The organism is Corynebacterium yonathiae (assembly GCF_027570195.1).
Classification (GTDB): Bacteria; Actinomycetota; Actinomycetes; order Mycobacteriales; family Mycobacteriaceae; genus Corynebacterium; species Corynebacterium yonathiae.
The window spans coordinates 56684-99604 of sequence record NZ_JAKMUZ010000010.1 but is presented as its reverse complement, the minus strand read 5'-3'; the positions used below and the strand labels follow the sequence as shown (position 1 = coordinate 99604).

Genomic DNA, 42921 nt, shown 5'->3' with positions numbered 1-42921 from the left:
GCTTATTCTTCTTGGACGCGAACAGTACCGCGGTACCAGTTACAATCGCAGCTGCAACCAAGTAAAACGCAGGGGCAAGCTGAATACCGGTGACGTCAATGAGCCAGGTAGCAATCATCGGCGCGGTACCGCCAAAGACAGCATTTGCCGTATTGAATGTCAATGCGAAGCCGGAAAGGCGCACGTGCGTAGGAAACTGCTCAGAGAGGAAGGAAGGCAGGACGCCATCATTAAGAGCAAGCACACCGCCTAGGCACACCTGGATAATGATGACTAGGAAGAGCCCAGCGCCATCGAGAAGCATAAAGGCCGGAATAATGGTCACGCCCATAAAAGCGGCCGCGCACAGCATGGTCGTGCGGCGGCCCAGGCGGTCCGAAAGCATGCCGGTAAGCAAGGCAAAGCCGACATAGAATGCGGAGGCAACAGAGGACGCTATAAACGCCGGGGTTGCGGCCATACCCAACTCTTCTGAGAGGTAGGTGGGCAGGTAGGTCAAGATGACGTAGAAACCAATGGCGTTGAGCACCGCACCAGCAAAGGCAATGGCTAAGGCCTTGGGGTATTTAAGCACCTCACGCAGTGGGGATTCTTCCGGTTCATCCTGATCCTCAAAGTGGGAGGACTCCTCAGTATGACGGCGAATCCACAGACCGTACATGCCCAAAGGCAGCGCAATCAAGAAAGGCACGCGCCAGCCCCAGGAATCCAAGGCAGCATCGTCGAGCACGCCCGTCAGCAACGCCGCAATGAGCGAGCCCAGCAACAAGCCGGAAGCCGTAGCGGACGGCACCACCGCGGAATATATGCCGCGCTTACCGGCCGGAGCGATCTCGGCCAAGTGCGTGGCCGCGCCTGCATACTCACCGGCTGCCGAAAAGCCCTGCACCATGCGGCACAGCAGCAGCAAAATGGACGCGGCGAAGCCGATGGTGGCATAGCCAGGAAGGAAACCTATGCACGCGGTAGCCAGGGACATCATCACAATGGAAACCGTTAGGGTCTGGATGCGTCCGTGTTTATCACCGAAGTGACCCCATACGATGCCGCCCAAGGGCCGCACCAAGAATGACAGCGCAAAGAGTGCAAACGTCATAATCAGGGCGCGGCGGCCTTCCATCTCCGGGAAAAAGACCCGGGAGATAATCGCAGACATATAGATATAGGCCGCGTAATCGAACCATTCGATGAAGGTGCCGATGAACGCGGCCTTTATGGCCGAGCGGTGTTGATGTTTGATTTCTGCAGTTTCCTCAGCAGTCTGTGCCGGCACGGCATCATTGGCTGGGGGTAGGTTGTGAGAGGAGGCATGCTCCTCACCTCAATTCTGTAGCTATACAAGCAGTTGAAAACGGCGCAGCCTCGCTGCGCGCATATCTTCGACCCTACAGAAGAGGACTATGTCCCACATCACTTCTATGCACAATTGTTGTGTGTGACAAGCTCTCCGTCGCTTTCCGACGCCCCTCCCCACTGGATTCCCAGCAACGTACAGCAATCCAACAGTCATACCTCATTGGCGTTACAGCCCAGTGCCCCATACTGAGATCGTGCGTTTGAGAGAGCGCATACGAGAGATAGAGAGAACCCCCTGCAGTTTTCACAGGGCGGCACACGCCGATACATGGAAACAGTGAGAGAGACGCCTGTGGCCCTCGGCCCCACACCGGGACCGAGGGCCACAGGCGTTTTCCCAGTTAACCCCCAACATTATGTTGTAGAAGGCTTCTGCGGGAGCTTTTTATCAAAATCAATAAGTCGGCCTAATGCCCAATCCTTATCAGTTAGCAGGCGAGAAAAAACCAACCCGGCACCAATGGATCCAACCACCATCATTCCGGTCGCAACGTTTGCCAAAGCTTGATCCATTTGCCCGTCGTTCAAATAAAACACTGCTCGGAACATTGTCACCCCCGGAATCATAATCACCGCAGCTGGAACGGTCGTTGTAATACGGGGGAGCCGCGCCTTTTTAGAAGCAACCGCACCCAACAAACCGATGAGTAATCCACCCACGAAGGCCGCAAAGAAAATGGTTGTACCAGCGTGAATGAGGATCAAACGGAGCTCATTTGCCACAGTTCCCACACACGCCGCGACCAAAACCATGCGGCGCGATGAGTTGAAAAGAAAGGCAAAGCCAGCAATGCCCAGAAAACTTGCGACCGGCGCCAACAAAAACCACTTCGTATCCTGTGCAGGAGCGGGTGGATCAGGGGTAAGTTGTGTCAACCAGCTCACCATCGAGACGGTGAAAGTCGCTATAAATATAACAGTGAAGGCATACCCTAACCTGACAATACCTGCGTCCAAATCAAAACGCGCAATGTCAATCAATGCAGAGAAAAGTGGAAATCCGGGGATCAAGAATAAGACCGCTGCCACAACGCCAGAGGACAATTCACTCGGCTCCACTGAGCCTATCGCCCCAAAAATCTCCGTCAAAAGGAAGAAAACGATACTTGCCGTTGCACCGCCAGCAATTACCCCTCCGATTTGATGGACGTGCCGATGGAGAACTGTATAACGCACAAACTGGCCTGCAAACGCCGCTAAAGCCACCAAACCCACCGCTTCTAGCGGGAAAAAGTTAAGATACGCAAACGCCGCGCATGCGATCGCGGCGGCAAAGGAAAGAACTAAACCGCTCCAGCGCTTCTTGACGCCAAACTCAATGACATCCAGCATTGCCGCCAATTCTTGGGCAGTAATTCCTGCATAGAGACGATTATGGGTCAGATCTTCTAAGGCTTCTATCCGCGAAGCATCAACCGCGGGAGAATGTTGCCGGGCAATCACTGTCCTGAAATATTCCCCGCGGTGGAACGTACAAGTAATCTGTGTCAAACCCACTGTGGCATCTAAGTGGTCAAACCCTAAAGCTCGCGCGCTGCGTTTCATCCCCCTTAAGACACGGTAACCAGAAGTGCCGGCCCCCATTAGGAGCATTCCTACCCGCAATACAACGTCCGCCTCCACGCCCATTTGCCGGTGCATAGCTGGATCAAATTCTTGTGCCACATCTCCTCCTCTACCGCGGCTCTTGGGGCCCAATTTAAGACTTCTCACCCCGTCCCCAGGCCGCGCCTGTCACTCACCGAGAATATTACGCAACAAAGACTATTTGCGAACACTGTCCACTGCCCTAAATGCCTTCGCCCTCCGCACCCGTGTACGGATATGAGCTGTCATCTGCTCATATCCACTCTATTACCACGGTACTCACAGGAAGATTGCAGGCTCATGGCAGTTTAGAGAGTTATATTAATCTTGCGCGTTTGAGAGAACGCAAGAGAGATAGAGAGAACCAGTTCCAGCGCCCAGGGCCCCGAGCGAGGCCCGGGCGCTGGAGCTGTTTTATCCATCAAAACAGGCGCCAAGAAGGGGATCCGTAACCAGGGAAATCCCGCCGGACCACCTGTTGAGCACAACGCCGTCATAGCTCTACAGAGAACTAGGAATTGCTGCCAGCTTTACCAAGGAACGTCAACGCGGCAACGGTGAGGGCCTCCGTGCCGGTGCGCAGCGTGGGTTGGATCAGCGGGGCGAAGTGCGGGCTGTGGTTGGGAACATCCTTTCCTTCTTCGCGGCCGGAAAATACCCAGAAGCAATAAGGAACCTCGAAGGCGCGAGCAATAGTGGAGAAATCCTCACTGGCTGTGAGGGGTTCTGCAGTGAGAACGCGGTCGGCGCCGAAATAGGATATAAAGGATTTCTGGAGCGACGCCGTAGTTTCCTCATCATTGCTAGTAAGCGGGTAGGCATCGTGATAGTTAAATTCCGCGGGCTGCGGACTGCCGGCGGCCTGGCACTCAGCGGTGACGATACGTTCGATTGCTGCAGTGATCTTATCGCGGATCTGCTCGCTATAGGCGCGCACGTTAATTTTTAAGGTTGCCTCGAAAGGAATGATATTGGCCTTCGAGCCTGCATTAATGGCACCTACAGTAAGTACGCCGAAATCAGAAGGGTTGAGCTCGCGGGAAATAACTGTCTGCAGGCGCATCACAATAGAGCTTGCCAGTACCACTGGGTCAACGCTCAAATGCGGCATCGAACCGTGCGAGCCTTGTCCAAAGACCTTGACGTCCAAACTCACTGCAGTGGACATGAAGGGGCCTGCCGCAAGAGCAACGGTGCCAGCAGGAAACTGGCTCGCAAAAACATGTTGACCTAGGACAACATCGGGAGTGGCTACCTTATCTACTAGGCCGTCATCCACCATAGACTGGGCACCGGCGGCGATTTCCTCGCCCGGTTGGAAAATAAGTTGCAAGGTGCCGGACCACTGGTCGGTGGCCTGCGCCAAAAGCGCCCCCATGCCCAGCAGGCTGGCCACGTGTGAATCGTGACCGCAGGCCTGCATGACGGCCACTTCATTTCCCTCCGAATCTACTGCGGTATCGGTGGAGGCGTAATCCAAGCCAGTATCTTCCTTGACCGGTAGGCCATCAAAATCCGCGCGCAGCATGACAGTAGGCCCGGCACCATTTTCCAAGACGCCAACCACGCCACCGCCTACATCCACTTGGTCAAACCCGAGGTCAGCAAGCTTGCCCTTGATGATGCTAAGCGTACGCTTCTCCTGCATCGATAGCTCCGGGTGCTGATGCAGGTCTTTATAAAGTGGCTCCTGCCAATCTTTGACGGAGTCATAGTTGCTGCAGACAGTACGGACAGCATTACGGACAGACATTGCTTCCTCCTTGTGGGATCGCGGTGGAATATAGCAGCCAGTGTAGAGGGATGGAAGGAAGGTGGGCGTCGGCAAGCAAGGCATTTTTGTAATGCCAGCCATAGTTTTATGGCAAAGAGACGGGCCTCATGGTGCGCCGAGCTGGAGTTTTTAAAAAGTTCGATGACGCATCCACCTTTAACCCATCGGACATTTATAATTCACCAATTATTTGTTTTCCATGTATCTGGGCTTCACCCATCCGCCCTAAATTGACCGAGTGACCTTTCAGGAAGACTCTCTCAGTGGCGGCAACTCAGGCACTACCATCGCCCGTCCCGCCCACACGGAAAACCCCAGTGATTCTGCGGCGTTGGTACGCAAAGCAGCGCGCAATCGCCACAAGGAATGGCTGCTTGCAGCTGCGCTACTCGCGCCGAATCTGATCCTGCTGGCCGTATTTACCTACCGGCCACTGCTGGATAATATTCGCCTCTCCTTTTTTAATTGGAATATCTCCAGCCCCACCTCCACGTTTGTGGGCTTTGATAATTATGGTGAGTGGTTTAGCCGCGATGATACGAAGACCATTGTTTTAAATACTCTGGTTTTTACCTTCTTTGCGGTCATTGGCTCCATGGTCATCGGCTTAGCGCTGGCGCTGCTACTCAACCAGAACATCAAGGGTCGTAATTTTGCGCGTTCTGTAGTCTTCGCGCCCTACGCCATTTCCGGCGCTGCCATTGGTATTGCCTTCCAGTTCGTATTCGATCCAAACTTTGGCCTCATCCAGGAAATCCTGGGGTGGTTTGGTATAGATTCCCCCAACTTCTATGCCGTGCCAGGCTGGGCGATGTTCATGGTGACCTTCACCTTCGTGTGGAAAAACTTGGGCTATACCTTCGTCATCTACTTGGCAGCACTCCAGGGCCTAGACAAGGAATTGGATGAAGCCGCCGCTATCGACGGCACCGGCCGCTGGCGCAAATTCTGGCGCGTGACCATGCCACAGCTGCGCAATACCACCTTCTTTCTTTCCATTACGGTGCTTCTTAACTCTGTGCAGGTCTTCGACATCATCAACGTCATGACCCGCGGCGGCCCACAGGGAAACGGCACCCAGACGCTGGTCTTCCAGATTTATAACGAAACCTTCGTCAACTTCCGCGCCGGCTACGGTGCGACCGCCGCCACCATCTTGTTCCTGTTCCTGCTCATCATCACCCTGATTCAGGTACGCATCATGGATAAGCGAGGTTAACCCACATGGCTACTTCAGCCCTTCACATGGTCACGGATGAATCCCCCACCACCCGTCGCGCAAAGCTCGCCGGCGGTTACCTAGGCATTCTCGCCGTACTGCTGCTAATTGGACTGCCCCTGTTCTGGATCCTCATGACCTCCTTTAAGGCCAAGGGCGATATCTATACTGATCCGGTCAATTGGATTCCACCAGTATGGGAGACCGAGAACTACTCCGATGCCACCACCCGCGTACCTTTCTGGACCTATCTGCGCAATTCAGTATTTATTACCGCAGTGCTGTCCATCATCAAGATTGTGCTGGGTGTCATCTCCGCCTATGCGCTGGCCATCCTGCGCTTTCCAGGCCGCCATCTGGTCTTCTTATTGGTCATTTCCTCGCTCATGGTGCCCAGCGAGATCACCGTTATCTCTAACTACGCCCTGGTCAATTCCTTGGGCTGGCGCAATACCTTCGTGGGCATCATCGTGCCGCTGGCCGGCGTGGCCTTCGGTACGTTCTTGATGCGTAACCACTTTTTGTCCCTGCCCTATGAGCTAGTTGAGGCCGCCCGCATGGATGGCGCCGGTCCCATTCGCATGCTCACCAAGGTGCTACTGCCGGTCTCGTGGCCTACCTTGACCGCATTCTCCGTAATCACCATGGTCAATGAATGGAATACCTACCTCTGGCCATTCCTTATGGCCGATACGGAAGAAGTAGCACCGCTGCAGGTGGGTCTCACCATGTTGCAAAACAACGATGGAGTGACCAACTGGGGCCCGGTTATGGCCGCCACCATCCTCACCATCATCCCAATGGTGATCATCTTCTTGGCCTTGCAAAAGTACATGATCCAAGGCCTGACCACTGGCGCCGTCAAGGGATAGAAGGACTTCTACCCCACCCACGCTCGCCGTTTCCACTTACTTTAATCCTGCTTATCTACAGGAGACCCAAGGAGAATTACATGCTACGCCGCAAGTTCCTCGCCCTCGCTTCTACCGCTGCCTCTGCCACTGCGCTGGCCGCCTGCGCTGGTACCTCTTCGACCGACCCGCAGGGCGGCAAAGACAAGGGCGGCGACGATAAAGTCACCGAGCTGACCTGGTGGTCCAACCACCCGGGCACCTCCAAGGACATTGAAAAGGAGATCATCTCTCGCTTTGAAAAGGAAAACCCCGATATCAAGGTCAACCTCGTTGACACTGGCAAGAACTACGAAGAGGCAGCTCAAAAGTTCAATGCTGCGCTAACGGGCCAGGATCTTCCTGACGTAGTCGTGCTTTCCGACGTCTGGTGGCACAACTTCGCCATCAACGGTCAGATCGCCAACGTCGACGAGCTAGCGGAAGAAGCCAGCATCGATCTCTCCACCTACGTGCAGCCGCTCTACGAGGATTACAACTACGACGGCGGCCACTTTGCGCTTCCTTTCGCCCGCTCGACTCCGCTGTTCTACTACAACAAGGATGCGTGGAAGAAGGCCGGCCTGCCGGACCGCGGCCCGAAGTCCTGGGATGAGATGGATGAATGGGCCAAAAAGCTTGCCGATGCTGATCCGAAGATGAAACCCTTCGGCTGGGGTGATGCCGTGGACTACCTGGGCTGGATTTTCCAAGGACCACTGTGGTCCAAGGGCGGCGCCTACTCCGATGCGTGGGACTTGAAGTTCACCGATGACAAGACCATCAAGGCCGTCGAGTGGCTCAAGGACATCACCGATGAAAAGAAGGGCTACTCCTACGTGGGCAACGATATGGCCATGGAGTTCGGCACCGGCCGCGCAGCCGCGACTGTGCTGTCCACCGGTGACCTGGCGGGCCTGACCGATACCGCTAAGTTCGAGCTCGGCACCGCCTTCCTACCGAACCCTAAGGGCGACGGTGCCTGCCCAACAGGTGGCGCCGGACTGGCTATCCCATCGGGTATCAGCAAGAACCGTCAGCTGGCGGCCATCAAGCTCATTGACTTCATTACCAATGAAGAAAACACCTGCTACTGGTCCCAAAATGTGGGCTACATGCCGGTACGTTCCTCCGCCGTGGAAAACGAGGACCAGAAGAAGTTCATGGAAGACAATCCGAACTTCGAGACCGCCATCAAGCAACTTCCGGAGACCCGCCCGCAGGACAACGCCCGCGTCTTCCTGCCCGGCGCGGACCAGGAAATTGGCGGTGCTTTCGAAAAGGTTGTCACCAACCGCGATGATGTCACCAAGGTGCTAACTGACCTTGAAAAGACCCTGCAGTCGATTTACGACAACCAGGTCAAGCCCGTCATCAATAAGTAGGCTTTCACAGCCGCCTTCCTCCCCTCACTAGATTCTGAAAGGTAACCATGGCTACTGTCACCTTCGATGGCGCAAGCCGCATTTACTCCAAGGACGCGGAACGCCCCGCCGTTGATCGCCTCAATCTGGATATTTCCGACGGCGAATTTTTGGTCCTCGTCGGCCCTTCCGGCTGCGGCAAGTCCACCAGCCTGCGTATGCTCGCTGGCTTGGAGCCCACCGACCGCGGTTCCATTCGCATCGGCGGCAAGGACGTCACCGAGGTGAGCCCATCGGACCGCGACGTAGCCATGGTTTTTCAGAACTATGCCCTCTACCCCAATATGTCCGTAGCGCAGAATATGTCCTTCGCGCTGGAAAACCGCAAGGTCCCTAAAAACGAGATTAAGTCTCGCGTGCAAGAGGCCGCGAAGATCCTGCAGATGGAGGCTCTTCTCGACCGCAAGCCCGCCAATCTTTCCGGCGGCCAGCGCCAGCGCGTAGCTATGGGACGCGCCATCGTGCGCGAGCCGGCAGTGTTTTGCATGGATGAGCCTTTGTCCAACCTGGACGCCAAGCTGCGCGTATCCACCCGCGCGCAGATCTCTAATCTGCAACGCCGCCTTGGCACCACCACCGTCTACGTCACCCATGACCAAACTGAGGCAATGACCATGGGTGATCGGGTCGCTGTTCTCAATGCCGGCGTCTTGCAGCAGGTGGATAATACCCGCACCATCTACGACCGCCCGCAGAATGTCTTCGTCGCCGGATTCATTGGCTCGCCGGCGATGAATATCTACGACCTGAGCCACAACTCCTCTGATCTGCGCATCGGCTCTACCCGCATTAACCTGTCCAATTACAACTTCGAAGGCGTAGAGACTGTCACCGTCGGCATCCGCCCTGAAGACTGGCAATTTAGCGATACCGGCAACGGTGGGGCAAAGTTTACTGTCGCGCATATCGAGGAACTGGGTAACCAGACCTACGTTTACGGCGACCTTAACGACGCCGCTGGCGATAGCTCCGCCGACGGCATACTGAAGTCTTCCACCCGCATGGGCGGACAGACCGGCATTCTGGTCAATGCCCGCGGCCGTTACGCGGTGGGTGATACTTTCTATGTTTCCCCCGACCCGGACCAAGTGCATTTATTTAGCACCACTACTGGGGAGCGCCTGAACTAGAAGCAGCAAATAGGCAGTTGGCACCTTAGATTCTTATTTTCCTTTGCAGACATTAAGAAACTGATATGTGTCCGCACGCATAAACGCGCACGCAGTGCCTTTTACCACGGATATTGCTGGGAATATCGCACTCAGCGAACCTTAAAATCAACCGAAAGGTAATTCACTGCCTATGCCATCTTTCAAGAAGCTATCTGCCGCCACTTTGGCTGCAACCGCAATCCTCGGAACCGTCGCCGCACCGGCCGCCAGCGCCAAGAGCGACCCAGTTCGCTCCCTTATTTCTCCGGGCACCTGCAAGACCATCACCAAGCTGGCCAACGATGGCAAGCCGGTCCCGGATCCTTCCATCCTCCACGATGAAGACTCCGTAAAGCCGTACTTCAAAGATGGCGTTCTGGAGTACAAGGTGGTTGAAAACTTCCCGTATCGCAAGCAGCTCGATGCCGCGGTTGCCGAGTGGAACAAGGCCCTCAAGGGCAAGGCTTCCCTGAAGGAAGTTAAGCCTTCCGAGGCTGATGGTGACACCATCGCCATCATCTTCAAGCCCGACCCAAATGGCTATGTACAGGGCGCTGCCTACCCAGATCACAAGATGGTCTTCATCAAGATTCCTAATGCCCAGTACCCAGAGGCAGTCCAGGGCACCATTGCCCACGAGCTGGGCCACATGATGGGTGCGGGCCACTCCTGCGCCGGCGCGCTCATGGCCGGCGCTAACCAGAATCCCATCTCCTACCATGTAACCCCGCTGGACGCGGCAGCCATCATTCAAGGTCAGTTCGACTAAACGCCCGACGACTCCTCTCCCCTAGGCCCAGCACGGTGCCTAGGGGATTTTTCTGTCTTTACCCGGCTCCGTGTTGGGTAGGTCGCATTCAACCGATTGTTTTAGGCGGCACACAGGCCTACTGCTAACGTTGCCGTTATTCAAAGGTTTGCATTAGAAAAGGAGTCCGCCCATGGATACGTGGGAACCCACCCTGTCGACCGGCCCACTGCTGGGCATTGCGGTGGCCGCCATCGCCGTAATTTTGGTGTTGGTCATCTATTTCAAGCTTCACGCCTTCCTCACGCTATTGGTGGTCTCGGCACTCACGGCGCTGGCTGCGGGCATTCCCCTCGAAGGAATCGTGCCCACCATGACAGAGAGCTTTAGCTCCACCCTAGGGTCGGTGGCGCTGCTCGTAGGCTTGGGCGCCATGATCGGCCGGCTGGTGGAAGCTTCCGGTGGCGCTAAATCGCTTGCCGACGCCATGGTCCGCCGCTTCGGCGAATCCAAAGCACCCTTAGCACTCGGCCTAGCATCGCTCATTATGGGCTTTCCCATCTTCTTCGATGCCGGCCTGATTGTGATGCTGCCGGTCATCTTCGCTGTCGCTCGCCGCTTGGATGGCCCTGTTCTTGCCTTCGGTCTGCCGGCAGCTGGTGCATTCTCCGTTATGCACGTCTACCTGCCGCCGCACCCGGGCCCCGTTGCCGCCAGTGAATTTTACGGCGCCGATATGGGTCTCGTTCTTTTAGTCGGCCTCATCCTAGCCCTGCCCACCTGGTATATTTCCGGCTACCACTTTGGTCTGCTTTCCGGTAAGAAATTTCCCATCAAGGTAACCGATGCCATCGCCGGTCCCCTCCTCGCGGAGGACGAGCAACCCCACAAACCCGCCTCTGCCGCCACGGTGATCTCCATCCTGTTGATCCCGATGGTGCTCATCTTCTTTAACACCGGTCTCAATGCTTTGGCGTCCTATGGCACCATTGACGCCGACGCCGCGTGGGTACGGTTCTTTGTCATGCTGGGCCAGACCCCCATTGCCCTGCTGATTACCCTCCTCATCGCGCTCGTGGTCCTCGGGCTGCGCCGTGGCGTAGAAAAGACCGCGCTGGAAAAGCTTGTCGATTCCTCCCTCGGCCCCATCTGCTCGGTCGTGCTTATCACCGGTGCCGGCGGCATGTTCGGTGGTGTGTTGCGTACCTCCGGGATTGGCGATGCGCTTGCTGATTCCCTTTCCGGCCTCGGCATCCCCGTCATCCTGGCCTGCTACCTTATCGCCGTGGCCCTGCGTCTGGCCCAAGGCTCCGCTACCGTCGCGCTAACTACGGCCGCTGCGCTTATGGTCCCAGCCGTGGAAGCCGGCGGCTTCAACGAACTACAGCTCGCGCTTATCGTTGTTGCAACCGCCGCCGGTTCCGTCTTCGGCTCCCATGTCAATGACTCTGGATTCTGGCTCGTCGGCCGCCTCATGGGCATGGACACCATGACCACGCTTAAGACCTGGACTGTCAACCAGGTGCTCATCTCCGTTATCGGCTTTGCCCTAGTCCTGGTCATGTACGGCGCCGCAGCTGCCTTCTAGCGCCAGCTTTAAGCCCCCGCTTTAATCCACGCTGCGGCATCGCCCGCAATTTCCGACGCCGGCCGAGTCACATCAAAGACCTGGCCGGTTTCGTCATCTTCCAGCGGCTCCAAGGTATCGAATTGCGATTGCAAGAGCGACGCCGGCATAAAGTGCCCCAGCCGATGCTGCATGCGCTGATACAGCACATCAAAGTCCCCGTGCACGTGTACAAACACCACGCCCGGACAATACTCGCGAATCAAATCCCGGTATTTACGCTTCAACGCGCTACAACCCACCATCGCGCCTTCCGGCCTATCCGCCAACCACTGACCAATCTGTTTCAGCCACGGCTCTCGGTCCGCATCATTGAGCGGTATCCCTGCCGCCATCTTGTCGATATTGGCCTGCGGATGCATATCATCGCCATCGCGGTACTCCAGACCGACCAACGGCGACAGCGCCTCCCCTACCGTTGTCTTGCCCGAGCCTGATACCCCCATGACAACGACGTGGCGAAAACTGTGTTGGTTCATGGTGGCTCCTTTGAATGGGGTGTTCCCTTCGAGTTTAGGCTGAACCCCAGCGCTGACCTATTTGGCGCCGTTCTCCTCCCTGGCACAACCGGTGCGATCTGTGAGGCCTAAATGTTTTGACGAAGCACAGCAAGGTAACCACGAGTCTCGACAGAGGTTACTCCCACCAGAAAATTAAGGATGGTTCAATAGCTAAATTGGTTCGCCGACTACTTGATTTCGCCTAAGCTATCGGTTGGTAGGCCCTCTACCTAGAGCAAACGGCCACGCTATGGCCCCAAACTGGTGGTTCAGGGGGATAACGTGGCTGAAAGTTGGGTGTCGGGTGAAGCGAACGCCGCCTAGGCGAGGTTTTTGAGGGCCTCGGTAACTAGGCGCCAGAAGCCAGCGTGATCGAGGGTGGTGGCGACTTGGGTGTGGCAGGAGACGTCGGCAGGCTCGCGGAGATCGGTGACAGTCATGCCAGTGGTAAGGGCGCCCGCAAGCTCGACGTGGACGGGGGCCCTGCGGGTCTGGACGATGTCTGGATCAATGAGATAGGCGACGGTGCACGGGTCGTGGACCGGTGGATTATCAAAGCCTTGGTTGGCTTGGTAGGTCTTGCGGAAGAAGCCGAAAAGGCCAACGACGAACTCCGAGACTGGGGTTTCCAGAGCCTTGATTTCGGCTTCGACCTCCGGGGTGGCCAGTGCCTGGTGAGTGAGGTCGAGGCCCACCATCGTGACGGGCCAAGGCTCTTCGAAGACGATGTGGGCGGCCTCGGGGTCGATCTTGATATTGAACTCGGCGACTGGGGACCAATTTCCTTCGTGGTAGCCGCCGCCCATGAGGACTACTTCCTTGACGCGCTCAACGATGCGCGGCTCTTTGCGCGCGGCCATCGCGATATTGGTAAGCGGGCCGGTGGGCACCAGGGTGATGGTGCCGGGATCGTGGGACATGATGGTGTCGATGATGAAGTCGATGGCGTGGGCGTCGGCAAGCGCGGTGCTTGGGTCCGGAAGTTGGACGCCTTCCACGTCCATTCCGGTGGAGCCGTGGATAGCCTCGGCAACTTCGACGGGGCGCACGAGCGGGCGATCGCAGCCGGCATAGACCGGAATCTCCGGGTGACCAGCGATTTCCTTGACTACCAGGGCGTTATGGGAGACCTTATCCAAGGTCTGGTTTCCGCCTACGGTGGTAATGCCCAGCAGCTCGATATTGGGGTTGCCCATGGCTAGAAGCAGGGCCACCGCGTCATCGTGGCCGGGGTCGCAGTCCAGAATGATTTTTCGCGTCATGCCACGAGCCTACTTTCGGGCGTTGACGGCCGCCACGGTGTCATCAATAGACTCCGGGCGCGGAATGCGGAAGGACAAAGCTAGAGCCGCAAGCAGGATGATGACGCCGGCGATCATGCCCGCGCGGTAGCCATGCTCGAAAGACCCGGAAACCGCGAACAGCACTGCAAAGGACAGACCCGCGCCTAGGTTGAAGGCGCCGGCGTTCATGCCGGGCAGATAGCCCTGGTTATCGGCCGGCGAGAGCACGATGCCTAAGCCATTGAGCATGATATTGGCAATGCCCGCGTAGGTCACGCCCAAGAAGATAGAGACGAAGAGCAGGGTCCACGCGTTCGGAACGCCCACCACGAAAATGGAGATAATCAAGCCAGCGACGGTGCCTACGAGGCCGGTTTGCAGAACGTACTTATAGCCCAGTTTGGAAGCCATCCAGCCGGCAATGGGGCCGAAGACTAAGCCGGCGAGGGCGTATGGGGTAAGCGTGACCCAGGAAATGGTGCTGGCAGAAATACCGGCACCGGCGTCTGCATCCTGGCCAAGATTAGGGATGAGGCCATTCATCACGGCAAAGACACCGGTCATCGTGAGCAGCGTGGTAGATAGCAGCGCCCACGTGCGGCGTTGTTTGAGGTAGGCCACCGGTACGAGCGGATCGGCGACCTTCTTCTCCACGTTCCAGAAGGCCCAGAAGCCGGCGACACCGATGAGGAGAAGGATGATGACGAGGAACCAATTGGCCTCTGCAAGCTTGCCGGCTTCGTTGAACGCGGTGAGAACGCAACCCAGCGCCACGGCCAGAGGAAGAACACCCTCCCAGTCCATACGCGGGGTTTCCGTGGCCGTGGATTCCTTGGTAAATACCTGGACTGCCACTACTGCAATGGTGCATAGAACAGCCATGGTCCAAAAGACCGAGCGGTAACCAAAATTGCCCGCCAACCAGCCGCCGGCCAGCGCATCCACACCGGCAATTCCACCGTTTACCGAGGTCACAATGCCCAGCAACAGGGCGTACTGCTGTTCATTGAGTACCTGCTGGCGCAGCATAATCAGGCACAGCGGAACCGTAGGCCCTGCCACGCCTTGAATGATGCGGCCAATCAGCAACACAGCGACGTTCGGTGCAACCGCCGAAACCACGCAGCCCAGCGCAGCTACCGCCATCATGCCAACGAGGACTTTCCTGCGCCCGATGAGGTCACCCCAGCGCGGCAGGAATAGTGAGAATAGTGCCGCGGCCGTAAAGAATGCCGTTTGCGTCAGACCGATCTGCGCGGTGGTGGCGCCCAGCTCGTCTTCCATCGTCGCCAAGGCTGGCGAGAGCATCGACGCATTGAGCTGGAACGCAAACACCGCAGTAAGCAGTGCGAACATCAACGGGATATAGGAGCTGGGCTGGAGCTTTGGGGGCTCGGAGGTGGTGGAAGTCATGGCTTTAATTTAGATCAACCGTGCGGCAAACTACTAGACCAAATCTTGGCCAATTTTTACTAGTCAGATATCTTCTTCGGTCGCGGGCCTTGTCGCAATTGCCTACTGTGCACAAGTAATGGCCTGAAGCAGTCTTCTAGTAACCGTAACCGACAGTAGAGGCTCAGCCTTCGCTTGCCGACCTCCCAACACGCAGCCGAAGCGGTGCTTTGCCTAGAAATGGGAAATTGTTCACCGATTCCTGATGTACGGTAGTAACATCTGCGTTCTTCTAATACCTAGTAAGCAGCAAAGGACGCCGACGTTGAAAGGACTTAGCTTCCGTTATGCCTACAGTTTCTGATCGCCTGCACCGAGCCCAGCGGGATTTTAACGCGGTGATTACCATCATCCCGTTTGATGAGCATGCCGTGGATGATTCCCCCACGCTCATGGGACAACCCGTCGCGTTCAAGGACATCGTGGATGTGGCGTGCGTGGCTACCACCTGCGGCACCAAGGTAAATGTGGGCCGCACGCCGGTCAAGGATGCACCGGTGGTACAGCGCTTGGCGGCGAAGGGTGCGCTGCCGGTGGCGAAGGCGAATCTGCAGGAATTTTCCTATGGCATTTTGGGCGATGCCTCTGCGTATGGACGCGTTATCAATCCGCGCGATCCCGAGGTGTGCGGCGGCGGATCAAGCTCTGGTTCCGCTGCTTTGGTGGCGTGCGGCGCGCTCGACCTGACGGTTGGTTCCGATAGCGCTGGGTCGGTGCGCGTACCTGCCGCGTGCCAAGGCGTGTTGGGGTTTAAACCCACCTTTGGACTCATTCCAGTCGAAGACGTCTTTCCCTTCGCCCCGAGCTTTGATTGCATTGGATTTTTTGCCAGCTCGATTGACCTGATTGAGGAGGCTTTTATCGCCACCGCGGATGAGGAACCGGCCGCGGCGCAAGACGTTTCAATTGTTGATGTCACGGCTCTTAAGTCCAAGGGCGAGGGCTTCGCGGATCTTCTGGCAGCGCTGGAGCACTCGGATTTTGAACTCAGCGAGGGCGTGGATTTAGAAGAAACCATCGCCGCCACGGCCAAGCTCTATGAGCCGATGCGTCTGAAGGAAGTCTATGACGTGCACCGGCCACTGCTGGATCAGCGCGATAAGTACCAGGACGTTATCTTGCAGCGCGTTTTAGGTGGAGAAAATATCAGCCAGGAAGATTATGACGAGGCTGCGCAAGGCGTGAAAGAGCTGCGCGAGGATGCGCTTGCCCTGCTTGGCGACGCCCCCATTATCCTCACCCCCACCCTCGATTCCGGCCCCCTCAAGTGGTCCGATATCACAGCGGAAAATACCGCGGAATCGGCCGCAAGCCTGCGGCGCTGGACCGAGCCTTTCAATGTGCTCGGCTGGCCGGCTATTACGGTGCCGCTGCGCGACGAAGAGGAAGAAGGCGTGGGTGATGCGGTGCAGGTCGTCGGCAAGCCGGGCGAGGACCTGACCGTCCTGCGCGTTGCTCGTGCACTGCAAGCCCTTCTTTAGGCCTCTGCCAGCACTGTCTTTTCTTGCGTACGCGGCCGCCAATAAGCAGCCTCTATAGCCTTAAGATCTTTGAAATGGGCTGAGGTGAGCTCGTCCATTGCTTGAATGTAGCCGGGGACCTCCTCGCGTGGCAGACGCAAACCCATGGTCAGGTGCGGGGTCCACCGCGGCCCGCGCCCATCCGGATTGGCGGCACTGATTTGGCGCGCGGCGATTTCTAGCTCATCGCTCGTTTCAAGGAGCCAAGCCACCGTCTGTTTGCGCTTGATGCCAAAAATGACGTTTCCTACCCGCCGGAAGTCCGCCGGAATAACGGGCGGGAGCAGCTGGGCGGCTAAGTCCACGACCTCCGGCTGCATATGCGGCGAAAAGGTCACGGTGATGTGCGGGCGTTGCTGCTGGACGGGAAAGCCGCGCTCTGCAAGGCCGGCAAAGATTTCGCGCACCTGTTCCTCCTGCTTTTGCGGCAGGTAGAGCAAGATATTATCCGGCGATGCTTTACTCACAGGCGAGCGTTCCCTTTCTGTAGTGGAGTGCTTCCAGCGTACAGTCCACGAAGTAGATCACTTCCTCTTGTGCCAGCGCAAACGTTTGCCGTTTAATGAGAGTCATGAGCACTTCAGAGTCATCGCCCCTCATCCTCGCCATCACGGCATGTCCGACGGGCATCGCGCATACCTATATGGCGGCCGAGAACCTTGAAGCCGCAGCCCAAGAATTGGGCTACCGCATCAAAATTGAAACTCACGGTTCCATCGGCGTTGAGGGAACCTTTAGCAAGCAAGATATCGAAGACGCCGATGCCATTGTCATTGGTGCCGATACTGTAATTTCCAAAGACCGCTTCCACGGCAAACGCCTCGAGGCCACCGGCGTGGACGAGGCCATTAAGCACCCGAAGGAACTGCTCAGCAGGTCCTTGAGCGCCACGCGTTGGGAAGGTTCCGCGGACGACAAGGAAACAGAATCGCCCCGTAAGAATAGTATTGGCCAAACCTTGTACAAGGCGCTGATGAACGGCGTCTCACACATGATCCCGTTCGTGGTAACCGGCGGTCTGCTCATTGCGGTGGCCCTCTCTATCGGTGGTACCCCTACGCCTGAGGGCATGGCGATTCCAGAAGATAGCTTCTGGAACACGGTCAATGAACTCGGCGCTCTGGCGTTTTCACTGATGGTTCCAGTTCTCTCCGGTTACATCGCTGTGGGCATCGCGGACCGACCGGGCCTCGCGCCTGGCCTTATCACCGGCCTTATCGCCACCACTGGATCTTTGTACGGTTCTGAGGCGGGCGCCGGATTCTTGGGCGGCATTGTCACCGGTATTTTGTCTGGTTATGTGGCTCTAGCCATTAAAAAGATTCCGGTACACAAATTCATCGCGCCGATCTGGCCCATCATTGTCATCCCGATTTTCACTACGCTCATTGTGGGACTCATCTTCATCCTGCTCATTGGTGCTCCGGTCTCAGCTGCGTTTGAGGCGATGACCAATTACCTCGCGGGAATGCAGGGTTCCTCCGTCATTGTGCTGGGCCTCATCCTTGGCGCCATGATCGCCTTCGACATGGGTGGCCCCTTCAACAAGACTGCCTTCCTCTTTGGCGGCGGCATGATCGCGGCCGGCAACGCGGCACCAATGGGCATGGCGGCGTGCGCCATTGCTGTGCCTCCCCTCGCCGTAGGTGTAGCTACGCTTCTGCGGCGCCGCTGGTTTACCAAGGCGGAAAATGATGCGGGCATCGCCGCATTGTTTATGGGATTTTTCGGCATTACTGAGGGTGCCATTCCGCTCGCGGCTGCACGCCCGTTGCAGGTCATCCCTGCCAATGTTGCTGGTGGTGCCGTAGCAGGTGCGCTAGCGGGACTATTCGGTGCACAAGACCATGTCATGCACGGCGGCCCAATCGTCGCGGTGCTCGGCGCGGTAGACAATGTCGTAGGTTTCTTTATCGCCATGCTCGCCGGCATCGTAGTCTGTGCCGGCCTTATCCTCCTGTTGGTCGGATTGACGCAGCGCAAAGATAAGCCGCTGGTAGCCGTCGATACGATTAGTTTGGATAAGGACTTGGGCTCTTCCAGCGAAGAGGTCATTCGCTCCATGATAAAGCTCACCTCTTCGCGAATGTCCGATGCGGAAGCAGTCGCTAGCGCCGCATTGCAGCGCGAAGCTACCCGTTCTACCGGCGTAGGCCACGGAGTAGCCATTCCGCACGCGCGGTCTGCCGGGGTAAAGGTACCCACCCTCGCCTTCGCCCGCCTGCCCCAAGGCGTCACATGGGCTGAAGGCGAGGACCCGACCACCCTTGCCTTTCTAATCGCCGTTCCCGATAACGCGGGAAAGCAGCATCTCAAGCTATTGTCCAAGCTCGCGCGCAACATTATGAAGGAAGATTTCCGCGCCCAACTCCACGAAGCGCAGACCCGCAAGGAAGCCGCCGACATCCTTTCCTCGGCCCTTTTGCCAGCCTCCTCCACCAACAAGGAGGCCGCGACCAGCCAGGCTTAAATACCCCTGCATTTTGCGAGCGCTCAGCGATTTCTCCGCTGAGCGTTCTTTTAATGCCTAAACAGCACGAAGATGCCGCGATTCGGTCGACTCGCGGAAGAGCAGTACGCCAAGAAATGGCCAGGCGCGACTATGCGCCGGCATTGTGGAATCTCATAAATCTTTTTACAACCAGAAACCGCAAGGTTTTTCATAGGCTCTAGCAAGGGACTGGCCAGCTTTTCCAGCGCCTAGCTTAAAACTGGAGCCGCATACCTTAAATCAACCTCTTTTTCCTAGGAACCTGAGATAAGGACTGAAAGCTACCCCCGCGGTATGGTAACTGAACGCCGTCATTGAGGGATTTTAGGGGTTTCCTAGCTTAAATCGAAAAATAACTAAGAAGTAATTAGTTTTTCAGAGAATCATCTTCATAAAGCCTAATAGATGCTGGTCAACTGGATTTTACCCCACTGGAATTGCTTAACTTTTAAGTGAAGGGGAACGGAATTTAGCGGTCAACACTCCGAGATTCCCGCTCTTTTGATTTCCGCTATGCCCCAGCAGAAAGGCACCGCTCATGTTTACCCCCAAAGCTCACTTCTCCGCCAAGAAGTTCGTCGCTCCCATACTTGCAGCAGCCGTCGCTCTCAGCGTTGGCATAGCTCCAGCAGAGGCCTCCAACTCCTTGAGCAGCTTCGGCGGTGTAAAGCTTCCGGTGCCGTCCGCCAGCCAGCCCGTCGCCCCAGCTGCTGCTACACAGCCAATTGCCCCAGCTTCCAACCGGATCCAGAGCATCATCAACCACACCAACTCCTACCGCAAGGCACACGGCCTGCGCCCAGTTCGTTCCAACGGTGCGCTCAATAGTTTGGCTCAGGATTGGGCCAATCAGCTGGTTCGCGCCGATAAGCTCAGCCACCGCCCACAGCACTGGAACTACTACCCGGCCAATATCCCAGCCGGCGGCGAGAACGTGCTGCAGGCATAGAGCGATTACTCCGATGCGCTGCTAGTAAAGCTCTGGTACGAATCCCCAGACCACCGCAAGATCATGCTGGACCCACGCGCCAAGACCATCGGCGTTGGCGTTGCCATCAACTCTGAAGGCAAGCTCTACGCTGTCCAGAACTACGGCCGCTAGAAATTTCACACGCTAGGGACTTCGGGCCCATGGGCTCTAGCGGGCCACGCCGCCGCGCCCCGAACCTGCCGCCTGGGGCGCGGCGGCTTTTCGCGCGTAGGTGGGGGTGCGCACGCGGGTAAATGAAACGTAATCGTCTTCACAAATGGCAGTGGCGAGGGTTACACTTAAGGGCATTCGAATTGTTCAACAATCTTAAGGACGGTGTTGAATGTCCTCGGTCCATATCGATCTCAACGCGGATTTGGGAGAGACCACTGCAGGCAACCCGGTCGCCGATGACGCGGCGATGCTGGAGATGGTGTCCTCAGCAAACGTGGCCACCGGGTTCCACGCCGGTGACCCACACTCGATTGCTGGCACGCTCAAGGCGGCTGCGGAAGCAGGCGTAACCGTAGGCGCGCACGTAGGTTATAACGACGCCGCAGGTTTCGGCCGTCGCTTCATTGATTACCACCCAGATGAGCTCGCTGATGAGGTGACCTACCAAATTGGCGCGCTCGACGCTTTGGCTCGCGCCAATGGCACTAAGGTCGCCTACGTGAAGCCACACGGTGCGATGTATAACGCGATCGTGAAGGACAGGGCGCAGGCAGAAGGCGTCATCAAGGGCATTAAGGCCTTTGGTGACTTGCCGGTAATGTTGCTACCTGGGGGCGTAGCAGTGGACGTCGCCAAGCAAAGCGGGCTTACCGTCGTCCGTGAGGCCTTTGCGGACCGCAATTACAACCCTGATGGCACGCTGGTCTCGCGCAAGGAAGCCAATGCGGTGCTAGGCAGTGCCGATGAGGTGGTGCAGCGAGTACTGGAGGTAGCACAAACCGGTTCAATTACCGCCGTGGATGGCACGAAGCTCGAGGTAGATGCGCAATCCGTATGTACCCACGGTGATTCGCCCGGCGCGGTGAAGCTGCTGCGCGGCGTGGTAGAGCGCCTGCATGCAGAAGGCATCGAGATTCGGAGCTTTATCTAATGCATATTAATTTTGTGGGCACGCGCGCGTTGCTCATTGACCTGGATGGGCTGAACCAGGTCATGGATTGGCACGCGGCGCTTTCTGCCAAACCTTTGAAGAATCAGGTGGACTGCATCGCGGCCGCCACTACCCTGCTGCTGACCTTTGAAGCGCCCGATTCGGCACGGGATGCGGCGGAATTTCTACAGGACTTCTCCCCTACCGCCGCGACGGCCGCGGAGGCGCGCACGGTAGAAATCGATGTGCTCTATGACGGCGAGGATGTTGATGAGGCCGCAGACCTGCTTGGCCTCTCGCGCGAGGCACTCATTGAGTGGCATACCTCCACCGAGTGGACTGCGGCCTTTGGTGGCTTTGCCCCGGGATTTACCTACTGCGCGCCTTCGGATCCGTCCCAGGCTCGCACGGTGCCGCGCCGCTCCAACCCTCGTACCGCGGTGCCGGCCGGTGCCGTAGGCATTGCGGGCGAGTTTTCCGCAGTCTACCCACGCGTTTCCCCGGGCGGCTGGCAGCTGCTGGGCACCACCAATACACCGATGTGGGATTCCAATGCCAACCCACCGGCCTTGGTACAGCCGGGTGACCGCGTGCGCTATCGCAGCGTAGATAAGCTACCGGAACTCGTCGATCACTCGACGCGGTCTAAGCGCGCTCCTGCCCGCCTGCCACGCATGGAGGTTATCGACGCCGGCCTGCTCACCCTCTACCAAGACTTGGGCCGCCCCGGTGTGGGCGACCTTGGCGTGACCCCATCGGGCGCCGCAGACCGCGCCGCCGCCGCGACCGCCAATGTGGCCGTGGGCAACCCGCGCGGTGCAACGGTGCTGGAAAATATCGGCGGCATCAAGCTCCACGCGCTTACCGATACCGTCATCTGCGTCACTGGCGCGACCGCCCGTGTACGCCTCGGCGAGATGCCGGTTCACCTCGCCCGCCCCGTGCTGGTCACGGCTGGGCAAACCGTCACCGTAGACCCCGCAACGGTGGGCATGCGCAATTACGTGGCAATTCGCGGCGGCATCATCGCCGAGTCCGAGCTTGGTTCCGCAGCCACCGACGTCCTCTCTGGCCTTGGCCCAGACCCAGTGACCACCGGCGATGTCATCGGCGTGCTGCCTCGCTCTACCGGCATGACCGATGCCCAGCTTTCCAACCCACTACGAGTGCGTGAAAGCTCCGATGGCAAGACCCGCGCTACCTTGCGCTGCGTGCTCGGTCCCCGCGATGACTGGTTTGGCGATAATGTCTCCGCCTTCCTGGATGCTGAATGGACCGTCACCTCAGATTCCAACCGTGTGGGCCTACGCCTTGATGGCGATGAGCCGATTAAGCGCGTTAAAGACGGCGAGCTTCCGTCCGAGGGCATGGTCGCCGGATCCATCCAAATCCCGCCCAATGGCAAACCCGTTGTCTTCCTGCGCGATCACGCTGTGACCGGTGGCTACCCCGTCATCGCCACCGTATTGGAAGAAGATATTGATATTGCCGCGCAGCTGCCACCCGGCGCACGCGTGAATTTTGAACTCGTAGCACCCCAAGCCTTAAACACTGGAGATAAAAATGCAGATTAAAACCGTCCTCATTGCTAACCGCGGCGAGATTGCCGTGCGTATCGCCCGCGTCGCCCGCGACCTGGGAATTAAGTCCATCGCCATTTACTCCGAGGCAGACGCTGGTGCCTTGCACACCCAGGTAGCGGATGAAGCTTATGCGCTGCCGGGCAATACGGCTGCCGATACCTACATGAACGTGCCCGCGCTGCTCGATATCGCGGTGCGTGCCGGCGCCGATGCCATTCACCCGGGCTACGGCTTTTTGTCTGAAAACGCCGACTTTGCTCGCACGGTCACTGAGGCCGGCATGATCTGGATCGGTCCGTCGCCGGAGTCGATCGAGCTCCTCGGTGACAAGATCGCTGCACGCCGCGTGGCCGAGGAGGTGGGCGCGCCGCTAGCGCCGGGTACCTCCGACCCCATCGATGATTGGCAAGAGGCCCGCGCTTTCGCCGAAGAGCACGGCCTGCCCATCGCCATTAAGGCCGCTTATGGCGGCGGCGGACGCGGCCTGAAGGTCGTGGACAATATGGAAGAAATCGAGGGAGCATTTAACTCCGCCGGCCGCGAGGCCATGGAGGCTTTCGGTCGCGCGGAGTGCTACGTGGAGAAGTTCCTCACCCACCCGCGCCACGTCGAAGCCCAGGTATTGGCCGATACGCACGGCAACGTCCGCGTGCTCGGCACCCGCGATTGCTCCACCCAGCGCCGCTTCCAGAAGCTTATTGAGGAGGCCCCAGCGCCCGCGCTTTCCGACGCCCAGCGCAACGGCATCATCGAAGGCGCGCGCTCCATTTGCTCCAAGGTGGGCTACACCGGTGCCGGCACTGTGGAATATATCGTCTCTGAAGACGGCACCATTTCCTTCCTCGAGGTCAATACCCGAGTCCAGGTCGAGCACCCGGTTACAGAGGTAGTCACCGGTACCGATATCATCGCCGAGCAGTTCCGCATCGCGGCCGGGGAGCCGCTGTCTTTCGAGGAAGATCCGCAGTCTCACGGCCATGCTTTTGAGTTCCGCATCAATGCCGAAGACATCCTCAATGGCTTCGCGCCATGCCCTGGCACCATTGTCTCCTTCGAACCGCCCACCGGCCCGGGCATCCGTGTGGATTCCGCAGTGCGCTCTGGTTCCATCATCCCGCCGTACTATGACTCCCTGATCGCCAAGCTGGTGGTGTGGGGACCGACTCGCGAAATCGCCTTGGCGCGCGCCCGCTTTGCCCTGCGCGAGTTCACCGTCACCGGCGTGCGCACCGTGCTGCCTTTCCACCGCGACATGATGGATGAGCCTGCGCTCATCGGCACCGCTGCCCCGGCAAACGATGCGGCTGCCGCCGGCGCCTCCGAGATCGGCGTCTTTACTGACTGGGTTGATCACAACTACCGCCCTTCTGCCGCCAACCAGGTAGAAAAGGTCGAAGCCATCTACACTCAGCGCCGCAATGTTGCCGTGGAGATCGATGGCAAGCTGGTCAGCATTGGCGTTCCAGTAGACTTCCTCGCCGCCCCAGGCGCCGCTGCGGCCGGTGGCTCTGCATCCACGGCACCGTCTTCGGCCGGTGCACAGTCCACCGATGACAACGCGGTCACTTCCCCGTTCGAGGCCAACCTTGTGGCGTGGAACGTCGCGGACGGCGATACCGTGGCCGAGGGCGATGCGATCGCCACCGTGGAAGCCATGAAGATGGAATCGGCCATCAAGGCGCCGCGCGGCGGCACCATTAAGCTCCTAGCTGCAGAGGGCGACCGACTGGATCCCTCGAAGGTCATCGCGACCATCGATTAACGCTCGTACAATTGCGCAGCACCTCATTTTCACTGTGAGGTGCGCAACCTTTTAGTACAGTTGTGAGCATGCTTTCCCAGTCTGTTGCCTCTGAGTTACGCGAGGCCATCTCCGCCGGCGAATTCCAGCCGGGCGAGCAGCTCAGCGAGGTCAAGGCAGCCGAACGCTTCCACTGCTCGCGCAATACCCTGCGCGAGTCCTTCACTCGGCTTGCCGCGGAACGCATCGTCGAGCGCATTCCCAACCGGGGCGTCTTTCTCGCAATGCCGGATGCAGACTATATCCGCGACCTCTTCGCCGCCCGCGCAGCCATCGAGCCGGCGGCGGTGCGTTGGGGCGCTTTTGCCGACGCCCCCTCACTCGTCGCCCTCACTTCCTCCGCCTTCGACTACGCGGCGCGCGGCGAGCACCAGGAAGTCTCCTCCATCAATCAGCGTTTCCACCGCACATTGGTGGCCGCGCTCGGCTCCCCCACCTTGAATGAGCAGATGGATAATCTGCTCGCCCGCATGCGGCTTACCTTCCTCTTGGCCATCCCGCGGTACCCACAGCTTCATGCGGACCACATCCAAGGAAATATCACCTTGGCCACGCTCATCGCGGATGGAAAACGCGATGAGGCTGCCACGCTTGCGCATGACAGCCTCATGAATACCTGCGAGAAGATCCTCGCCGTGCTAGACGATTAAGGAATGAGAAAATCTTGATCCCGGGCGTTGGTCACGAGCATCTGGCCCGGTGCGTGCGTAATAGCTAAGCGCGGCTTGGATTCCATCACGATGGCCTGCGGGGTCACACCACAGGCCCAAAAGACTGGCAGGCAGCCCTCCGGCACTTCGCCCGGATCACCAAAGTCCGGGCGGTTTAAATCCTCAATGCCAATGGCCGCCGGATCACCTACGTGGACCGGGGCGCCGTGAACTGATGGGTAACGGGAGGTAATCCGCACGGCATCGGAGACTTGCGCGGCCGGAATCGGGCGCATGGAGACCACCATGGGCCCAGAAAAGACACCGGCCGGGGTGGTGGGAATCGTGGTTTTAAACATCGGCACGTTGCGCTGCTGAGCAATGTGCGCGACCTCAATGCCGTTATCCTGCAGCGCCGTCTCAAAGGTAAAAGAGCAACCAATAAGGAAGCTGACCATGTCTGGGGTGTAGTACGAGGTGGCGTCGGCAAGCGTGGCTGTATGCTCGCCGTTTTCAAAGACGCGGTAGGCCGGAATATCGGTGCGGATGTCCCCACCTGGCAATAGCTCGGAGGTATACTGCCCAGCCTCCAGCACGCCCACAATTGGGCACGGCTTGGGGTTGCGCTGGGCAAAAAGCAAGAAATCGAAGGCGTATTCCCGCGGCACGGCCAGCAGGTTAGCCTGCATAAAGCCACGGGCATGCCCCGCGGTGGTGGCCATCTCGTGGGTGCGCGCATACTCGCGCACCTCTTCTGGAGTACGCATTAGGCCCATAGTTCGGTGATGCCGGAAAAGGCCTTGAAACCGATAAAGATGGTCAGTACCCACGCCAAGGCGCCAATGAACAGAAGCCACTTGGGGTACTTATAACCATGCAATAGGTCGCGGCGGCGCCAGGCCACCCACATCACGAGAGCAAAGCCAATGGGCAGGATAAGGCCGTTGATGGCACCAGCGAAGATGAGCAGCTTCTGGGGAGCGGAGTTAATGGCCACGAAGACCACCGTGCACACCACAATGAAGAGGATGGTGAGGATATTGCGGGTGCGCGTCGAGGTTTCCTGGGAGGTCACGAAGGACACCGAGGTATAGGCCGCACCGATAACGGAGGACAAACCGGCAGCGAAGAGGACTACGCCGAAGGCACGCAGGCCAAACTCGCCGGCGGCATGGTAGAACGCATCGGCCGCAGTGTTGTCATCGGAGAGCGCCACTCCAGTAGCTACCACGCCGAGCACCGCCAAGAAGAGGAGCATGCGCATGATGCCGGTAACCACGATGCCGCTGACCGAGGTATAGGTAATGTTCTTTACGTTTTCCACGCCGGTGTGACCAGAATCGATGAGTCGGTGCGCGCCGGCAAAAGTGATATAGCCACCCACGGTGCCACCGATGATGGTGGTAATGACGAAGAAGTCAATCTCGCCTGGCGCGACGGTATTCTTCAGCGCCTCACCCACCGGTGGTTGGCTGACCACCGCGACGTAGAGCATGAGCAGGATCATGACCGCGCCCAGTACCGCAACGAGACGGTCAAGCGCCATGCCGGCTTTGCGGGAGAGGAAGATAAAGACGGCGATGGTCGCAGCGATGACGCCGCCGATACGCGAGTCAATGCCGAGCATCGCGTTAATACCAAGGCCAGAACCAGCGATATTGCCAATATTGAAGACCGCGCCGCCAATAAAGACGAATACGGCAAGAACCCAGCCCAAACCAGGAAGCACGGTATTGCCCAAGGTATTTGCGCGCATGCCGCTTACACACAGCACTCGCCACACATTGAGCTGGATAGCAATGTCAACGAGGATGGACAGCATAATCGCAAACGCGAAAGAAGCCCCCATCTGCACAGTAAAAACCGAGGTCTGGGTCAAAAATCCCGGACCGATGGCGGAGGTGGCCATGAGGAACATGGCACCGGCCATGGCGCCGAGGCCCTTTGGCGGGGTCTTATCCCCCGCCTGCGCCGGAGCGGCGTGTGATGTCTCAGCACTCACTAGATTTCACCTTTCGTGATGCAGGTCGCATTAAATTTGTGATGCGCATCATCTTAAAGGTTGCTATGCCTTTTGTTCAACAACATTTATGTATTGTGGGTGACGCGGGGGTGATCTAGGCTACTTTCCTGCCGCGTTTTCCCAAGTGGCTAGCGATTATCCGCAATGCCTCGTCCGACGCTTTCACCTCGCTGGAACCAAAGCGCAGCACCACGTATCCGCGGTTTTCTAGCGCTCGCTGCCTTTTTATCTGCTGCTTGACCACGTGGGCGGGCTCCTTGCCGTAGGTACCGTCATATTTGGCATCGCCATCGACCTCGACCACCAGCCAGCCATCGAGACAGAGATCCGCCCGATACTTCCCGAGCAGCGGTTTCTGCGGCTCAATTTTCACCTGCGGGAAACGCTCGATAATGAGGGCTCGCAGATAGGACTCATAGGGCGATTCCGATCCGCCATACGCGTGCTCGATAACCTTACGCATGGCTGCTTGTCCCCTAGTGCGCTGCATTCTTGCCAGTTCTTCGCGCAAGTCATAGGTGGTGACGCCGTGTTGCCTGAGAGCAGAATCGGTAGCTACCAGGCCATCTGGGAAGCCGTGTAGCCGGGCGATTTCGAGGCAAGTGCGGGCGGGATGCGTGGTGCGCACACCTGCTACCGTTACCGTGGATTCCTGGAGGGACTTTACCCGGCGGTACCGATAGCCCTTCGCGGTGAGCCTGCGTGGGGGAACGCTTCCCGAAGGCACCGCTAACTCCACCTCCTCCCCTTTCCTGGAAATTACCCACATTCCCCACAGCCGCGCGGCCGATTTACTGATGAGGACGGCGCGGTGGGTGCTCCACCCGGCAGCGACTACTTTGGCGAATTGTTGTTTATGGCGCGCCCATTGCCTCCAGGTGGCCGTGGGAACGGCGACCCAGGGCGCTATCTGGGTGAGCTCACCGCACTGGAGGGCTAAATGGTGCGGACTTTCGGCTCCGGCGTAACGAAGGTTGATGAAGTGATCTGCAATCATGGTTTCATCTTCACTGCTGGAGGGACGAAGCACGCGTCATGGGGCTCAGGAAGGTGAATTTCCGAGGACCTTAAGTGAGAAGCGGAACTTTAGGTCCAAGTTGATCGGGCCGAATTGAGAGCGTTGAGGCTGAATTGAGGGCGAGTTGTGCTCAGATCGGCTCGATTACATTCGACCTAAGGGGAAGTAGTTCAATACGGTGGTGTGGGGGATAATTCAGCAGCGCGGTTAACCGTGCTTTACTAGAGATAATGGAACCCATCGAGCTCTCAGAACTTACCGGTACGCAATCGCGCACCTACGGTACCCGCAAGATCACCTCGGACATGGTCTCGGCACCAATCCATGTTGCGGTCGCGCTCTGGGACGAGCGTTGGGATTCCGCCCCCAACGGCACCATCGAAGGCTGGGTCATCGCGGTCAATACTAAGCAGACGCGTTTTGTGCGCCGCGGCCAGACTAAGAAGGGCGATATCGTCGATATCGCCGTACGGGAGGTCAAACGCGCACTCAAGGGACTCGACGGACGGGTGTGGATTGTCACTGGTCGCAGGCAGAATGCGTTGCGAGCGGCACTCACGGCAGACGGTTTCACGGTGACGGGAAGCTTTGCGGAAGAAAATAGGGCTTCGAAGAGCGCGAGCTCCGTGCGCCGAAAACAAGCCGGCCTTACCGCACGGAAGGCGCGCAAGATGGGTGAGGCACCGAAAAAGAAGCAAGCGGCACAGGTAGAGACGCCGAAAGCACACTGGTGGCCGAACTTCTCGCGCGCCTCCTCATGGTCCAAGGGCGACGTGGCTCGCATAGCCACCGACGCTTCCTCGGATACCGTATTCAAGGGGTCGATGTGCTTCGTTGCGGGCAACGGCGACTACCGGTTACGAACTCGAGAAACCAAGGCGAGCACGGATGAGCTCGAGCTCGAAGCACTGACGCTCGCGCTGAAATACCTGTTCAAGGTGGGTGCGCGCAAGGCGGTTATTGAGTCCGATTCCGTAGCCGCTTTGGAGGCGGTCGAGCAGATTGTGCATAGGCGCGGCTCTAAAGCATCGCGGCCGGGGCGCACGTGGCGAGGGGTGTCTTCGGGTGCACGGTCCCGATTCCAGCAAGCTTGGGGCGATATCCAAGGCCAATGCGAGGTCGACATTCGCCGTGTACTTGGGCATGCGGGTGATCCGCTGAATCGGGCGGCCGACCAGATTGCGTACATGGGGTTGCGCGCGATTGCGCATCCGATGAAGCAGTCTCGCGAGACTCTGCGCGAGGGGATCCAGAAAGCTCTCTTGGCGTTGTGACCCGAACGCTTAGGGCTTTGGGGCTGATCTGATCAGGCCGAGTTGAGGGAGTTAAGGCCGATCTGAGGCGGCCCGGCCTTCAGATCAGCCTGATCAGTATGGACTCAACGACAAGAGGCGCGCTGGGAGGGTCGCGGCTAAGCCGAGCCGGACCGCGGAGTCAGGACAGGCGCCGAGCGCCTTCGCCCGGACGCGCTACCAAAAAGGTGGGCTCCGGGAAGCTGCGGGAAACCGCAGCATCATGAATGGCTTGGGCGGTGGACTCGACGGAGGATTGCGGGATGAGCGCGATAACGGCACCGCCGAAGCCGCCTCCAGTCATGCGAGCGCCCAGCTCGCCGGCCGCGGTAAAAGCGGAGTCGAGCTCCGGGGTTGTGACCTCATAAAGCTCACGCAGGGAGATATGGCTCTCGCGCATGAGGCGGCGGAATGTATCTAGATCGGAAGATGCCAACGCGGTAGCGGCATCTAAGGTGCGATTGGTTTCTTCCACCACATGGCGCACGCGGTGCCGGTAGAGTTCCGCCTCGGCGGGATCGACGGTGGCGGCAAAGTCCACGGCATTCGGAATCTCGCGGATGGAGCAGCCAGCGGCAGATTGGACGGCGTCGATAATGCCGCGGCGGGAGGCATATTGGCCGTCGGAAAGCGTGTGCGGGGCATTGGTATCCGCGATGAGCAGTACCATGTCTTGGGCCTCGATATTGAAGGGCACGCGCTCCACGGCGCCGGTGGAAAAGTCCAGGAAGAGGGCTTTGCCGCGCTGGCCGAGGAGGCTGGCATTTTGGTCTAAGCCTCCGGTAGAAGCGCCGACCACCTCGTTTTCGGCGCGGATACAGGCTTGTGCCAGTTGGGCGCGGGCAGCGTCATCGGGAACATGGCCGTGGGAGAGCTCGTAGGCGGCCACGGCCACAGAGCACTCCAGAGCGGCGGAGCTGGACAGACCAGAGCCAACCGGGACATCGGAGACGATGGCGATGTCGAGTCCGGTGCAGTGCAGCGCCCCCGCCGCGGTGGCTGCCCAGATGGTGCCGGCGACGTAACCGGACCAATCGGCAGGATAGCCCGAGCGAACATCGGCGAGCGGAGCCTCCGCATGGGCGATGGAGCCGTCATACTCGGAAGCTATGCGGATAAGGCCATCGCTGCGGGGCGCGACAGCAACTGCGGTATTTTGCTCCAGTGCGAAGGGAATGGAGGCGCCGCCGGCGTAATCGATATGCTCGCCGATGAGGTTCACGCGGCCGGGAGCGGCCCACACGCCGGCGGGCTCGGGCGCATCCGGGAAAGCAGAGGAGTAGAGGGCGCGCGCAGCGGTAGCAATCTCTTGCTCACTGCGAGTATCAATCCACTTAAGCATCCCAAATCTCCTTGAAACGGGCGGCGATGCGCTCCGGGGTGGTGTCATTAATCCACACCGCCTGCGCGGATTCGGAGCCAGCGAGGTATTTCATGCGGCCGGGCGAGCGCATGAGGGAGAAAAGCTGCAGGTGCATGCGGATGCCGGGGCGCAGTGCCTTGTCCACCGGTGCCTGGGTCCAGCCGGCGATATAGGGAGTCTTTTCCACGCCATCAAAGAAGCGGTCCACCGCGGAGTACAGCTTTTTAAGCAGGGTCGCGAGGTCGGCACGTTGGGCGTCGGTAAGCGCTGCGAAATCGGGCACCTCAGAGTTGGGCAGAACCATGGCTTCCAGCGGCCATTTGGCGGCGGCGGGAACGAAGACGGTGAAGTGCTCGGTCTCAGCAATGATGCGAGTGCCGGCGGCGCGCTCGCGATCGAGGAGATCCTGAAAGAGGTCGCCGTCGTAGGCGTGGGCGGAATCCACAATGTTGCGCAAGCGCGGTGAAAGGAATGGGTAGGAGTAGATCTGGCCGTGCGGGTGCTGGAGGGTCACACCGATTTCTTCGCCGCGGTTTTCAAAGGGGAAGACCTGCTGCACACCGTCAATCTGGGACAGGGCGGCGGTGCGGTGAGCCCAGGCTTCAATAACAGTGCGAATCCGAGATTCGGGCAGGTCCTTAAAGGACAACGCGGGATCCTCGGTAAAGCACACCACCTCGCACCGGGCGCGCGCGGGAAGGCGCGGCACCATGCCAAGCAGGTTATCCTCCTCGGGGTGCTCGATGTCTGCAGCGGTAGCAAAAGACGGGAAGCGGTTTTCAAAGACCACCACGTCATAGCTGGGGCTGGGGATCTCCGTGGGCAGTTGGCCTTCGCGGGTGGGCGCTAGCGGGTTCTCGTTCGCCGGTGGCAGGAAGGTTCGGTTCATGCGGTGGGCGGCAAAGGCCACCCAATCCCCGGTCAGGGGATCCCGGCGCATTTCGGAAGCGGGGGCGACGGTGGGGATATCGCGGGCGTCGACAAGCACGCGGTCAGGGTGGGGCTGGTCATCGAAGTAGAGGATCTCACGGCCATCGGCAAGCGTGGCGGAGGTAATCTCAACCATTAGTTTTCTCCTGGGATGGTGATGGGCTTTAGGCGTGCCCACAACACAAAGGCGGCGGCCACGGCCAATAAAGCAAGGCTTGCCCATAGGTTATCGCCGGCGTTCTTCGCCTGCCCAGTATCTGGGTTGATGCCTGGGTCAAGGAAGAAATAACAGCCGAGCAAGATGAGGCCGTAGAGGCCGAGGAGTGCGGCGATGACGTTGCGCAGGTCGAATGCGCCGGCGCGCTTTTTCTCAGACATATTGGGCTCCTTAGGCGAAGATGACGTTGAGGGCTACGGCGATAACTAGGCAGATGATGCCCAGCGGGACGGTCTGTTGGTACCACGGCAAGGACTTTTCGGTGTAGTCCTCGAAGTGGTCCTTGGGGGTTACGGAGGAAACGAAGCCAACCAGCTCGCTATCCGGCTTGGGTTGGGTAAATAGGGTGACCACGATGGAGACGAGGATATCTACTACAAAGGCCACACCGGCCGCTACGAAGGCAGTGCCCTGACCCGGCAGGTTGATGAGATCCGTGAAAGAGGCGACGTACCAAAAGGCAATGGCGGAACCAGTACCGGCTACCAGTCCGGACCAGCCGGCGTGCGGGGTCATGCGCTTCCAGAACATACCCAAGATGAAGGTGGCAAAGAGCGGCGCATTGAAGAAGCCAAACAGGGTCTGCAGGTAGTCCATGATATTGCCAAAGTTCTGTGCCAAAAGCGCGGTAAAGATGGCAATAGCGGTAGCGATAATCGTGGCGATGCGGCCGAACTTCAGGTAGTAGTCATCCTCGCGGTCCTTGACTACGTAGGTCTGCCAGATGTCATAGGAAATGACGGTATTAAAGGCCGAGATATTAGCCGCCATGCCGGCCATGAAGGAGGCCAAGAGACCGGCAATTGCCACGCCCAACAGGCCATTAGGCAGCAGGTCGCGCATGAGCAACAGGATGGCGTCGTTCGGCTCGGCGCGCTCCTCCATCAAGTCAGCCACGGATACGGAAGCAACCATGCCCGGAATGACTACCAGGAAGGGCACGAACATCTTGGGGAAGGCACCGATGATCGGGGTCTTGCGGGCGGCGGAAATGGAATCCGAGGCCATGGCGCGCTGGACTTCCACGAAGTTGGTGGTCCAGTAGCCGAAGGAGAGCACAAAACCTAGGCCCAGGACGATGCCGATGACGGACCACACCGGGTTATCGAAGCCAGAGATGTCCGTGCCCGGCCAGGTGTGGAAGTGAGAGTCATTGGCCACGGCGTCTTTCAGCCCGCTCCAGCCGCCCACGCGGTTCAAGCCAATAATGGTTAGCGGGGCAAGTGCGGCAATGATGACGAAGAACTGCAGCACCTCGTTATAGATGGCGGCCGAAAGGCCACCCAGGGTGATATAGGACAGCACGATGAGGCCAGCAACCAGAAGCGATACCCACATCTGCCAGCCCAATAGGGCCTCTACAATGGTGGCCAGCAGGTACAGGTTCACGCCCGCAATGAGCAGCTGGGCCACGGCAAAGGAAATCGCGTTGACCAAGTGCGCGGCATTGCCAAAACGCTTGCGCATAAACTCCGGCACCGAGCGCACCTTGGAGCCGTAGTAGAACGGCATCATCACAATGCCCAAAAAGACCATGGCCGGGATGGCACCAATCCAGAAGTAGTGCATGGTTTGGAAGCCATACTCCACACCATTGGCGGACATACCGATGATTTCCACCGCGCCTAGGTTGGCCGAAACGAAGGCCAGTCCGGTCACCCAAGCGGGCAATCCACGGCCGGAGAGGAAGAAGTCGATGGAACTAGACACCCTGGCCTTGGCGGCCCAGCCGATACCTAGAACGAAGAGGAAGTAGATGGCTACCAAGAAGTAGTCCACCCAAGAGGCATCGAGCCTCAATACGGATTCAGCGGTCTCCATGGCTGACCTTTCTATTTAGTGTTCTCTGCTGCGAGGCGCAGCGTGAAAGTCTGTGGGTTCTGAGCGCTCAAGCGCACGAGGTCTTCCCCGCTGTGCAGCGCATTCGGCGGCGCGCTCATGGGCTCTACTGCTAGCGCCTTGCCCGGGCCATCCACCCGCGGGAAATCGGCCGGGGTGAACATCTGCACCCAGTTCAGGCCCTCGCCCATCTCCAGGCGCACGCCTTTTCCGCCGGCTGTATATATGGCCGTCAGCGGCCCTTCACCTTGGAAGCAATCATCCCAGTCCACCTCGGCGATGGGTTGGTTGACAATACACACCGGCTCCGTCTGGCCCGTGGGCAGGTTGCGGCCGTCTAGCAGGTGACGCTTGCCGACGCCCACACTGAGCACCGCCTCTCCCACCCCAGCTCCCTGCGGGGAGAGGTAGAGGTGGAGCCCATAGGCGAAGGGAACCTCCCCGGGCTCCGCGGTGCGGGCGGTGAGCTGGTGGTACAGCCCGTGCTCGTCCAAGCAGTAGGTGACCTCCAACTGAATCGCCCACGGCCAGCCGTGGCGCGGTTCGATATCGAAGGTGAGAACCACCCGGTTTTCCGTGCGTTCCTTCATTCGCCACCAATCCACCGCGAATCCGTGGATGGCGTTATTGTGCTCCGGCTCCGTAATATCCAGCTGGTGGGCGCTCCCCTGCCATTCAAACCAGCCATCTTCGGTGCGATTGGGCCACGGTGCCAACACCACACCGGCCATCAGCGGTGGCTTGCCCTCATAGCCTTCTACCAAGGGTGCACCGCGATAGGTCAGCGCCTTGACTGCACCGCCGAAGAGGGCAATCTCGGCCGCATAATCGCCATGAGAAATGGCGACGCTGGGGTATTCAGCGTCAGAGCCAGCCGCTCTTCCACTGGTCATAACAAAGACCTTTCTGGCTATAACTTTCGCTGGATTTAGCCTAGGAGCACGGCAAAGCGCCGGTCAATCGTTTGCATAACCACCAGCAGATACCCACCGTTTCAGCAGGTTACGGACATAGAGTTAACCGCCTGTTAACCTCTTTCGGGGCTGGAAGCCTGCAGGCAGAAAGGAGCTAGCCTACAAAGAGAAGCGCTATCCGCGAATCCGCCGCCACGCTATTCGCGCCGCAGAGTGTGGGGTGGCCAAAACTTCGCGCAGGTAATTGCGCGGCATCAAGCGCCATGGGGTCGGCGCAGGATAAAGGTGCACCGCAATACCGAGATGCCACGCCCACAGGGCTGTGCGCAGGACATGGAAATCATTGGTCACCACCTGCAAGACAGCATCCGGGGCCAAGCGGTGAGCATTTTCCAGGTTCTCATTGGTGCTTGTGGCCTCCGGTTCCACTACTACTCGCTCGGCTGGTACGCCGCGCTCAATAAGATAAGTGGCCATAGGACCTGCCTCGCCGCGGCCAGAAACAATAATCTGCTGACCGCAATAAAGAGCTAGCGCCTTATCCAAACGAGAGCGCAACATAGCGCCGGGATAGCCGTGGGTAACGCGGGAGCCCAAAACGAGGAGCGGGTCAGACATGGATACCAGCATAGACTTGCCGGCCCTTGACAGAAAGATAGAAAAAGCCGTACCTTTAACTCAAATATGCAATCGATTGCGCCCAGGAGAGCCAGACCCGGCTCATACGCCTAGCCCCAAGGAGGTCAGCATGGCCGGAACCACCCTCAAGGACGTGGCCGCTGCTGCTGGAGTATCCATTTCTACCGCGTCCCGCTCGCTCTCGGGCAACCCGGCCATCTCAGAGGCCACGCGTCAACGCGTCAAGGACACAGCCGCCAAACTCAACTACAGGCCCAATGCCCAAGCCCGCGCCTTACGCAGCTCCCGCTCGAATGCCATCGGCCTGGTTATCCCCAGCCTAGACAATGCTTATTTCGCCGCGATGGCCGCAGCCATCGAAGAAGCCGCCGATAAGCAGGGCCTAGCCACGATGATCACCAGTTGCGGCGAGGATCCACAGCGGCTGGTCAAGGCGCTCGACGCCCTCATGGAACGCCAGGTAGACGGCATTATCGCCGTGCCGCTTGAAGGCGCCGAAGAAGCACTCGAGCAGGCACGTGCCTACCGTCCGCTCGTGCTCATTGACCGTGCCTTGGGCCAGATTCCCGCAGTGCTATCGGATCCTCACACAGGGATGGAGCAGGCTGTGCAACAGCTCAAGGAAAAGGGCCACACGCATATCGGCTATCTTTCCGGGCCGCAGGAAACCTCTACTGGCCGCCAGCGTCTCCAGGCATTCGAAGCCGCCACTCGCGGATTGCCTACCCACATCCACCACGGCAGCTACCGCCACCGCGAGGGCTATAAGGGCGCTATCGCGCTCCTGCAAGAAGGCGTCACTGCTCTTATCGCCGGCGATTCCATGATGACGGCCGGAGCTCTCGAGGCCTGCCATAATGCGGGAAAGCGGATCGGCGAAGAGATCGCGCTCGTGGGCTTCGACGATTTCATCTACCTGCGCTTCCAGCCCTCCCCCATCTCGGTAGTGGACCAGGATGTTGCGCGGATGGGCGAGACCGCCACGACCAAGCTCGTCGCGGCCATCAATGACAAGCACCAGCCAGAAGGCGAGGTACTAGCCACCCGCTACATTCCGCGCATGTCCACCGCCCACCAGCTGGAAAAGGACACGCTATGAGTGACTGTGTATTACGCCTAGACAATGTCACCAAGTCCTTCGGTCCGGTAGAGGTTATTAAAGGTGTGGACCTCACCGTCCGCCGCGGTCAGATCCAGGCCTTGCTGGGTGAAAACGGCGCGGGCAAGTCCACACTCATCAAGATGATTGCCGGCGTGCACGAGCCAGATTCCGGCCGCATCCTGGTAGATGGCACAGAGGTAAAAATCCCGGATACCAAGGCCTCCGAAGCGCTGGGTATCGCCACCATTCATCAAGAGTTAAACTTGGTTCCCACCATGTCGGTGGCCGAGAACATCATGCTCGGGCGCACCCCGCGCCGCTTCGGGTTAGTCAACCGCAAGCACCTCAAGGCACAGGCCCAAGCGGCGCTGCATCTTATCGGCTTGGACGTGGACCTGGATATGCCCGTAGGTGAGCTGGGCGTGGCCAAGCAGCAGCTCGTAGAAATCGCCAAAGCGCTGTCGATGAATGCGCGCATCCTTATCCTGGATGAGCCCACTGCCGCGCTCACCGGCAAGGAGGTTGATGCGCTCTTTGCGGTGCTCGAAGACCTTAAGGCCAAGGGCGTGGCCATGGTGTTTATTAGCCACCATTTAGAGGAGCTGGCGCGCATTGCAGAGACCATTAGCGTGCTGCGCGATGGCTCCTTCATCGCCGAAGTCCCAGCCGATACGGACGAAGACGAGCTGGTCCGGCTCATGGTCGGTCGCGAGATTCAAAATCAGTATCCACGCGAGATTCCTCCCGAGCGCGGCGAAGCACTACTGGAGGTCTCCGAGCTGACTTCCGACGGCGCCTTTCATGACGTCACCTTCACCGTCCACGCCGGCGAAGTCGTCGGCCTGGCCGGGCTCGTGGGTGCGGGCCGCACCGAGGTCATTCGCGCCATTGCAGGCGCGGATCCCTATGATTCCGGCACCATCCGCGTCGGCGGAACCCAGCTGCGCGGCGGCGATATTCGCGCCGCCATCCGCGCCGGGGTGGGTCATATCCCTGAAGACCGCAAGTCCCAAGCGCTAGTCCTAGACGCTTCTGTAGGCGATAACCTGGGATTTGCGACCCTCTACCCCACCGCCAAGGCGGGGCTTGCAGACCGCAGCGGCCAACACCGCCGCGCGACAGAAGTAGCAGAAAAGCTACGCATCCGCATGGCGGATCTCTCCCAGCCCATCCGCAACCTATCCGGTGGCAACCAGCAAAAGGCGGTCTTCGGCCGCTGGGTACTGGCCGGTTCCAAAGTCCTTCTGCTCGATGAACCCACCCGCGGCGTCGATGTCGGCGCCAAGGTGGAGATTTACAACATCATCAATGAGGTCACCGCGGCCGGCGGCGCCGTGCTCATGGCCTCCTCCGATCTACCCGAGGTACTCGGTATGTCAGACCGCATCCTCGTCATGTCTGGCGGGCAACTCGCCGGCCAGCTGCCTAAGGACTCCACCCAAGACGAGGTCATGGCCTTCGCCGTATCCAATGTGACCTCCTCTACCTCTACCTCTACTGCCGCGTCTGCCGGCACCAACCCCAAGGATGAAGCATGACCAAAAATCGAGTAGTTAACTGGGCGATGAATAATGGCGCACTCGTCGGCCTCATTGCCCTGTGCATCGCGCTTTTTATCGCCACCCCCTATTTCCTTACCGTGGCGAACCTGCTCAATATCGGCATCCAGGCCGCTACGGTGGCCATCTTGGCCTTCGGCATGACCTTTGTGATTGTCACCGCCGGTATTGATCTCTCGGTGGGCTCAGTCGCCGCGCTCGGCGCCATGGTCTCGGCGTATATGTTCTCCACCGCTGGGCTACCTGGTTGGCTCACCTTGATCCTCGGGCTCATCGTGGGTGCACTGGCCGGCGCCATCTGCGGCATGGCCACCGCGTGGGGCAAGATCCCTTCCTTCATCGCGACGCTGGCCATGATGTCCATCGCCCGCGGCCTTACACTGGTCATTTCCCAAGGCTCGCCCATTGAAACCGCCCCAGCAGTCAACGCCTTTGGCGGCGATATCGCGGGCTTCCCTGTGCCAATCATCATGATGGTCATCGCCGGACTCATCTGCTGGTTTATCCTAGAGCGCACGGTACTTGGCCGTTCCATGTATGCCATCGGCGGCAACTTGGAGGCCGCCCGCCTCTCGGGCCTGCCGGTCAAACGCATCCAGATCGCCGTCTTCGCGCTCTCCGGTTTCTTCGCTGCCTGGGCCGGCATGGTGATGGCAGGCCGCCTCGAATCTGCACAGCCGCAGGCTGGCACCGGCTACGAGCTGGATGCCATCGCGGCCGTCGTCATCGGCGGCGCCTCGCTCTCCGGCGGTCAGGGAAAGGCCACCGGCACGCTAGTCGGTGCAGTTCTTTTGGCCGTTATCCGCAACGGCCTGAATCTGCTCAATGTCTCCTCGTTCTGGCAACAAATCGTCATCGGCCTGGTTATCGCGCTGGCCGTCGGCTTCGACGTCATCCGAAATAAGACGGCTAACTAAGGAGCGTCCCACCATGAAGAAGCTCATCGCCGCCCTTCTCGTGCCGGCTCTCGCACTAGGTCTTGCCTCTTGCAACCGTTCGGAAGAAGACCGCAACCGCATTACTCTCGCGCTATCGACGCAGACCAACCCCTTCTTCGTTGAACTTCGCCACGGCGCACAGGATAAGGCAAAGGAATTAGGCGTTCCGCTGGATATCCAAGACGCCTCCGATGACCCCGCCCAGCAGGTAAATCAACTGGGCAATGCCACGTCGATGGGCGCCAAGGTCGTCGTGGTAAACCCCACCGATTCCGATGCCGTCGCCCCGGCCGTGCGCGGCATTAAGAATGACGGCGTGCCCGTCATCGGTGTGGACCGAGACGTCAACGGCGTGGAGCTGGACTCCATGGTGGCCTCCGATAATGTCGCCGGCGGCGCACAGGCGGCGGATACACTCGCCGAATCCATCGGAGAAAAGGGCGACATCCTCATCCTGCAGGGAACCGCCGGTACCTCCGCCTCGCGCGAGCGCGGCAAAGGCTTTGCAGAGCAGATTGCGAAGTACGGGGATATTCGGGTCGTCGGCAAGCAATCGGCGAATTTCGACCGCACGGAGGGCCTCAACGTTGCCACCAACCTATTGCAGGCCAATCCGAATATTAAGGCTATCTTTGCCGAGAACGATGAAATGGCACTCGGCGCGGTCGAAGCCCTGGGCTCGCGCGCCGGTACTGAGGTCAAGGTCGTGGCTTTTGACGGCACCTTCGATGGCCTCAAAGCAGTCAAAGATGGCAAGCTGGAAGCTACCATCGCCCAGCAGCCCGCAGAGCTCGGTGCCCACGCCATCGAACAAGCCGCAGCGCTCCTGCACGGTGGCACGGCGGAGAAAAACGTCCCCGTCGAGGTCATCACCGTCACCCGCGACAATGTAGAGGATTTCCAATGAGCAAGCTAACCGTCGTCGGATCCATCAATGCCGATCTCATCGTCCACGCCGAGCGCCACCCGCAGCCCGGCGAGACCCTGCTGGGCTCTGGCGGCGAGATTTTAGCTGGCGGAAAGGGCGCTAACCAGGCAGTTGCGGCGGCGCAGCTGGGTGCCAACGTGGCCTTTGTGGGCGCGGTGGGCTCCGATCCCTATGCCGAACCGGCCATGCACTACATGCGCACCTCCGGCATCGATCTCGGCGCGGTGGAGCAGGCCGATACTAATACCGGCCTCGCCGTCATTACCGTCTCGGCCGATGGAGAGAACACCATCGTCATCTCCCCCGGCGCCAATGCGCTTGTCGATGCCCCCTTTGTCACCGCCCGCGCCTCCACCATCGCCGATGCCGATGTGGTCCTCCTGCAGGGCGAAATCCCCGCCTCCGGTTTCCAGGCGGCAGTCGACGCTGCGCAAGGTCGCGTGGTGGTCAACCTCGCGCCCGTGGTCAAGGTCGACCGTGACTCGCTTCTGCAGGCCGATCCCCTGCTGGCCAACGAACACGAAGCCGGGCTTATCTTGAACCAGCTCGGCCTGCCAGCTGAAGGCGCCCCGCGCGAGCTCGCCCACCGCCTGGTAGAGGCTGGCTTCCGCTCCGTTGTGCTCACCCTCGGCGCCCACGGCGCCTACGTAGCCACCCCGGATGGCGGCACGGATATCCCCACCCCGCGCGTGACCGCCGTGGATACCACCGGCGCCGGCGATGCCTTCGCGGGTGCCTTTTGCGCCCAGCTTCTCGGTGGAGCCTCGCTTGTCGATGCCGCCACTGTCGCCGCCCGCGTCGGCGCCTTTGCCGCCACCGGTAACGGCGCCCAACCGTCTTATCCCACCGCCGAATCCGTTTTGCCGGAGGTCACCAATGCGTAAGTCCGGCCTCCTCAATCCCGCGCTCACCAGTGCCGTCGCGCGCCTGGGCCACACTGATACTTTCGTTATCGCCGATTGCGGCCTGCCAATCCCTCACGATGTGCCCGTCATCGACCTCACGCTTACCTTCGGCATCCCCACCTTTGCCGATACGCTGGCCGCACTCCTCGACGAAGTCGTAGTCGAAGCCGCCACCATCGCCGATTCCACCCCGCCCGAGGTACGTTCCTTGCTTCCCGCAGTCCCCCTCACCGAGGTCTCCCATGAAGACCTCAAGCGCGAGGTCGCCCGTGCCTCCTTTGTCGTGCGGACTGGTTCCACTACGCCGTTTGCCAATGTCATCTTGCACTCCGGTGTTCCCTTTTAGCGCTTATAGACGTTTCCGCGTGCCCCTATCGTAAACACTTCCACCAGAACTTCTTGCTCCTCTACGGAGTACAGCACGCGGTAATTTCCCACCCTTATTCTTCGGCCACTCCTGCCGGATAAAGTGATAGACCCTTGTGGGTATGGGTCTTGAGCCAGTCCACCGATCGCGCGCTTAATCCGTTGATATTGCTTTCGGTTTCCCTGATGGATTTTGTGTAACTCTCGCTTGGCCTGCCGTGTAAACGCGATTTTGTATTCCATGACCTCTTAGAAAGTTGTACTCTTTGCTAACTTAGTACTAGTAGTACTTTGATGTTTCAGGAGCTTTCATTGTCTTTGCCACTTTCCGAACTCCGCACCCGCTTAGGCCAGGTCATTGACCAAGCCCACTACGCAGGCACCCGCACCGTTGTCACCCGCAACGGTAAGGAAGCCGCAGTTATCATTTCGCCTCAGGAACTAGCTTTCCTTGACCATCTCGAAGCCGCCGCAGATGCTGAAGCCCTCCGCCAAGCCCGCGCCGCCGATACCGGCGAACGCTTCTCTTTTGAGGAGGTCACGGAAGAAATTGAAGGGCGCTAGCCGTAAATTGGCTCGGCTTCACACCTGGCTAAGAGCCAATGCCAACGCCACACGGATTCGTGAGCAAGAGAGCCGAAATTCGTTCGTCCCTTGTGAGCCTCAGAAATCTGCTGAACCACATCCACCAAGTGATGCTTAACGCAGCTGCCTGAATAGCGAAGAACGGTATACCCTCTTAGCGCCGCATCATTTCCCTTCCACCGGTCTTTAACGAAGGTCCCCAAATCCTCCGCTTTATGGAAGTCATAGCCATCGATTTCAACGGCGACCTTCCCTACAACGATGTCCCATAAATAGGGTCCTATCCGGTGGTTTACCTGAACCTTCTTCCCACGACGCTGAAGCTCGCGGACTACTTTCCTTTCTGCTTCGCTATCGGCACCTACCGCAGATTTGTTCACTAATTCCCGAACCCGAGCTGGTACCCGCGCGATACATCCGAGGTCTTTTTCTATGGCTTGCTTACCGCGTCTGTTTTGATACCGCGTTTCAAGCATCGTTACTGCTAGGTCGTCATCCACCGCAGCCGCAGCTAGCAGGGGATTTTGCACGGGGATACCTTCAAAAGTAAATCTCGTCTTCTGCCGGGTTCGCTCGACTTCAAACCACTGTGAACCGCTCAGGATGTGCCTGTAGGCAAATTTCAGAGGAAAGGTCATCTCCTTCTTGGAGTACAGCTGCACCGCAGAGTTTCCTGCAATCATGATTCCAGGCCACCGCTTTTGCAGGATGCGAGCTACCTCCATAGGAGTCGGTTCCCGCCACGTATAGATCCCGCGGCCGATTCGGATTATCTTTCCATTCGCTACATGAGTTTTAAGCTCGCCCCTGCTTAAGCCTGAAACCAGTACTTCTTCCATGCTTCCCCCTTTGAGCATTATTCCCCTGCCCGAAAGCTTAAAGCACGCTTCCTCACCCCGCAGGCTACAACGATGCAAAGCAAGCACGTTTTACCCTTTTCCTCCGCGAATTTTGCCCAATCGTGCTTGTTTGGCATGTTGGCAAGGGGCGACGAGAACTTCGCTAGAGACTAGGAGACAAAACAAGCACGTTTTGCCGAAAAACTACGTTGTTTTGGCTAAAACGTGCTTGTTTTGTTTGGCCTTAGACCGGAGAGCTACTCCCCTAGCAGCTTGTCGCGCAGGTTCTTATCCTTCTGCTCTACTTCCTCGGCCATCTGCTTCTGGTAATCC

The 42921-nt window shown here is 58.8% G+C and carries 39 protein-coding genes and 1 pseudogene (1 of these 40 running past the window's edge); 21 read left to right on the top strand and 19 right to left on the bottom strand.

The window, feature by feature from the left end:
• The 3 genes from L8V22_RS06595 to L8V22_RS06585 form a co-directional block, all read right to left on the bottom strand.
• Positions 1–1273, bottom strand: a 1273-nt coding sequence (locus L8V22_RS06595; protein WP_269966424.1) for an MFS transporter, incomplete at its 3' end; no start/stop codon positions are given.
• Between the two features lie 437 nt (positions 1274–1710).
• Positions 1711–2985: a threonine/serine exporter family protein gene (locus L8V22_RS06590; protein WP_269966425.1), complete on the bottom strand. Its 1275-nt coding sequence runs from the start codon at positions 2983–2985 to the stop codon at positions 1711–1713.
• 469 nt (positions 2986–3454) lie between these two features.
• Positions 3455–4696, bottom strand: a complete 1242-nt coding sequence (locus tag L8V22_RS06585; RefSeq protein WP_238801269.1) for an amidohydrolase — start codon at positions 4694–4696, stop codon at positions 3455–3457.
• Positions 4697–4955: 259 nt separating this feature from the next.
• Here L8V22_RS06585 and L8V22_RS06580 point away from each other — a divergent pair, with 259 nt between their 5' ends.
• The 6 genes from L8V22_RS06580 (at position 4956) to L8V22_RS06555 (ending at position 11737) form a co-directional block, all read left to right on the top strand.
• Positions 4956–5936, top strand: coding sequence for a carbohydrate ABC transporter permease (locus L8V22_RS06580; RefSeq protein ID WP_238801268.1), 981 nt, complete (start codon positions 4956–4958; stop codon positions 5934–5936).
• A gap of 26 nt (positions 5937–5962) precedes the next feature.
• Positions 5963–6808 carry a carbohydrate ABC transporter permease gene (locus L8V22_RS06575; protein WP_238801296.1) on the top strand — a complete coding sequence of 282 codons (846 nt, stop codon included), beginning with the start codon at positions 5963–5965 and terminating at the stop codon, positions 6806–6808.
• An 80-nt stretch (positions 6809–6888) separates the two neighbouring features.
• The gene (locus L8V22_RS06570) at positions 6889–8211 is read left to right on the top strand and encodes an ABC transporter substrate-binding protein (RefSeq protein WP_238801267.1); all 1323 of its coding nucleotides are present in this window, start codon (positions 6889–6891) and stop codon (positions 8209–8211) included.
• Between the two features lie 47 nt (positions 8212–8258).
• A complete protein-coding gene (locus L8V22_RS06565; RefSeq protein ID WP_269966423.1) occupies positions 8259–9380 on the top strand; it encodes an ABC transporter ATP-binding protein in 1122 nt (373 codons plus the stop codon).
• A gap of 172 nt (positions 9381–9552) precedes the next feature.
• A complete protein-coding gene (locus L8V22_RS06560) occupies positions 9553–10170 on the top strand; it encodes a zinc metalloprotease (RefSeq protein WP_238801265.1) in 618 nt (205 codons plus the stop codon).
• 172 nt (positions 10171–10342) lie between these two features.
• On the top strand, positions 10343–11737 hold the full coding sequence (locus tag L8V22_RS06555; RefSeq protein WP_238801264.1) for a GntP family permease: 1395 nt from the start codon (positions 10343–10345) through the stop codon (positions 11735–11737).
• Positions 11738–11745: 8 nt separating this feature from the next.
• Here the strand turns inward: L8V22_RS06555 and L8V22_RS06550 are convergent, their stop codons facing one another.
• The 3 genes from L8V22_RS06550 to uriT all read right to left on the bottom strand — a co-directional run bounded on the left by L8V22_RS06550 (position 11746) and on the right by uriT (position 14972).
• Complete coding sequence (locus tag L8V22_RS06550) at positions 11746–12255, bottom strand: gluconokinase (RefSeq protein WP_238801263.1); 510 nt, start codon at positions 12253–12255, stop codon at positions 11746–11748.
• 341 nt (positions 12256–12596) lie between these two features.
• Complete coding sequence (gene uriH / locus L8V22_RS06545) at positions 12597–13538, bottom strand: uridine-preferring nucleoside hydrolase UriH (protein WP_238801262.1); 942 nt, start codon at positions 13536–13538, stop codon at positions 12597–12599.
• Positions 13539–13547: 9 nt separating this feature from the next.
• Positions 13548–14972: a uridine transporter UriT gene (gene uriT, locus L8V22_RS06540; RefSeq protein ID WP_238801261.1), complete on the bottom strand. Its 1425-nt coding sequence runs from the start codon at positions 14970–14972 to the stop codon at positions 13548–13550.
• A 326-nt stretch (positions 14973–15298) separates the two neighbouring features.
• On the opposite strand from uriT, the gene L8V22_RS06535 reads away from it, so the two are divergent.
• Positions 15299–16492, top strand: coding sequence for an amidase (locus L8V22_RS06535; protein ID WP_269966422.1), 1194 nt, complete (start codon positions 15299–15301; stop codon positions 16490–16492).
• On the opposite strand, the gene L8V22_RS06530 is transcribed toward L8V22_RS06535, so the two are convergent.
• Positions 16489–16998: a 2'-5' RNA ligase family protein gene (locus L8V22_RS06530; RefSeq protein WP_238801259.1), complete on the bottom strand. Its 510-nt coding sequence runs from the start codon at positions 16996–16998 to the stop codon at positions 16489–16491. The two genes, L8V22_RS06535 and L8V22_RS06530, sit on opposite strands and share 4 nt — an antisense overlap.
• A 104-nt stretch (positions 16999–17102) precedes the next feature.
• Between L8V22_RS06530 and L8V22_RS06525 the strand changes: the two genes are divergently transcribed.
• The 6 genes and pseudogenes from L8V22_RS06525 to L8V22_RS06500 all read left to right on the top strand — a co-directional run bounded on the left by L8V22_RS06525 (position 17103) and on the right by L8V22_RS06500 (position 25131).
• On the top strand, positions 17103–19001 hold the full coding sequence (locus L8V22_RS06525; RefSeq protein WP_238801258.1) for a fructose-specific PTS transporter subunit EIIC: 1899 nt from the start codon (positions 17103–17105) through the stop codon (positions 18999–19001).
• Positions 19002–19560: 559 nt separating this feature from the next.
• Positions 19561–20124: pseudogene (locus L8V22_RS06520) on the top strand (CAP domain-containing protein).
• Positions 20125–20335: 211 nt separating this feature from the next.
• Positions 20336–21097, top strand: a complete 762-nt coding sequence (locus L8V22_RS06515) for a LamB/YcsF family protein (RefSeq protein WP_238801256.1) — start codon at positions 20336–20338, stop codon at positions 21095–21097.
• Positions 21097–22671 (top strand): 5-oxoprolinase subunit B/C family protein, encoded by a 1575-nt coding sequence (locus L8V22_RS06510; RefSeq protein ID WP_238801255.1) that lies wholly within the window; start codon positions 21097–21099, stop codon positions 22669–22671. The genes L8V22_RS06515 and L8V22_RS06510 overlap by 1 nt, the downstream gene beginning before the upstream one ends.
• Positions 22661–24442, top strand: coding sequence for an acetyl/propionyl/methylcrotonyl-CoA carboxylase subunit alpha (locus L8V22_RS06505; RefSeq protein ID WP_238801254.1), 1782 nt, complete (start codon positions 22661–22663; stop codon positions 24440–24442). The genes L8V22_RS06510 and L8V22_RS06505 overlap by 11 nt, the downstream gene beginning before the upstream one ends.
• 68 nt (positions 24443–24510) lie before the next feature.
• Positions 24511–25131 (top strand): GntR family transcriptional regulator, encoded by a 621-nt coding sequence (locus L8V22_RS06500; protein ID WP_238801253.1) that lies wholly within the window; start codon positions 24511–24513, stop codon positions 25129–25131.
• Here L8V22_RS06500 and L8V22_RS06495 read toward each other — a convergent pair.
• The 3 genes from L8V22_RS06495 to L8V22_RS06485 all read right to left on the bottom strand — a co-directional run bounded on the left by L8V22_RS06495 (position 25128) and on the right by L8V22_RS06485 (position 28151).
• Positions 25128–25907: a putative hydro-lyase gene (locus L8V22_RS06495; protein ID WP_420839971.1), complete on the bottom strand. Its 780-nt coding sequence runs from the start codon at positions 25905–25907 to the stop codon at positions 25128–25130. The genes L8V22_RS06500 and L8V22_RS06495 overlap by 4 nt on opposite strands.
• Positions 25898–27061: an NRAMP family divalent metal transporter gene (locus L8V22_RS06490; RefSeq protein ID WP_238801295.1), complete on the bottom strand. Its 1164-nt coding sequence runs from the start codon at positions 27059–27061 to the stop codon at positions 25898–25900. Before L8V22_RS06490 ends, L8V22_RS06495 begins: the two co-directional genes overlap by 10 nt.
• A gap of 187 nt (positions 27062–27248) precedes the next feature.
• Complete coding sequence (locus L8V22_RS06485; protein WP_238801251.1) at positions 27249–28151, bottom strand: endonuclease domain-containing protein; 903 nt, start codon at positions 28149–28151, stop codon at positions 27249–27251.
• A gap of 251 nt (positions 28152–28402) precedes the next feature.
• Between L8V22_RS06485 and L8V22_RS06480 the strand changes: the two genes are divergently transcribed.
• The gene (locus L8V22_RS06480; protein ID WP_238801250.1) at positions 28403–29446 is read left to right on the top strand and encodes an RNase H family protein; all 1044 of its coding nucleotides are present in this window, start codon (positions 28403–28405) and stop codon (positions 29444–29446) included.
• A gap of 160 nt (positions 29447–29606) precedes the next feature.
• On the opposite strand, the gene galK is transcribed toward L8V22_RS06480, so the two are convergent.
• From galK to L8V22_RS06450, 6 genes are all read right to left on the bottom strand, one after another.
• Positions 29607–30806 carry a galactokinase gene (galK, locus tag L8V22_RS06475; protein WP_238801249.1) on the bottom strand — a complete coding sequence of 400 codons (1200 nt, stop codon included), beginning with the start codon at positions 30804–30806 and terminating at the stop codon, positions 29607–29609.
• On the bottom strand, positions 30799–31893 hold the full coding sequence (gene galT / locus L8V22_RS06470; protein WP_238801248.1) for a galactose-1-phosphate uridylyltransferase: 1095 nt from the start codon (positions 31891–31893) through the stop codon (positions 30799–30801). Before galT ends, galK begins: the two co-directional genes overlap by 8 nt.
• Positions 31893–32135: a cell wall anchor protein gene (locus L8V22_RS06465; protein WP_238801247.1), complete on the bottom strand. Its 243-nt coding sequence runs from the start codon at positions 32133–32135 to the stop codon at positions 31893–31895. Before L8V22_RS06465 ends, galT begins: the two co-directional genes overlap by 1 nt.
• Positions 32136–32145: 10 nt before the next feature.
• Positions 32146–33795, bottom strand: a complete 1650-nt coding sequence (locus L8V22_RS06460) for a sodium:solute symporter family protein (RefSeq protein ID WP_238801246.1) — start codon at positions 33793–33795, stop codon at positions 32146–32148.
• Between the two features lie 11 nt (positions 33796–33806).
• A complete protein-coding gene (locus L8V22_RS06455) occupies positions 33807–34706 on the bottom strand; it encodes an aldose epimerase family protein (RefSeq protein ID WP_238801245.1) in 900 nt (299 codons plus the stop codon).
• Positions 34707–34901: 195 nt separating this feature from the next.
• On the bottom strand, positions 34902–35345 hold the full coding sequence (locus L8V22_RS06450; protein WP_238801244.1) for a YdcF family protein: 444 nt from the start codon (positions 35343–35345) through the stop codon (positions 34902–34904).
• A gap of 130 nt (positions 35346–35475) precedes the next feature.
• On the opposite strand from L8V22_RS06450, the gene L8V22_RS06445 reads away from it, so the two are divergent.
• The 6 genes from L8V22_RS06445 to rbsD are packed head-to-tail and all read left to right on the top strand — an operon-like array spanning position 35476 to position 41144.
• Positions 35476–36465 (top strand): LacI family DNA-binding transcriptional regulator, encoded by a 990-nt coding sequence (locus tag L8V22_RS06445; protein WP_269966421.1) that lies wholly within the window; start codon positions 35476–35478, stop codon positions 36463–36465.
• Positions 36462–38006: a sugar ABC transporter ATP-binding protein gene (locus L8V22_RS06440; protein WP_238801242.1), complete on the top strand. Its 1545-nt coding sequence runs from the start codon at positions 36462–36464 to the stop codon at positions 38004–38006. The genes L8V22_RS06445 and L8V22_RS06440 overlap by 4 nt, the downstream gene beginning before the upstream one ends.
• A complete protein-coding gene (locus tag L8V22_RS06435) occupies positions 38003–38944 on the top strand; it encodes an ABC transporter permease (RefSeq protein WP_238801241.1) in 942 nt (313 codons plus the stop codon). The genes L8V22_RS06440 and L8V22_RS06435 overlap by 4 nt, the downstream gene beginning before the upstream one ends.
• 13 nt (positions 38945–38957) lie before the next feature.
• Complete coding sequence (locus tag L8V22_RS06430; protein WP_238801240.1) at positions 38958–39872, top strand: substrate-binding domain-containing protein; 915 nt, start codon at positions 38958–38960, stop codon at positions 39870–39872.
• A complete protein-coding gene (locus tag L8V22_RS06425; RefSeq protein WP_238801239.1) occupies positions 39869–40777 on the top strand; it encodes a ribokinase in 909 nt (302 codons plus the stop codon). Before L8V22_RS06430 ends, L8V22_RS06425 begins: the two co-directional genes overlap by 4 nt.
• Entirely contained in the window at positions 40770–41144 is a 375-nt protein-coding gene (rbsD, locus tag L8V22_RS06420; protein ID WP_238801238.1) for a D-ribose pyranase, read from the top strand. The genes L8V22_RS06425 and rbsD overlap by 8 nt, the downstream gene beginning before the upstream one ends.
• On the opposite strand, the gene L8V22_RS06415 is transcribed toward rbsD, so the two are convergent.
• A complete protein-coding gene (locus tag L8V22_RS06415) occupies positions 41141–41407 on the bottom strand; it encodes a type II toxin-antitoxin system RelE family toxin (RefSeq protein ID WP_238801237.1) in 267 nt (88 codons plus the stop codon). The genes rbsD and L8V22_RS06415 overlap by 4 nt on opposite strands.
• Before the next feature lie 69 nt (positions 41408–41476).
• Between L8V22_RS06415 and L8V22_RS06410 the strand changes: the two genes are divergently transcribed.
• A complete protein-coding gene (locus tag L8V22_RS06410; protein WP_269966420.1) occupies positions 41477–41728 on the top strand; it encodes a type II toxin-antitoxin system Phd/YefM family antitoxin in 252 nt (83 codons plus the stop codon).
• On the opposite strand, the gene L8V22_RS06405 is transcribed toward L8V22_RS06410, so the two are convergent.
• Positions 41725–42588, bottom strand: coding sequence for a type IV toxin-antitoxin system AbiEi family antitoxin domain-containing protein (locus L8V22_RS06405; protein ID WP_238801235.1), 864 nt, complete (start codon positions 42586–42588; stop codon positions 41725–41727). The genes L8V22_RS06410 and L8V22_RS06405 overlap by 4 nt on opposite strands.
• 257 nt (positions 42589–42845) lie before the next feature.
• On the bottom strand, positions 42846–42921 hold the 3' portion of the coding sequence (gene purE, locus L8V22_RS06400) for a 5-(carboxyamino)imidazole ribonucleotide mutase (protein WP_005322524.1). Its footprint extends 425 nt past the window's final position; 76 of the gene's 501 nt are visible here — the last part of the coding sequence; its start codon lies off the right edge, out of view; the stop codon is at positions 42846–42848.

Coding starts and splice junctions, on each gene's coding strand:
- L8V22_RS06430 (WP_238801240.1), top strand. CDS start 38,958: ATGAAGAAGCTCATCGCCGCCCTTCTCGTGCCGGCTCTCGCACTAGGT.
- L8V22_RS06405 (WP_238801235.1), bottom strand. CDS start 42,588: ATGGAAGAAGTACTGGTTTCAGGCTTAAGCAGGGGCGAGCTTAAAACT.
- L8V22_RS06535 (WP_269966422.1), top strand. CDS start 15,299: ATGCCTACAGTTTCTGATCGCCTGCACCGAGCCCAGCGGGATTTTAAC.
- L8V22_RS06465 (WP_238801247.1), bottom strand. CDS start 32,135: ATGTCTGAGAAAAAGCGCGCCGGCGCATTCGACCTGCGCAACGTCATC.
- L8V22_RS06515 (WP_238801256.1), top strand. CDS start 20,336: ATGTCCTCGGTCCATATCGATCTCAACGCGGATTTGGGAGAGACCACT.
- L8V22_RS06435 (WP_238801241.1), top strand. CDS start 38,003: ATGACCAAAAATCGAGTAGTTAACTGGGCGATGAATAATGGCGCACTC.
- L8V22_RS06440 (WP_238801242.1), top strand. CDS start 36,462: ATGAGTGACTGTGTATTACGCCTAGACAATGTCACCAAGTCCTTCGGT.
- L8V22_RS06585 (WP_238801269.1), bottom strand. CDS start 4,696: ATGTCTGTCCGTAATGCTGTCCGTACTGTCTGCAGCAACTATGACTCC.
- L8V22_RS06455 (WP_238801245.1), bottom strand. CDS start 34,706: ATGACCAGTGGAAGAGCGGCTGGCTCTGACGCTGAATACCCCAGCGTC.
- L8V22_RS06555 (WP_238801264.1), top strand. CDS start 10,343: ATGGATACGTGGGAACCCACCCTGTCGACCGGCCCACTGCTGGGCATT.
- L8V22_RS06415 (WP_238801237.1), bottom strand. CDS start 41,407: ATGGAATACAAAATCGCGTTTACACGGCAGGCCAAGCGAGAGTTACAC.
- L8V22_RS06490 (WP_238801295.1), bottom strand. CDS start 27,061: ATGGCCGGTGCCATGTTCCTCATGGCCACCTCCGCCATCGGTCCGGGA.
- L8V22_RS06425 (WP_238801239.1), top strand. CDS start 39,869: ATGAGCAAGCTAACCGTCGTCGGATCCATCAATGCCGATCTCATCGTC.
- L8V22_RS06590 (WP_269966425.1), bottom strand. CDS start 2,985: ATGGGCGTGGAGGCGGACGTTGTATTGCGGGTAGGAATGCTCCTAATG.
- L8V22_RS06550 (WP_238801263.1), bottom strand. CDS start 12,255: ATGAACCAACACAGTTTTCGCCACGTCGTTGTCATGGGGGTATCAGGC.
- L8V22_RS06500 (WP_238801253.1), top strand. CDS start 24,511: ATGCTTTCCCAGTCTGTTGCCTCTGAGTTACGCGAGGCCATCTCCGCC.
- uriH (WP_238801262.1), bottom strand. CDS start 13,538: ATGACGCGAAAAATCATTCTGGACTGCGACCCCGGCCACGATGACGCG.
- galK (WP_238801249.1), bottom strand. CDS start 30,806: ATGCTTAAGTGGATTGATACTCGCAGTGAGCAAGAGATTGCTACCGCT.
- L8V22_RS06450 (WP_238801244.1), bottom strand. CDS start 35,345: ATGTCTGACCCGCTCCTCGTTTTGGGCTCCCGCGTTACCCACGGCTAT.
- L8V22_RS06525 (WP_238801258.1), top strand. CDS start 17,103: ATGAGCACTTCAGAGTCATCGCCCCTCATCCTCGCCATCACGGCATGT.
- galT (WP_238801248.1), bottom strand. CDS start 31,893: ATGGTTGAGATTACCTCCGCCACGCTTGCCGATGGCCGTGAGATCCTC.
- L8V22_RS06570 (WP_238801267.1), top strand. CDS start 6,889: ATGCTACGCCGCAAGTTCCTCGCCCTCGCTTCTACCGCTGCCTCTGCC.
- rbsD (WP_238801238.1), top strand. CDS start 40,770: ATGCGTAAGTCCGGCCTCCTCAATCCCGCGCTCACCAGTGCCGTCGCG.
- L8V22_RS06565 (WP_269966423.1), top strand. CDS start 8,259: ATGGCTACTGTCACCTTCGATGGCGCAAGCCGCATTTACTCCAAGGAC.
- uriT (WP_238801261.1), bottom strand. CDS start 14,972: ATGACTTCCACCACCTCCGAGCCCCCAAAGCTCCAGCCCAGCTCCTAT.
- L8V22_RS06505 (WP_238801254.1), top strand. CDS start 22,661: ATGCAGATTAAAACCGTCCTCATTGCTAACCGCGGCGAGATTGCCGTG.
- L8V22_RS06495 (WP_420839971.1), bottom strand. CDS start 25,907: ATGGGCCTAATGCGTACTCCAGAAGAGGTGCGCGAGTATGCGCGCACC.
- L8V22_RS06560 (WP_238801265.1), top strand. CDS start 9,553: ATGCCATCTTTCAAGAAGCTATCTGCCGCCACTTTGGCTGCAACCGCA.
- L8V22_RS06510 (WP_238801255.1), top strand. CDS start 21,097: ATGCATATTAATTTTGTGGGCACGCGCGCGTTGCTCATTGACCTGGAT.
- L8V22_RS06575 (WP_238801296.1), top strand. CDS start 5,963: ATGGTCACGGATGAATCCCCCACCACCCGTCGCGCAAAGCTCGCCGGC.
- L8V22_RS06445 (WP_269966421.1), top strand. CDS start 35,476: ATGGCCGGAACCACCCTCAAGGACGTGGCCGCTGCTGCTGGAGTATCC.
- L8V22_RS06460 (WP_238801246.1), bottom strand. CDS start 33,795: ATGGAGACCGCTGAATCCGTATTGAGGCTCGATGCCTCTTGGGTGGAC.
- L8V22_RS06485 (WP_238801251.1), bottom strand. CDS start 28,151: ATGATTGCAGATCACTTCATCAACCTTCGTTACGCCGGAGCCGAAAGT.
- L8V22_RS06480 (WP_238801250.1), top strand. CDS start 28,403: ATGGAACCCATCGAGCTCTCAGAACTTACCGGTACGCAATCGCGCACC.